The sequence below is a fragment of the Streptomyces sp. NPDC050418 genome (assembly GCF_044458745.1).
Classification (GTDB): domain Bacteria; phylum Actinomycetota; class Actinomycetes; order Streptomycetales; family Streptomycetaceae; genus Streptomyces.
This window is the reverse complement of the sequence record NZ_JBITIG010000018.1, coordinates 56,401-110,214: the sequence shown is the minus strand read 5'-3', so window position 1 is coordinate 110,214 and position 53,814 is coordinate 56,401. Positions and strand designations below refer to the sequence as shown.

At 70.8% G+C, this 53,814-nt stretch carries 58 protein-coding genes and 1 pseudogene (2 of these 59 cut by a window edge); 28 read left to right on the top strand and 31 right to left on the bottom strand.

Annotated elements, in window-relative coordinates:
• Positions 1-567 carry the end of a hypothetical protein gene (locus ACIBI4_RS33960; RefSeq protein WP_399208084.1) on the top strand. The gene continues 909 nt to the left of window position 1, outside the view, so the window shows 567 of its 1,476 coding nt (coding positions 910-1,476); its start codon lies off the left edge, out of view; its stop codon occupies positions 565-567.
• 268 nt (positions 568-835) lie between these two features.
• On the opposite strand, the gene ACIBI4_RS33955 is transcribed toward ACIBI4_RS33960, so the two are convergent.
• Together ACIBI4_RS33955 and ACIBI4_RS33950 are read right to left on the bottom strand one after the other, a co-directional pair.
• On the bottom strand, positions 836-1,360 hold the full coding sequence (locus ACIBI4_RS33955; protein WP_399208083.1) for a hypothetical protein: 525 nt from the start codon (positions 1,358-1,360) through the stop codon (positions 836-838).
• Positions 1,361-1,521: 161 nt separating this feature from the next.
• Positions 1,522-2,264: pseudogene (locus ACIBI4_RS33950) on the bottom strand (class I SAM-dependent methyltransferase).
• A gap of 135 nt (positions 2,265-2,399) precedes the next feature.
• Between ACIBI4_RS33950 and ACIBI4_RS33945 the strand changes: the two are divergent.
• Positions 2,400-3,389 (top strand): alpha/beta fold hydrolase, encoded by a 990-nt coding sequence (locus tag ACIBI4_RS33945; protein ID WP_399208082.1) that lies wholly within the window; start codon positions 2,400-2,402, stop codon positions 3,387-3,389.
• On the opposite strand, the gene ACIBI4_RS33940 is transcribed toward ACIBI4_RS33945, so the two are convergent.
• The 3 genes from ACIBI4_RS33940 to ACIBI4_RS33930 form a co-directional block, all read right to left on the bottom strand.
• Positions 3,386-4,261, bottom strand: a complete 876-nt coding sequence (locus tag ACIBI4_RS33940; protein ID WP_399208081.1) for an NAD(P)-dependent oxidoreductase — start codon at positions 4,259-4,261, stop codon at positions 3,386-3,388. The genes ACIBI4_RS33945 and ACIBI4_RS33940 overlap by 4 nt on opposite strands.
• An 88-nt stretch (positions 4,262-4,349) precedes the next feature.
• Complete coding sequence (locus ACIBI4_RS33935) at positions 4,350-5,081, bottom strand: class I SAM-dependent methyltransferase (protein WP_399208080.1); 732 nt, start codon at positions 5,079-5,081, stop codon at positions 4,350-4,352.
• Positions 5,078-5,614 (bottom strand): DUF6194 family protein, encoded by a 537-nt coding sequence (locus ACIBI4_RS33930; RefSeq protein ID WP_399208079.1) that lies wholly within the window; start codon positions 5,612-5,614, stop codon positions 5,078-5,080. The genes ACIBI4_RS33935 and ACIBI4_RS33930 overlap by 4 nt, the downstream gene beginning before the upstream one ends.
• 56 nt (positions 5,615-5,670) lie before the next feature.
• Between ACIBI4_RS33930 and ACIBI4_RS33925 the strand changes: the two genes are divergently transcribed.
• The gene (locus tag ACIBI4_RS33925) at positions 5,671-6,510 is read left to right on the top strand and encodes a MerR family transcriptional regulator (protein ID WP_399208133.1); all 840 of its coding nucleotides are present in this window, start codon (positions 5,671-5,673) and stop codon (positions 6,508-6,510) included.
• On the opposite strand, the gene ACIBI4_RS33920 is transcribed toward ACIBI4_RS33925, so the two are convergent.
• Complete coding sequence (locus tag ACIBI4_RS33920) at positions 6,476-7,393, bottom strand: RNA polymerase sigma-70 factor (protein ID WP_399208132.1); 918 nt, start codon at positions 7,391-7,393, stop codon at positions 6,476-6,478. The two genes, ACIBI4_RS33925 and ACIBI4_RS33920, sit on opposite strands and share 35 nt — an antisense overlap.
• A gap of 75 nt (positions 7,394-7,468) precedes the next feature.
• Positions 7,469-9,535, bottom strand: a complete 2,067-nt coding sequence (locus ACIBI4_RS33915; RefSeq protein ID WP_399208078.1) for a HelD family protein — start codon at positions 9,533-9,535, stop codon at positions 7,469-7,471.
• 68 nt (positions 9,536-9,603) lie between these two features.
• On the opposite strand from ACIBI4_RS33915, the gene ACIBI4_RS33910 reads away from it, so the two are divergent.
• Both ACIBI4_RS33910 and ACIBI4_RS33905 read left to right on the top strand, forming a co-directional pair.
• Positions 9,604-10,248, top strand: a complete 645-nt coding sequence (locus ACIBI4_RS33910) for a TetR/AcrR family transcriptional regulator (RefSeq protein ID WP_399208077.1) — start codon at positions 9,604-9,606, stop codon at positions 10,246-10,248.
• Between the two features lie 25 nt (positions 10,249-10,273).
• Positions 10,274-10,780: a GNAT family N-acetyltransferase gene (locus tag ACIBI4_RS33905; RefSeq protein ID WP_399208076.1), complete on the top strand. Its 507-nt coding sequence runs from the start codon at positions 10,274-10,276 to the stop codon at positions 10,778-10,780.
• 6 nt (positions 10,781-10,786) lie between these two features.
• On the opposite strand, the gene ACIBI4_RS33900 is transcribed toward ACIBI4_RS33905, so the two are convergent.
• Positions 10,787-11,554 (bottom strand): TetR/AcrR family transcriptional regulator, encoded by a 768-nt coding sequence (locus ACIBI4_RS33900; protein WP_399208075.1) that lies wholly within the window; start codon positions 11,552-11,554, stop codon positions 10,787-10,789.
• 113 nt (positions 11,555-11,667) lie between these two features.
• Here ACIBI4_RS33900 and ACIBI4_RS33895 point away from each other — a divergent pair, with 113 nt between their 5' ends.
• The 3 genes from ACIBI4_RS33895 (at position 11,668) to ACIBI4_RS33885 (ending at position 15,928) form a co-directional block, all read left to right on the top strand.
• Positions 11,668-12,669: an ATP-binding cassette domain-containing protein gene (locus tag ACIBI4_RS33895; RefSeq protein ID WP_399208074.1), complete on the top strand. Its 1,002-nt coding sequence runs from the start codon at positions 11,668-11,670 to the stop codon at positions 12,667-12,669.
• Positions 12,662-13,417, top strand: coding sequence for an ABC transporter permease (locus tag ACIBI4_RS33890; RefSeq protein ID WP_399208073.1), 756 nt, complete (start codon positions 12,662-12,664; stop codon positions 13,415-13,417). The genes ACIBI4_RS33895 and ACIBI4_RS33890 overlap by 8 nt, the downstream gene beginning before the upstream one ends.
• A 330-nt stretch (positions 13,418-13,747) precedes the next feature.
• Entirely contained in the window at positions 13,748-15,928 is a 2,181-nt protein-coding gene (locus ACIBI4_RS33885; protein ID WP_399208072.1) for a phosphotransferase, read from the top strand.
• Here the strand turns inward: ACIBI4_RS33885 and ACIBI4_RS33880 are convergent.
• Entirely contained in the window at positions 15,845-16,726 is an 882-nt protein-coding gene (locus tag ACIBI4_RS33880; protein ID WP_399208071.1) for a winged helix-turn-helix domain-containing protein, read from the bottom strand. The two genes, ACIBI4_RS33885 and ACIBI4_RS33880, sit on opposite strands and share 84 nt — an antisense overlap.
• 164 nt (positions 16,727-16,890) lie before the next feature.
• Between ACIBI4_RS33880 and ACIBI4_RS33875 the strand changes: the two genes are divergently transcribed.
• Positions 16,891-17,079 (top strand): hypothetical protein, encoded by a 189-nt coding sequence (locus ACIBI4_RS33875; RefSeq protein WP_399208070.1) that lies wholly within the window; start codon positions 16,891-16,893, stop codon positions 17,077-17,079.
• A 9-nt stretch (positions 17,080-17,088) separates the two neighbouring features.
• Here the strand turns inward: ACIBI4_RS33875 and ACIBI4_RS33870 are convergent, their stop codons facing one another.
• Together ACIBI4_RS33870 and ACIBI4_RS33865 are read right to left on the bottom strand one after the other, a co-directional pair.
• Complete coding sequence (locus tag ACIBI4_RS33870; protein ID WP_399208069.1) at positions 17,089-17,793, bottom strand: HAD family hydrolase; 705 nt, start codon at positions 17,791-17,793, stop codon at positions 17,089-17,091.
• A gap of 38 nt (positions 17,794-17,831) precedes the next feature.
• A complete protein-coding gene (locus ACIBI4_RS33865; protein WP_399208068.1) occupies positions 17,832-18,725 on the bottom strand; it encodes a GntR family transcriptional regulator in 894 nt (297 codons plus the stop codon).
• Between the two features lie 163 nt (positions 18,726-18,888).
• Between ACIBI4_RS33865 and ACIBI4_RS33860 the strand changes: the two genes are divergently transcribed.
• Positions 18,889-19,077, top strand: coding sequence for a hypothetical protein (locus ACIBI4_RS33860; protein WP_399208067.1), 189 nt, complete (start codon positions 18,889-18,891; stop codon positions 19,075-19,077).
• 41 nt (positions 19,078-19,118) lie between these two features.
• Here ACIBI4_RS33860 and ACIBI4_RS33855 read toward each other — a convergent pair whose 3' ends face one another.
• Complete coding sequence (locus ACIBI4_RS33855; RefSeq protein ID WP_399208066.1) at positions 19,119-20,072, bottom strand: winged helix-turn-helix domain-containing protein; 954 nt, start codon at positions 20,070-20,072, stop codon at positions 19,119-19,121.
• Between the two features lie 206 nt (positions 20,073-20,278).
• Between ACIBI4_RS33855 and ACIBI4_RS33850 the strand changes: the two genes are divergently transcribed.
• Positions 20,279-20,464 (top strand): hypothetical protein, encoded by a 186-nt coding sequence (locus tag ACIBI4_RS33850; protein ID WP_399208065.1) that lies wholly within the window; start codon positions 20,279-20,281, stop codon positions 20,462-20,464.
• A 73-nt stretch (positions 20,465-20,537) separates the two neighbouring features.
• On the opposite strand, the gene ACIBI4_RS33845 is transcribed toward ACIBI4_RS33850, so the two are convergent.
• The 4 genes from ACIBI4_RS33845 to ACIBI4_RS33830 form a co-directional block, all read right to left on the bottom strand.
• Positions 20,538-21,782, bottom strand: coding sequence for a GNAT family N-acetyltransferase (locus ACIBI4_RS33845; RefSeq protein ID WP_399208064.1), 1,245 nt, complete (start codon positions 21,780-21,782; stop codon positions 20,538-20,540).
• Positions 21,783-21,839: 57 nt separating this feature from the next.
• Positions 21,840-22,367: a hypothetical protein gene (locus ACIBI4_RS33840; RefSeq protein ID WP_399208063.1), complete on the bottom strand. Its 528-nt coding sequence runs from the start codon at positions 22,365-22,367 to the stop codon at positions 21,840-21,842.
• A gap of 315 nt (positions 22,368-22,682) precedes the next feature.
• Positions 22,683-23,657 carry an asparaginase gene (locus ACIBI4_RS33835; protein WP_399208062.1) on the bottom strand — a complete coding sequence of 325 codons (975 nt, stop codon included), beginning with the start codon at positions 23,655-23,657 and terminating at the stop codon, positions 22,683-22,685.
• Between the two features lie 50 nt (positions 23,658-23,707).
• Positions 23,708-24,367 carry a hypothetical protein gene (locus ACIBI4_RS33830; protein ID WP_399208061.1) on the bottom strand — a complete coding sequence of 220 codons (660 nt, stop codon included), beginning with the start codon at positions 24,365-24,367 and terminating at the stop codon, positions 23,708-23,710.
• 192 nt (positions 24,368-24,559) lie between these two features.
• On the opposite strand from ACIBI4_RS33830, the gene dtd reads away from it, so the two are divergent.
• Complete coding sequence (gene dtd / locus ACIBI4_RS33825) at positions 24,560-24,997, top strand: D-aminoacyl-tRNA deacylase (RefSeq protein ID WP_399208060.1); 438 nt, start codon at positions 24,560-24,562, stop codon at positions 24,995-24,997.
• Positions 24,998-25,029: 32 nt separating this feature from the next.
• Here dtd and ACIBI4_RS33820 read toward each other — a convergent pair whose 3' ends face one another.
• The 6 genes from ACIBI4_RS33820 to ACIBI4_RS33795 all read right to left on the bottom strand — a co-directional run bounded on the left by ACIBI4_RS33820 (position 25,030) and on the right by ACIBI4_RS33795 (position 29,938).
• Positions 25,030-25,995 (bottom strand): YgfZ/GcvT domain-containing protein, encoded by a 966-nt coding sequence (locus tag ACIBI4_RS33820; RefSeq protein ID WP_399208059.1) that lies wholly within the window; start codon positions 25,993-25,995, stop codon positions 25,030-25,032.
• 56 nt (positions 25,996-26,051) lie between these two features.
• Positions 26,052-26,501: a Fur family transcriptional regulator gene (locus ACIBI4_RS33815; RefSeq protein WP_399208058.1), complete on the bottom strand. Its 450-nt coding sequence runs from the start codon at positions 26,499-26,501 to the stop codon at positions 26,052-26,054.
• 61 nt (positions 26,502-26,562) lie between these two features.
• Positions 26,563-27,135, bottom strand: coding sequence for an FABP family protein (locus tag ACIBI4_RS33810; protein WP_399208057.1), 573 nt, complete (start codon positions 27,133-27,135; stop codon positions 26,563-26,565).
• 255 nt (positions 27,136-27,390) lie between these two features.
• Positions 27,391-28,287, bottom strand: coding sequence for a hypothetical protein (locus tag ACIBI4_RS33805; RefSeq protein WP_399208056.1), 897 nt, complete (start codon positions 28,285-28,287; stop codon positions 27,391-27,393).
• Complete coding sequence (locus ACIBI4_RS33800) at positions 28,284-29,123, bottom strand: hypothetical protein (RefSeq protein WP_399208055.1); 840 nt, start codon at positions 29,121-29,123, stop codon at positions 28,284-28,286. Before ACIBI4_RS33800 ends, ACIBI4_RS33805 begins: the two co-directional genes overlap by 4 nt.
• A complete protein-coding gene (locus ACIBI4_RS33795; protein WP_399208054.1) occupies positions 29,120-29,938 on the bottom strand; it encodes a hypothetical protein in 819 nt (272 codons plus the stop codon). The genes ACIBI4_RS33800 and ACIBI4_RS33795 overlap by 4 nt, the downstream gene beginning before the upstream one ends.
• Positions 29,939-30,218: 280 nt before the next feature.
• On the opposite strand from ACIBI4_RS33795, the gene ACIBI4_RS33790 reads away from it, so the two are divergent.
• Positions 30,219-30,644: an SRPBCC domain-containing protein gene (locus ACIBI4_RS33790; RefSeq protein ID WP_399208053.1), complete on the top strand. Its 426-nt coding sequence runs from the start codon at positions 30,219-30,221 to the stop codon at positions 30,642-30,644.
• Positions 30,645-30,658: 14 nt separating this feature from the next.
• Here ACIBI4_RS33790 and ACIBI4_RS33785 read toward each other — a convergent pair whose 3' ends face one another.
• From ACIBI4_RS33785 to ACIBI4_RS33770, 4 genes are all read right to left on the bottom strand, one after another.
• On the bottom strand, positions 30,659-30,925 hold the full coding sequence (locus ACIBI4_RS33785; protein ID WP_399208052.1) for a DUF3099 domain-containing protein: 267 nt from the start codon (positions 30,923-30,925) through the stop codon (positions 30,659-30,661).
• Between the two features lie 146 nt (positions 30,926-31,071).
• Positions 31,072-31,359 carry a DUF1416 domain-containing protein gene (locus ACIBI4_RS33780; RefSeq protein WP_399208051.1) on the bottom strand — a complete coding sequence of 96 codons (288 nt, stop codon included), beginning with the start codon at positions 31,357-31,359 and terminating at the stop codon, positions 31,072-31,074.
• 36 nt (positions 31,360-31,395) lie between these two features.
• On the bottom strand, positions 31,396-32,238 hold the full coding sequence (locus tag ACIBI4_RS33775) for a sulfurtransferase (RefSeq protein ID WP_399208049.1): 843 nt from the start codon (positions 32,236-32,238) through the stop codon (positions 31,396-31,398).
• A gap of 163 nt (positions 32,239-32,401) precedes the next feature.
• The gene (locus ACIBI4_RS33770) at positions 32,402-32,485 is read right to left on the bottom strand and encodes a putative leader peptide (RefSeq protein ID WP_368858445.1); all 84 of its coding nucleotides are present in this window, start codon (positions 32,483-32,485) and stop codon (positions 32,402-32,404) included.
• Positions 32,486-32,765: 280 nt separating this feature from the next.
• On the opposite strand from ACIBI4_RS33770, the gene ACIBI4_RS33765 reads away from it, so the two are divergent.
• The 3 genes from ACIBI4_RS33765 (at position 32,766) to ACIBI4_RS33755 (ending at position 35,284) form a co-directional block, all read left to right on the top strand.
• Positions 32,766-33,020, top strand: coding sequence for a MoaD/ThiS family protein (locus ACIBI4_RS33765; protein WP_399208048.1), 255 nt, complete (start codon positions 32,766-32,768; stop codon positions 33,018-33,020).
• A gap of 10 nt (positions 33,021-33,030) precedes the next feature.
• Complete coding sequence (locus ACIBI4_RS33760; protein ID WP_399208047.1) at positions 33,031-34,359, top strand: hypothetical protein; 1,329 nt, start codon at positions 33,031-33,033, stop codon at positions 34,357-34,359.
• 184 nt (positions 34,360-34,543) lie between these two features.
• Positions 34,544-35,284: a DUF2993 domain-containing protein gene (locus ACIBI4_RS33755; protein WP_399208046.1), complete on the top strand. Its 741-nt coding sequence runs from the start codon at positions 34,544-34,546 to the stop codon at positions 35,282-35,284.
• On the opposite strand, the gene ACIBI4_RS33750 is transcribed toward ACIBI4_RS33755, so the two are convergent.
• Positions 35,268-36,170, bottom strand: a complete 903-nt coding sequence (locus tag ACIBI4_RS33750; protein WP_399208045.1) for an alpha/beta hydrolase — start codon at positions 36,168-36,170, stop codon at positions 35,268-35,270. The genes ACIBI4_RS33755 and ACIBI4_RS33750 overlap by 17 nt on opposite strands.
• A 243-nt stretch (positions 36,171-36,413) precedes the next feature.
• Between ACIBI4_RS33750 and ACIBI4_RS33745 the strand changes: the two genes are divergently transcribed.
• The 5 genes from ACIBI4_RS33745 to ACIBI4_RS33725 all read left to right on the top strand — a co-directional run bounded on the left by ACIBI4_RS33745 (position 36,414) and on the right by ACIBI4_RS33725 (position 41,620).
• A complete protein-coding gene (locus ACIBI4_RS33745; RefSeq protein ID WP_399208044.1) occupies positions 36,414-37,223 on the top strand; it encodes a winged-helix domain-containing protein in 810 nt (269 codons plus the stop codon).
• A 24-nt stretch (positions 37,224-37,247) separates the two neighbouring features.
• Positions 37,248-38,273, top strand: a complete 1,026-nt coding sequence (locus tag ACIBI4_RS33740) for a LacI family DNA-binding transcriptional regulator (RefSeq protein WP_399208043.1) — start codon at positions 37,248-37,250, stop codon at positions 38,271-38,273.
• Positions 38,274-38,365: 92 nt separating this feature from the next.
• On the top strand, positions 38,366-39,427 hold the full coding sequence (locus ACIBI4_RS33735) for a S1C family serine protease (RefSeq protein ID WP_399208042.1): 1,062 nt from the start codon (positions 38,366-38,368) through the stop codon (positions 39,425-39,427).
• 73 nt (positions 39,428-39,500) lie between these two features.
• On the top strand, positions 39,501-40,229 hold the full coding sequence (locus tag ACIBI4_RS33730) for a response regulator transcription factor (protein ID WP_399208041.1): 729 nt from the start codon (positions 39,501-39,503) through the stop codon (positions 40,227-40,229).
• Positions 40,226-41,620 carry an ATP-binding protein gene (locus ACIBI4_RS33725; RefSeq protein WP_399208040.1) on the top strand — a complete coding sequence of 465 codons (1,395 nt, stop codon included), beginning with the start codon at positions 40,226-40,228 and terminating at the stop codon, positions 41,618-41,620. The genes ACIBI4_RS33730 and ACIBI4_RS33725 overlap by 4 nt, the downstream gene beginning before the upstream one ends.
• On the opposite strand, the gene ACIBI4_RS33720 is transcribed toward ACIBI4_RS33725, so the two are convergent.
• Both ACIBI4_RS33720 and ACIBI4_RS33715 read right to left on the bottom strand, forming a co-directional pair.
• Complete coding sequence (locus ACIBI4_RS33720) at positions 41,617-44,148, bottom strand: FtsX-like permease family protein (protein ID WP_399208039.1); 2,532 nt, start codon at positions 44,146-44,148, stop codon at positions 41,617-41,619. The two genes, ACIBI4_RS33725 and ACIBI4_RS33720, sit on opposite strands and share 4 nt — an antisense overlap.
• The gene (locus ACIBI4_RS33715) at positions 44,148-44,963 is read right to left on the bottom strand and encodes an ABC transporter ATP-binding protein (protein ID WP_399208038.1); all 816 of its coding nucleotides are present in this window, start codon (positions 44,961-44,963) and stop codon (positions 44,148-44,150) included. Before ACIBI4_RS33715 ends, ACIBI4_RS33720 begins: the two co-directional genes overlap by 1 nt.
• 108 nt (positions 44,964-45,071) lie before the next feature.
• On the opposite strand from ACIBI4_RS33715, the gene ACIBI4_RS33710 reads away from it, so the two are divergent.
• Positions 45,072-46,058 carry a LuxR C-terminal-related transcriptional regulator gene (locus ACIBI4_RS33710; protein ID WP_399208036.1) on the top strand — a complete coding sequence of 329 codons (987 nt, stop codon included), beginning with the start codon at positions 45,072-45,074 and terminating at the stop codon, positions 46,056-46,058.
• Between the two features lie 23 nt (positions 46,059-46,081).
• Here ACIBI4_RS33710 and ACIBI4_RS33705 read toward each other — a convergent pair whose 3' ends face one another.
• The gene (locus ACIBI4_RS33705) at positions 46,082-46,999 is read right to left on the bottom strand and encodes a phosphatidylinositol-specific phospholipase C (protein ID WP_399208035.1); all 918 of its coding nucleotides are present in this window, start codon (positions 46,997-46,999) and stop codon (positions 46,082-46,084) included.
• 243 nt (positions 47,000-47,242) lie between these two features.
• Here ACIBI4_RS33705 and ACIBI4_RS33700 point away from each other — a divergent pair, with 243 nt between their 5' ends.
• The gene (locus ACIBI4_RS33700) at positions 47,243-48,040 is read left to right on the top strand and encodes an alpha/beta fold hydrolase (protein WP_399208033.1); all 798 of its coding nucleotides are present in this window, start codon (positions 47,243-47,245) and stop codon (positions 48,038-48,040) included.
• Positions 48,041-48,136: 96 nt separating this feature from the next.
• Here ACIBI4_RS33700 and ACIBI4_RS33695 read toward each other — a convergent pair whose 3' ends face one another.
• The gene (locus tag ACIBI4_RS33695) at positions 48,137-49,954 is read right to left on the bottom strand and encodes a bifunctional metallophosphatase/5'-nucleotidase (protein ID WP_399208032.1); all 1,818 of its coding nucleotides are present in this window, start codon (positions 49,952-49,954) and stop codon (positions 48,137-48,139) included.
• Positions 49,955-50,149: 195 nt separating this feature from the next.
• On the opposite strand from ACIBI4_RS33695, the gene ACIBI4_RS33690 reads away from it, so the two are divergent.
• The 5 genes from ACIBI4_RS33690 to ACIBI4_RS33670 all read left to right on the top strand — a co-directional run.
• Positions 50,150-50,656, top strand: coding sequence for a cupin domain-containing protein (locus ACIBI4_RS33690; RefSeq protein WP_399208031.1), 507 nt, complete (start codon positions 50,150-50,152; stop codon positions 50,654-50,656).
• Positions 50,657-50,720: 64 nt separating this feature from the next.
• Complete coding sequence (mshD, locus tag ACIBI4_RS33685) at positions 50,721-51,638, top strand: mycothiol synthase (protein ID WP_399208030.1); 918 nt, start codon at positions 50,721-50,723, stop codon at positions 51,636-51,638.
• Positions 51,639-51,745: 107 nt separating this feature from the next.
• Positions 51,746-52,159, top strand: coding sequence for a GntR family transcriptional regulator (locus ACIBI4_RS33680; protein WP_399208029.1), 414 nt, complete (start codon positions 51,746-51,748; stop codon positions 52,157-52,159).
• Positions 52,156-53,055, top strand: coding sequence for an ABC transporter ATP-binding protein (locus ACIBI4_RS33675; RefSeq protein ID WP_399208028.1), 900 nt, complete (start codon positions 52,156-52,158; stop codon positions 53,053-53,055). Before ACIBI4_RS33680 ends, ACIBI4_RS33675 begins: the two co-directional genes overlap by 4 nt.
• Positions 53,052-53,814, top strand: the 5' portion of a protein-coding gene (locus ACIBI4_RS33670; protein WP_399208027.1) for a hypothetical protein. Its footprint extends 71 nt past the window's final position; the window shows 763 of its 834 coding nt (coding positions 1-763); it begins with the start codon at positions 53,052-53,054; its stop codon lies off the right edge, out of view. Before ACIBI4_RS33675 ends, ACIBI4_RS33670 begins: the two co-directional genes overlap by 4 nt.

Below are 53,814 nucleotides of genomic sequence, written 5' to 3'. Positions count from 1 at the left end.
ATCGCAGGCCCCTACATGGGCGCCAACTACCGCAAGGGCAACACGTACACCTGGCTACCCAACCACCTGATGGACGGCGTCGAGCAGGTCAGTCCTCGCAGCTTCCTCAGCGCCCTGAACAAGGCGGTCGCCGAGACACGCGGGACGTACGCGGGCCATGAGTACGCCCTGCACCACGAAGGCATCCGTCGAGGGGTGCAGACCGCATCCGAGACCCGGGTGCGAGAGGTCGGCGAGGACATGCCGTGGGTACGGCTGGCCATCGATCCACTGGCTGGCCGACAGGTCCCCATAGAACAGGACACGGTCACGGAGCTGTGGCACGAGGCACGACTGACTGACGTTCTACGCAAGGAGGCCGAACGTTCCGAGGTAGGAGGTGAGGAGGATGCCCTCGTCCGCACCGGCCCACGCTACCCGGACGACCCAAATCGCCTGATCGACGAATTGATCGTTCTCGGCGTGATGCGCCGCCGCCACGACGAACGCATCGACCTACCGGACGTGTACCGCATCGCCTTTAACATCGGCCGCAAAGGAGGGGTACCTAGGGTCACAGCACAATGAACCGGACCCGCTGGGCAGTGCTGGCAGGAGTCACGACGCGGCCGCGCAGTTGAAGGCCGGGTACCTCAAGGCGATACGCGACACTGAGGTATCTGCCAAGCAGGACAGCACGGGAGAAATCGGCCGAGAAACAGCCGGAAGTGACAACTAGCGCGTAATTCTGGTGACAGGAAGCGCTGGATGCGCCAGGTCAAAGGCCAACGCTGGTGACACCTAACGCTGGAAGTCACACGGATACCGCCTGCGGCTACTCCCACTCGTAGGTGAACTATGCGGCGTCATCTCCCAGGAGCGGCTTGAAGTCGAAGTTGACGTATGTCGGCTTCGACTCGGAGCTGAAGCCGTACTTGAGTGTGGAGGTCTGGTTCGGGGCCAAGCGGCCGGCGGAGGGGGACATGCCCACGTCGTTGACCGAGTCGACTATCTTGTTGGTCGCCCCGCCGTCGGTGTTGACCTCCGTCATCACGTCCCCGAGGTCGACGCTCTTGTCGCCCTTGTTTGTGAATTCCACCGTCACCAGGTAGTTGAAGTTGTCACTACCTGCGCCGGTGTCAGCGGGAGTCCACGGCCTGGGAACCGACGGCTTGATCTTCAGACCGTCGAGGTCCCCTGTGCCCTTCCCGAGGACCGCGACATCGTCGGCTTGGGCTACCAGTTGTGTTTCGGAAGGACCCCCGATCGGCACTGCGGTGGAACGGGCTTCGGCCGGCGCGAAAGCCAGGAGCGCTGCCCCAAGGGCAAGAATGCCGGTGCATGCGGTGAATGCGTGGGCGTAGTGGGATTTGGTGTCCATGGCGGGTCCCTTGTCTGAGGAGGCTGAAGGGTCACCTGGAACGGTTCGGCTGCAGACAGCCCCACATCAACAGTCACCCCGGATCCGGGGATGCTCAACACGACCACACCTCCACGAGGGCTGACTCCTGTTCCGGGAGCCAGTCGCGGTATGGACCCCCGCTACGGACGCCGCGCAACAAAAACGAACTCCTTCCCCGGCCGGTCCGGGGCCTCGCGCACCGCCTCCGGCTCATAGCCCGCCGCGCGCAAGTCCGCCTCGATCGTCGGACGGTCGCGGAAGCGCAGGGTGGAGTCCGAGGTGAGGGTCTCGGCGTTCTCGGTGAAGACGTAGGTCCAGCGGAAGGTCACCAACGGGCCCTGTCCGTCGGCGGGTTCGGTCACGTCGATCACGTCGACCCAGGTTTCGACAGGGCCCCACGCCCGCGACCTCCGTCACGCGGTACGAGGCCTCGCGCGTCCACTCCTGCCAGGCGCGCCGGGCCGGGTCGCGGGTCTCGAACACCGGGCGGCCGCCGGGGCGCAGGGCCTCGTGCGCTCCGCGCAGCGCGTCCCGCCAGCCTGCGGGTCGGTGATCTGCTGGGCGGCGTTCGCAGTCAGGGTGGCGAGGTCGGTGCGCAGCGGTGGGAGGGTCGTGGCGTCGCCGCAGAGCCAGCGCACGCGGTCGGCACTCGGTTTGGCGCGGGCGACGTCGAGGAGACGCGGGCCGGGTCGACGCCGACGACGTCGAGGCCGCATCCCGCGAGGAGCAGTGCGAACACGCCGGTCCCGCAACCGATGTCCAGCACCTGGCGCGCCCCGAACTCCTCCGCCATCCGGACGTACGCGTCGAGGTCGCCACTGTCGGGGTCGAGCGCGTCGTAGAGCGAGGCGAGCCGCGGGTGCGCGAAGCATTCATCAGCCATGCGAGCGACGGTAGACCCCGATTTCGGCGTCCTTTGCCGAAACCGCAAGGAAAATGGCCCGCCCGTTCCGCCCCTCCAGATGATGAGAGGGCGCCGGCGCACTACGGCCCGGCACAACGGGCTGGAGGAACCACGATGGCCGAGCACATGGCAGAGCACCGCATCGTCCGGACCGAGGACGGTACACGGATCCATTTCGTCGAGCAGGGCTCGGGGCCGCTCGTGCTGCTCGTGCATGGGTTTCCTGAGTTCTGGTACTCGTGGCGGCGGCAGCTTCCCGCCCTTGCCGGTGCCGGGTTCCGGGCCGTGGCGCTGGATGTGCGCGGGTACGGGCGGTCGTCGAAGCCCGCTGACCCGGACGCGTATCGCATGGTGGAGCTCGTGGCGGACAACGTCGCGGTCGTGCGGGCGCTCGGTGAGGAGTCGGCGGTGATCGTCGGGCACGACTGGGGTGCGACGATCGCGGCGCAGTCGGCGCTGCTGCGGCCCGAGGTGTTCCGCGCCGTGGGTCTGCTGAGCGTTCCGTACACCCCGCCGGGCGGGCCGCGGCCCGGTGAGGTGTTCGCCCGACTCGGGGGAGGGAATGAGGAGTTCTACGTCTCGTATTTTCAGGAGGCGGGGCGTGCCGAGGGGGAGATCGAACCGGATGTGCGCGGGTGGCTGGCCGGTTTCTACGCGGCGCTGTCCGCCGACACAATGCCCGGGCCTGACGCCCCCGACCCGCACTTCGTCGCGAAGGGCGGCATCCTGCGCGACCGTTTCCCGGCAGGGCGGCGCCCGGCCTGGCTCGGGGACGTCGAACTGGACACGTATGCCGAGGAGTTCGAGCGTACGGGCCTGACCGGCGCGCTCAACCGCTACCGCTGCATGGACCGCGACTGGCAGGACCTGGCCGCGTACGAGGGTGCGCCGCTGACCCAGCCGTCGCTGTTCCTCGGCGGCACCGAGGACGCGTCCACCACGTGGCTGGCCGCCGCGATCGACGCGTATCCGCAGACACTGCCGGGGCTCCTGTCCTGCCATCTCCTCGAAGGCGCGGGGCACTGGCTGCAGCAGGAGCGTCCGGAGGAGGTCAACCGGCATCTCGTCACATGGCTGCGCGAGCTGGAGGGGGCCAGGTCCTAGTCGCCTGTGGCGCGCGGCTGGCGTTCCGCGATGGCCGCCCAGTCGTCCGCTCCGCGGCCGTCGGCGATGGCTTCGGCGAAGACGGCGCGGAGCAGTTCGCCGATCGGGAGCGGGATGTTCTGGCCGGCCGCCGCGTCGAGCGCGAGGTGGAGGTCCTTGCGGCCCAGGAGCGTGGTGAAGCCGGCGGGCTGGTAGCGGCGTTCGGCGATCATCGAGCCGTAGCCGGTGTAGACGGGGCCCGGGAAGAGCGTCGAGGTCAGCAGCTCCACGAACTGACCGGGGTCGACCCCGGCGCCCTCCGCGACGCTGACCGCCTCGCCCAGTGACTGGATCGCGCAGGCGATCAGGTAGTTGCCGAGGATCTTCACGACGTTGGCCTGCTCGGGGCGGTCGCCGAGGCGCCAGGTCCGTGAGCCGATCACGTCGAGGAACGGCTGCACCCGGTCGAGCAGGGCGGGTTCGCCGGCCGCGAGGACGTTGAGCGCCCCGGCCTCGGCGACCGGGACGCGGCCGAAGACCGGTGCGGCGACGTATCCGACGCCGTGCTCGGCGTGTGCCGCTTCCGCCCGGCGGGCGAGCTCCGCGCTCACCGTGGCGAGGTTGACGTGAACCGTCCCGGCCGCGGCCTGCGCAAGGACGCCGGAGTCGAGGAACGTCGCGGCGACGGCCCCGTCGTCGGACAGGACGGAGAAGACCACCGGCGCCCGCAGGGCCTCGGCCACCGTGGCCGCCCGACGGGCACCCGCCGCGACCAGTGCGTCCGCGGGACCGTCGGAGCGGTTCCACACCACGACGTCGTGGCCGGCCTTCACGAGGTTGTGCGCCATGGCGCTCCCCATGGCTCCCAGACCGATGACCCCAATACTGCTCACGCCCGCCACCCTTTCCGTCGAACCGTCCGAGACGGCTCACGATGCCATGGCGGAGGTCCGGTCTCCGTGACCTCCCCAGGCGGATCGCCTAACCCCGCTTCCGCGCGACGAACACGAACTCCTTCCCCGGCCGGTCCGGCGCGTCGCGCACCTCCCTGACGTCGAAGCCCCGCCCGGTGAGGGACGCTTCGGTCTCCTCGCGGGAGCGGAAGCGCAACGTCGAGTCCGAGGTGAGGGTTTGGTGGTCGGCATGGAAGACGTACGTCGAACGGAAGGTCACCAGCGGGCCGTTCACCCTCGTTGTCTCGACCCACGTCTCGACGGGTCCGACCGCCGGGATCGTCGTCACGCGGTGGGTGGACTCGCGGTTCCAGTGATCCCACGCGCGGCGGGACGGGTCGCGGGTCTCGAAGACCAGATGGCCGCCGGGGCGCAGGGCTTCGTGGGCGCCCCGGAGGGTGGCGTGCCACTCCTGCGGTTCGGTGATCTGCTGGGCGGCGTTCGCGGTCATGGTGGCCAGGTCCGCCTGGAGGGGCGGGAGCGTCGTGGCGTCTCCGTGCAGCCAGCGGACGCGGTCGGCGCCCGGCTTGGCGCGGGCCACGTCGAGGGAGGCGAGGGCGGGGTCGACGCCCACGACCTCGATCCCGCGGGCGGCGAGCAGCAGCGCGAACACGCCCGTGCCGCAGCCGATGTCCAGGACCTGGCGCGCCTCGAACTCGTCCGCCGCCATCCGTACGTACGCGTCGAGATCGCTGCGGTCGGGTTCGAGCGGGTCGTAGACGGCCGCGAGCCGTGGGTGTCCGAAGCATTCGTCCGTCATGGGGAGCCGGGGCCTTTCCGGCGCTCTGTGCGGCGCCTCGCGTCATCGTGGGCCTGGCGCAGGAGGCGGATCGCCAACTCCCCTGTCGCCGGGCCCGGGTTGGTGATCGCTACCCAGCCCTGGGCGCGGTAGACGGGGTGCGGCAGGACGACGTCCGTGGCCGTGAAGTCGCGGGGGCGGGGCTCGTCTCGCGGGTGCTCGCCGGTGAGGGTGGCGAACGTGTCCGCGCCGACGTGCAGGTTCAGGCGGCTGCGGTCCGGGGCGTCGAGCGCGGACAGGGTGTCGCCCGGGTAGTTCTTCGTGACGATCGTGGCGTAGGGCTGTTCCCGCTGCGGCACCCGGCCGTCCGGGGCGTAGTAGAAGAAGTGGTCGCCCCAGGCGATCTCGGGGAAGTCGCTGCCCTCGGCGGGGGCGAGTTCGAGGACTCCGTCCAGGGCTCGGGCCGCGGCGAGGATCTGCTGGAGGCAGGCGTCTTCAGGGGTGCCATGGGACTCGCGGTGGGGCTCGCGGTCGAGTTCGTTTGCGTCGGTCATGGTTCAAGCTTGAGGTTGAAGTGCTTGTGGAGGGTTACGGAGAGGGGTTGGCGCACGTGGGCCCGTCCGGGGAGCCGGAACAGCCGCTGCGTACCGCCGAAGCCGCCGCCGCGGCCGGATACTCCGTGCAGCAGGTCCGCGATCTGGAGGCGCAGGGAGTGATCCCCGCCGCGGACCGCTCGCCTGGCGGGTACCGCCGGTTCACGGCCCGGCACGTCCGCGCGCTGCACGCCTACCGCGATCTGGCCCTCGCCGTGGGTCCCGTCGAGGCGCGGCGGACGCTGCGCGAGGTCCGTACGCTGCCGCCCGGCCCGGCGGCGGCCTTGGTCTGCGCCCTCCATGCCGGGCTGTGCGCGGAACGCGACCGCGCCCTCGCGGCCCGCCGCGCCCTGGAGGCGATCCGGGACGAGCCCGGCGCGGAGGAGGGCGCCGCCGGCCCGGAGAAGAGCACCCCCGACGGCGACCCGGACTCCATGACGATCACCGAGCTGGCCCAGGCCCTCGACGTCCGGACCTCCGCCCTCCGCTTCTGGGAGTCGGAGGGCCTCGTCGCCCCCGAGCGCCTCACCACGCGTGCGGGCACCGCCCGCCGCTACCCCACCGGCGCCATCCGCGAAGCCCGGATCACCGCGGCGCTCCGGGCGGGCGGCTACGGCATCCCGGAGGTACGGGACGCGATCGGCACGCTGCGGGACCTCGGGAACACCGGCCCCGCCGACGGGGACGCGGACCGCACACTCGCCGCCCTCGACGCCCGCATCGAGTCACTCACGGCCCGCATGCTGGCCCTCCTCCGTACGGGCACCCACCTCGCGGAAAGCGCCGAGAGCAGCGGTCGGGGCCCTGGCCCCGACGCCCCGCTCACCCCCGCCGCTTCCGGTTCCACTCATCCTTGAGCGCCCACACATCCGCCAGCGGACCCAGGTGCCCGAGCTTGTCGGGGTTGATGACCGAGCGGATGGCCGCGACACGGCCGTCCACGATGTCGAGGGTCATCGCGACGGCCACCTTGCCGTCGCGGTCGCGGAACAGGGCGCCGGGCTGGCCGTTGATCTCCTGGACGTCCACGATCGTGCCGACCGCGAGGATCGGCGGGAACGCACCGGCGAGCAGGCGCGCGACCTTCTCGGCGCCTTCGAGGAACCGGGCCAGCTGCGGCGCCTTGCCACCGCCGTCGCCGACCACCTGGACGTCCGCGGCGAGCAGTTCCTGCAGGCCCTCCACCTTGCCCTCGCGCAGCGCGGCGAAGAAGCGGGCCGCGAGTTCCTCGCGTGCGGCCCGGTCCGCGTCGAAGCGCGTCCGCCCCTCGTCCATGTGCTTGCGCGCCCGCACGGACAGCTGCCGGCAGGCCGCCTCCGTACGCCCGACGGCCTCGGCGACCTCCGCGTAGCCGAAGCCGAAGACTTCGCGGAGGACGAACACCGCGCGCTCCAGCGGGCTGAGCCGCTCCAGGAGCAGCAGGGCCGCCACGGACACCGAGTCGGAGAGCTCGGCGGCGCGCGCCGGGTCCTCGTACGGGTCGCTGAGCAGCGGCTCGGGCAGCCACTCCCCCACGTACTCCTCACGCCGTACGCGCGCCGAGCGCAGCACGTCGATGGAGATACGGGTGATGACCGTGGACAGGAAGGACTTGAGGGAGTCGGGGCGGGTCGTGGTGGTCTCGTAGCGCAGCCAGGTCTCCTGGACGGCGTCCTCGGCCTCGCCGACGCTGCCGAGGATGCGGTACGAGATGGAGAAGAGCAGGGGTCGGAGCTGCTCGAACTCCTCGGCCCTGTCCACAACTTCGGCCTGCGCGCCCGCCATCCCCAGTCCTCCCGGTAGAAAGCTTCCGTCAGCCAAGGCTACGCCCCCGGCTCAGAACGGCAGCGCCCGGCTGTGCACCACATCGAGGCGCGAGACGGCCCGGGTCAGGACCACGTAGAGCCGCTCCGGCCCTCGCTCCTCGGCCTCCACGACGGCGGCCGGTTCGACGGCGATCACGTGGTCGTACTCAAGCCCCTTGGCGAGGGACGCGGGCAGCAGCGTCAGACGCGCGCCGAGCTCGTCGGGACCGGCCACCGGCAGACCGGCGTCCGCCAATGCCGCGCGCAGGGCGGGGAGTTGAGCGTCCGCCGCGATCACTCCGACCGAGCCTTCCCGCCCGAGCGCCCGCCGCGCCGCCTCGACGGTCGCGGCCGCCACATCCCGTACGGGAAGAAGCCTCAACTCCCCGTCCGTACGCAGCGAACGGGCCGCCGGCACGTCCACCCGCAGGCTCCCGAGCAGCCGGTTCGCCAGCTCCACGACCGCGCCCGGCACCCGGAACCCGGTGGTCAGCGGGATGATCTCCGCGTCCGGGCGGCCGAGGTGGGCGAGGAGTGCGGGCCAGGCCCGGGCCGCCCACGGCGTGGTGCCCTGGGCGAGGTCGCCGAGCACGGTCAGCGAGCCGAAGCGGGCCCGGCGCGCGATCACCCGGGCCTGCATCGGTGAGAGGTCCTGCGCCTCGTCGATGACGATATGCCCGTAGCCCTCGGGGTGTTCGATCAGTCCGGCGAGCTCGTCGAGGAGCACAAGATCGGCCGCCGACCAGCGCGCCGAGCGGTACGAGCGCGGTGGCTTCGCCCACCGGAGCGCCTTGCGTTCCTCGTCCGTCAGGACCCCTTCGGCCGCGGATGAAGGCTCCGCGAGCAGGTCGGCCAGCACCTCCTCGGGAGTCACCTTGGGCCACACCTCGTCCAGGAATCCGCGCACCTGCCGCCCCATCCGCTGCAGCCACGCGTACGTACGCGTCCCGGAACGCCGCTCGGCCTGGTCCCGTACGAGCGCGAGCACCCGGGCCTGGACCCGCTCACGCCCGGCGGCGTACGGCGGCGCCTCCTCCCGTACGTCCGCGACGATCCGCTCCAGCTCGGCGAGCGGGACGCGCCGGCGGTACGAACCGTCCACCACGGCAAGGGAGCCGGCGGGCAGCGCGACCCGCGCGTACAGCGCGCGGCGCAGTACCTCGGCCATGCGCGCGTCGTGCTTCACGGCGGCCGCTGCGGGTGTGTCGACGGCGCGCACCGGATGGCGGGCGATCTCGTCGTCGACGGTCGACTGCCGCACGCCCGTCTCGCCGAGCGAGGGCAGGACCTCCGCGATGTACGTGAGGAAGGTCCGGTTGGGGCCGAGGATCAGCAGTCCGCCGCGGCGGATGCGCTGCGGGTAGGTGTAGAGCAGATACGCGGCCCGGTGCAGGCCGACAGCCGTCTTGCCGGTGCCGGGCGCGCCCTGCACGCAGACGGAACCGGCGAGGTCTCCGCGTACGAGCTCGTCCTGATCCGGCTGGATCGTGGCGGCGATGTCACGCATCGGGCCGACGCGGGGGCGCTCGATCTCCTCGGCGAGCAGGGCGCTCGGGCCGTTCCGCCCCTCGCCCCGGCCCAGGAGTTCGTCCTCGAAGCCGGTCAGGTCCGCCGAGTCGCCGCGGCTGCCCGGCGCCCAGCCGAAGCGGCGGCGCACCGCGACGCCCTGCGGGTCGTGGGCGCTCGCGCGGTAGAAGGCGCGCGAGACGGGGGCGCGCCAGTCGACGACCAGCGGCGGGGCGGCCGGGTGCTCGCTGATGCGGAGGCGGCCGAGGTGGTAGCTCTGGCCGCGGTGGTCGCCGGCGACCTGGCTGTCGCGTACGCCCGCGAAGTCGAGGCGGCCGAAGAACAGCGGGCCCTCGGGCAGCTCGGACATGTCCTTGGCGCGGCTGCGCAGTTCGTATCCGAGCACTTCGGCGTCGGCGCCGGACGCGGAGGCGTTCTCGCCTACGACGACCTGCTCATGGGCGCCGTCGGTCATCGCGGTGAGGGCGGTGCGGCAGTGGTCGTGGTGGGCGCGTTCGCGGGCGAGGTCCTGGGGGGTGCGGTCGGTGGCGACAGTGCGGTCGGTGGCGACGATGCGGTCGGTGGCGCTCATCCGGCAAGAATAACGTAACCGAGTTACATTTTTAACCGGGTTACGGTGGGTGCGGTAGGGTGGACCGTATGCCCCAGGAACCCCGCCGGACTTCGCAGCAAGCCCCTGGCCTGCGCGAACGCAAGAAGCAGCAGACGTTCGACACCATCTCCGAGACCGCCGTCGCGCTCTTCCTGGAGCGCGGCTTCGACCAGGTCCCGGTCGCCGAGGTGGCGAGTGCGGCCGGAGTGTCCAAGCCGACGCTGTTCCGGTACTTCCCGGCCAAGGAGGACCTGGTCCTGCACCGCTTCGCCGACCACGAGGACGAGGCCGCCCGCGTGGTGGCCGCCCGCGCCGCCGGCGAGTCCCCGCTCGACGCGCTGCGCCGCGACTTCCTGGCCGGCCTCGAACGCCGCGACCCGGTCACGGGCCTGTGCGACCACCCGTCCGTGCTGGCCTTCCAGCGCCTGGCATACGGCACCCCGTCCGTGGTCGCGCGCATGCTCGGCTTCCTGACGCGCTCCGAGGAGGCCCTCGCGAAGGCACTCGGCGAAGGCACCGGCGCACGGCTCGCGGCCGGCCAGATCATCGCCGTACGCCGCATTCTCGCGGACGGCAACCGGCACCGGATCGCGGCCGGGGAGACGGCGGACGAGGTGCTCGCGGACGCACGCGAGGCGGCGGAGCTGGGGTTTCGGCAACTGGCGGCGGGGCTCGGATCGTTGGACGCCTGACGGGATGGCGCGGGACACTGGACCGATGGACACCCTGCACGGCACGTACGTGACCCTGCGCCCCGCGACCGCGGACGATCTGCCGGCCTTCGAGGCCGCGCTCGCCACCGCCGAGGTCCGCCGCTGGTGGCACTGGCCGGACCCCGAGGGCGACCTGCGCGAGGCGGACCACCGGCAACTGGCGATCACGGTCAAGGGCGAGACCGTCGGCATGATCCAGTGGGACGAGGAGGAGGACCCGGACTTCCGGTACGCCTCCATCGACATCTTCGTCCACCCCGACCACCACCGCCTGGGCCTCGGCACGGACGCGATCCGCGTCCTGGCCCGCTGGCTCATCGACGTCCGCGGCCACCACCGCCTGACCATCGACCCCGCCGCCGACAACGCGGCCGCCATCGCCTGCTACGAACGCCTCGGCTTCCGCCGCGTCGGGGTGCTGCGGCAGCAGTGGTACGACCACGGGCGGGGCGGCTGGGCGGACGGGTTGCTGCTCGATCTGCTCAAGGGGGAGCTGAACGAAGGGAGTTGAGGGCTCTCAGCCGCCGGCGGTCCGGCGCTCGATGAGCGCCGCGACCCCGTCGAGAACGACATCGAGACCGAAGTCGAACTCGGTGTCCGGGCCGTCCGCCTCCCGCAGCACCCCCGATTCGATGACCTTCCGGACGCCCGGGTGCCGCTCGGGCGAGGCGAGCACCGTGAGCGTACGGGCGTACGCCTGCAGATACTCGTCCGGCGTGTGCCCGCGCTGACGGATCGCGGCATCGATGTCGGACATGACCATGGCCTCGTTGCGTACGTAGCCACCGACGAGCATCAGTACGCCCAGCTTGTCGCCCTCACCGAGCGGTGTACGGGCCAGCGCCGACAGCCCGTACTCCATCCACTCGACGCCGCGCGGGCTCGCGGGCGGACCCGAGACCTGGATGCGCAGCAGCCATAGGTTGGCGAGGAAGACCTGGCGCTGGGCGCGGGCCCAGTCGGCCATGGCCGTGCGCCAGTCCGCGTCCGGGTCGAGTGCGGGCGGCGCGGGTGTGACGGCCTCCTGCATGAGGATGAGCAGCTCGTCCTTGGCGCCCACGTACCGGTAGAGCGACATCGTCGAGGCGCCGAGCCCTTTCGCGACCCGCCCCATCGACACCGCGTCCACACCTTCGGAGGCCGCGAGCCGTACGGCCTCGTCGACGATGCGCTCCAGGGAGAGCCCCGGCCTGGGCCCCTTCGACGGGCGCTCCCGCAGGCCCCAGGCGGTGGCGAGGCTGGCGGGGAGGCCGGAGCCGTCGTCCGCCTGTGCGGTGTGGGCCATGTGCGCCGCCTCCCTGCGTGCTGTCCCTCGCTTGACGCACATCCTAGTTCTGCGTAACCCTTACACAGTAATGCGTAAGGGTTACGCAGAAGAAGTGGAACGGGGGTCCAGGAATGCAACCGGACACAGGAGCGGGACCGGCGCCGGCCATCGAGGCCACCGGCCTCCGCAAGAGCTACGGCAGCCACGAGGTGCTGCGCGGCATCGACCTCACCGTGGCGCGCGGGACCGTGTACGCACTGCTCGGCCCGAACGGCGCGGGCAAGACCACGGCGGTCCGCATCCTCGCCACGCTCACGTCGGCGGACGCGGGCGCGGCACGCGTGGCGGGCCACGACGTCCGCACCGCGCCGGATCGCGTACGCCGGGCCATCAGCCTCACCGGCCAGTTCGCGGCGGTCGACGAGATGCAGACGGGGGCCGAGAACCTCCGGATGATGGCCCGCCTGGTCCGCCCGGCCGGCGGCGGGCGCCGCCTCACACCGGCCGAAGCCCGTACGAAGGCAGCCTCGCTCCTCGCCCGCTTCGACCTCACGGCCGCCGCGGACCGTCTCGTCAAAACGTACTCAGGAGGCATGCGCCGCCGCCTGGACCTCGCGGCATCACTCGTCGGCGCCCCGGACGTCATCTTCCTCGACGAGCCGACCACCGGCCTCGACCCGCGCAGCCGCCAGGAACTCTGGTCGGTGGTACGGGAGTTGCGTGCCGCCGGCACCACGGTCTTCCTCACCACCCAGTACCTCGAAGAAGCAGACCAATTGGCGGACCGGATCGCGGTCCTCGACGCGGGCACGCTCGTCGCGGAAGGCACCGCGGCGCAGCTCAAACAACGCGTGGCGGGCCACCGCCTCGACCTCACCCTCGCCGACTCCGGCGCCTACCTGCGCCTCGCACCTCGCGCGACCTACAGCGACCCCGACGCGCGCGTCCTCGGCATCCCCACGGACGGCAGCGCGGCCGAGGTCCGCGCACTGCTCGACGACCTCGATCCGACCCGTACCGCCATCACGTCCTTCTCCCTCCACACGGCAACGCTGGACGACGTCTTCCTGACCCTGACGAACCAGCCGTCGGCTCACTCCGCCATCTCCTCCAAGGACCCCAGCCATGCCTGACGCCCTCACCGACACCCTGGTCATGACCGGCCGCTCGCTCCGTATGAGCCGCCGCAACGTGGACGCCCTGATCACCGCGCTCGCCCTCCCGGTGATGCTCCTCCTGATCTTCGTCTACTTCTTCGGCGGAGCCATCGACACGGGAACGCGCTACGTGACGTACGTGGTCCCGGGCGTCCTCCTCCTCTGCGCGGGTTTCGGCAGCTCCAACACCGCCATGGCCGTGGTGGAAGACCTCAAAACCGGAATCATCGACCGCTTCCGCTCCCTCCACATCGGAGGAGCCCCGATCCTGGCGGGCCACGTAGCCGCCTCGGCCGCCCGCAACCTGATCGCCACCACGCTGGTCTTCGGCCTGGCCTTCGCCATCGGCTTCCGCCCGGCAGCCACCCTGGCCGGCTGGCTCGCCGCCCTAGGCATCCTCCTTGCATTCATCCTGGCCCTCTCCTGGCTCAGCGCGGCGGTCGGCCTCCTCGCCAAGTCCCCCGAAGCAGCAGGCGGCTTCACGTTCTTCGTCAGCTTCCTGCCGTACCCCAGCAGCGCGTTCGTCCGCACGGAGGACATGCCGACCTGGCTCCAGGGCTTCGCCGCCCACCAGCCGATCAGCCAGGTCATCGAGTCGTTGCGGGGGCTGCTCCTCGGGCAGCCGGTGGGGTGGACGCCGTGGATCGCGTTGGGGTGGTGTGCGGGGATTCTGCTGGCCTCGGTGGTGGGGGCGGGGTGGTTGTTCAGGTGGCGGACGGGGTGATCAGAGCGCCGGGACGGCCGCGGACACCGGAGCAGGACACGGTCCATCACCTAATGGAGCAACGATTCCTTCGCTCCTTATGCAGGATTCAACACACGCCACTAGAGTCCGCGACTAAGGTGCGCAGCACCTGTGCTGCCCCAAGCGGCATTCCTTGAGCAACAGGAGCCTGCAGTGGCCGGAGATTCCGCCCCCTGTCCCGCTCCTCCACTAGGCAAGGCGCTGACGCCGTACGAGCAGCGAGCAGCCTTCGTGGAGCATGCGCGACGCCACGGGGCGATGACCCGCGGCCACCACAACCGGAACTTCATGGTTCCGCTCACGGAGCCGATGGCGAAGCTCCTGGAACAACCATCCGGCATCAACGTCATGGTGCGGACACGCCTGTCGGATGCGCTGCGCGTTGTCATCAGGACATGGCCCGACGAAACGGCAGTGCTCGACGCCGTGAAGGACGTGCTGCCCCAGGTTCCGCGGCATCTCACCACACACGAGGACACCGTCATCCACAGCTATGTGTATGGCGTTCCGCTCTCCAGCGTCTGCGAGAACGGCAAGCCCGTGGACCGGCAACTGGTCCAGGAGATGACCCGTGTGCTCGCACAGATGACTCACGTGCGGAAGGAGGCCGTGCCGAAGCTGCCGGACGTCTGGCCGCGCAGCCATCGGGACAGCCGCCGCTATCTGCGCACGCTGGCGCATCTGGCCGGAGAACAGATTCTCAAGCCCAACTGGGTCGTGTTCGGCGGGCTGTTCGCAGCTCTCGGCATCGCCGACGATGCGCTGGAACAGTTCGCAGAGCGTCTCCCTGCCATGTCGCCCCGCCCCTTCAGTCTGCTGCACACCGATCTGCACCGCGACAACATCATCGTCACCTACGACGGCGAACCTCCACTCATCTACGTGGACTGGGAACTCGCCTCCTGGGGCGACCCTCTGTACGACCTGGCCAACCACCTGGTGCGCATGCACTACCCGGAGCAGCAGCACAGCGAGGTGATCGACTCCTGGGCCACCGACATGCAGCACGTCAGGCCGGAGGCCACGCATCACCTCGAACGAGATCTGAAGCACTACTTCGCCTTCGAGTACGCGCAGTCCGTCTTTCCTGATGTCATGCGTGCTGCCGCATCGCTGGGAACTTCACTGCAGCCGCAGCGACTCGAAGCTGCCACGCATCAGGTACAGAACGCATTGCAGCGCGCCAGCGATCCTCTGCAGTTGGCGGAGGTGTCCCGCGACGAGATCCAGAGCGCGCTCCATCGCTGGCAAGCGGCCCGCCTCGGCAGCCAAGGGCCGTCACGGAGCACTCGCGGTATCACCTTCGAACCCGACGAGCGCTTCGGAAACCCGGACTGTGACCGCTCCACCGTGCTGGCCGCGCTGCGCGCCGAAGGCGCTGCACCAGCGAGCCGTGTGTTCAAAGGAACGGCACATCTCAATACCGTGGTGCATGTGCCCGACAAGATCCGGCCCATCGTCGTACGCCGCAAGGTCGGCGGCCAGAGACGGCGCGAGCGGACCTTCCTCAGTGAGCACGCGGTGCTCCGGCTGATCGAGACAGCGCAGGCCACCGAGAAATCCGTGCGAGCCCCGCGCGTGCTCGCGCTGGGGACGAGCAACTCGAAGGATGCCTTCGCGCTCCACACCTACGAAGGCCCAGACGGCGACACCCGGCCACCGAATCACCCGGTGCAAGGGCTCCTGCCCCATGAAGCCGACAGCCTGGTCGACCAATTGACAGCGCTCGCGGCGATCGAGCCGGAAGACCTGTGGAGGCTCGACCCCGCGGCCAAGGATGTGGACTTCTACTCCTGGCTGAGCAAGCAGCTGGTCCACATGGTTGCCTCGCTGCCCACCGAGTCGAAGAAGTTCGCACGCGCCCTGGGGCTGCCCGACGAATACCGGCTCGGACTCCTCCTGCGTCGCCATACGGTCACGCCGCGTCGCTTCGCCCTGCTCCACGGCGACCTCAATCCCTGGAATCTGGTGCGTCAGCCCAACGGCGAACTCACCATCATCGACTGGGAGATGGCGCTCGTCGGCGATCCGCTCTACGACCTTGTGCGGCATCTGCACCTCACTCCGGTGAGCCCCGCGATCAGGGAGCGAATGTTCAAGCGGTGGGCGAAGCAGATGAGCCATGACAAGAGCGAGGGCTGGAAGTCTGATGTGCGCGTCTACCGGTGGATCGAACTGATCAGATCCGCCTACATCGACCTGGACCGGCTCGTGACCGGTGATGGCAGGGACGCTCCCAACGTCCGCTGTGCAGTGGACCGTTATGCCATGACCCTGGCCGATGCCACTGCGGCACTCGGGCTTCCCTCGCGCCAGGTCGACAACCCCTACCTCACCAACTCGCTTCCCACAGTCGAAGGAGCACCCTCGCGCGCGGATGACCTGGAGGCGATGGGCTCTCTGCGCCTACTGCAGTGGGGAGCGAGCAAGCAGTCCCCACAGCGAGTCGAACCACGCTTGGAGACTGGCGGCGAACACCGATCCTGGTGACTTCGGGTCGTCATCCGCTTGGTGGTGGGCCAGTGTCGATCCGAGTCCGAGGACGTCAAGCACGTCCGCCGGAGTGCCGTCGAGCAGCTCGATCCTGCGTTCAAGCACCTCATAGGGGCCGAGCAGCGCGTCGCGCCCGTTGAGCACGTAGACCTTGAAGGTCGGAGCCAAGGGAACCGTACGAATCCGGACGGAGACGGACTCCACCTTGGACTCCCTGGCCAGTTCCTCCAGGGCGCGCTTGAGCGACTTCGTGTGGCTGTCGCTGATGGCCCGCAGACGCTCCCGGGGCCGGGGGTCCGCCGGGTCGTTCTTCATGCGTGGATACGGCAGTTCGGTGTCCTCGGCCGGCAGCAGCATGCGCACCGTCACCGATCGAGGCGAGATCTCACCTGCTCGTACCCTCTCGACCTGCAGCCTGATGTGCGCGTCCAAGGACTCCGAGGTCAGAGTGAAGACATCGAGCGTCACATCCTCCGCCTGGAAGGCGCGGGCTATCAACGGCCCGAGCGCGACACGTCGGCTACGCCCGTCACCGGTGACGGAATGGATCTGCTGCTGGGCCTTCAGCGTTTCCGGATGGGCGCGAACCCGCGTGCCGCTGCCCTGCCGGGACTCGACCAGACCTTCGTCCGCGAGCTCGTGCAGCACTTTCACCACAGTGTCGCGCGAAACTCCCAGTTCATCCGCCAACTCCCGTTGCGACGGGAGCTTTTCGCCCACTCGGTAGCGGCCGTCCTTGAGCCTCGACCGCAGCTCGTCGGCAACTCCCTGGAAGACCTCTCCGCCCTCGTTCACGCTCTTCAACGTACCGCCGACCGACCGGCCACAAACCACTTTCAGACATATTGGCTGCCCAGCTGACAGCCGTGAATACCAATGGTGTGCCGATCACCAGTCCAGGGCATACAGGGTTCAGACAAGCAGTCCACTGTGGACTGAATGAGGGGAGGGATGGTCCGGTGGCGCGATATCCCGAGATCGTCGAACTGCTCATCGTGCTCTGGCAATTGCTTGACCGCATGCACTTGGTCGAGGGCGGGCCCGTGGTCATCACGACCGCCCTCATCGTCACCGCCGTACGGACTCGGAACGCGACGGTCGCCTACGCCGCGACCGTCGCGGCCCTGGTCGTCCTGGCTCAGGCCTGACCCCCGCGCTCAGGCCTGAGCAGCCGAGTCCCAGACCAGATCAAGGACCGGGCCGAGGGAGTCGACCACAAGGTCGGCTCCTGCCATCCGCAGTCGGTCCTCTCGGCGCGGATCGCGACCGTAACCCAGGAACGCCACCCCGGCCGCGCGAGCCGCCTCCAGATCGGCGGCGGTATCGCCGATCATCAGGGCCGCCGAAGGGCTGGCGCGCAGGGAGTCCAGCGCCCTGTGGAGGCAGTCCGGGTCCGGCTTGAGGTGGTGGACCTTCTGGGTGCGGCCGTGGATGCCGCCGGAGAAGCAGTGGCTCAGACGGCGGCGGGAAAGGTACTGCTCCACCGCCAACGGGGAGTTGTTGGTGGTCACGGCGAGACCGACCCCGGTGGCGCTCCACGTCTGGATCAGCCGGTCCACGTAGGGAGTGGGGTAGGCCTGCGACGTGGCCCTGAGCTCCTCCCGCGTGAGCTCCTCCTCCAGGCCCTCGATCAGGGCACGGTCCGGATGCGTGCGGTCGACCTCACGCAGGAGAGCATGGGGATCGTCGCTCTTCCAGGCCGGGTCGATGATTCCGGGCCCTCCGTGCGTGTCGAGCCAGGCACGCAGATGCTGGGTCACTTCGGATGCCGAGTGTCCGGCGAAGAGCCGGCAGATCGGCCCGTCGAAGTCGAAGAGCACCGCCTGTGTGCCGGTGATCAAATTGCGGACTCTTTCGATCACTTGGGCCGCCCGTGTGGTCTGTGTCGTTTCAGAAGTCACTAAGAGAGTGTCAGGTCCCCCGCGATCGTGTTCCAGAGTGCGTCGAACCAGTTCTGCGACTCCTGCACAAATGACGAGTCCTTGTCCGCGCCTGGTTCTCCTGTGGCGGGCTTTTCGAAGGAGAACAACAGGGATTTGGAACCAAGCGTGTCGAACAGCTCAACGCGACTGGTGTCACCAACCATCTCTTCACGCCGCGTGACCATGTAATACGCGAAGAGCGCCTCCACTCCGTTCAGCACATACAGCTTCACCGGCGGCGTGAACGGCAGCGCCCGGAACGACACCTGCACGTCGATCTCATGCGTGGACCGCAGCGCCAGCAGGTTGTGGCGCAGGACCTGGCCCTGCGCGTTGCGCTGGTCGAGCCAGCGCTTGTGGACCGCGTCCGCGTCCCCCTCGACCGGCACCGGGAACGCGAGGTCGATGTCGCGGCTCGGGAGCAGGAGGCGGACCTGGATGGACTCGGGGCGCAGGGAGCCCTCGTGGACGCGGCGCAGGGGCTCGCCCAGGGCGATCATCAGGGTCTCGGAGGTGAGGCTCAGGGCGTCGATGCGGACGTGGGGTTCGCCGAAGGCGCGGACGAGTTGGGGGCCGAGGCCCACCATCGTCGGCTGCGGGCCCGCGTGCGTCGGCGGGGCGGTCTGCGGGGCGATCTGGGGTGGTGCGCCCTTGGTGACGTTCTTCAGGAGGCCGTCGTCCTGGAGCATCTTCAGCGCGAGGCGGACCGTGCCCCGTTCCACGCCGAACTCCTCCGCGAGCCGGCCCTGCGTCGGGAGACGGCTGCCGGGCTGCAGCTGGCCGCTCCTGATCCGGCTGCGGAGTATCTCCGCGATCTCTTGGTGCGAGGGCTTTCTGCCGTTCACCGTCACGCTCTCCTGGGCCTGGGTCACAAAGAGAAGGTTACAACTCGCCTTGAGCTGGCCGCAGTTGTTTCGACCTACGAACCAAGGGAACAAACTTGGTTGAGACTAGGAGCCAACAGCAGCCAAGTCCCCCGACAGTTGGCAGCAGTTGGGTCGTGTAGCTCCTCCCCACCCCGAAGGAGGAACCAGCATGCCAGTCATCGCCGTCCTCGGTGCGATCTTCGTCATCGGCTTCGAACAGCTCGTGCAGTGGCAGTACGGCCCCATGGGCATCATCGGCCTGCTGCTGCTCAGCATCGGTATCAAGGCCAAGAATCCCATGTGCAGCTCACTGGGAGCCGTGGTTCTCGCGGTACTGGTCGCCGGTCCCGCCTTCTAGGCCCGCACGGTTCCGCGGGTACGGGAGACGCCCGCCCGGGCCTAGCGCCCGGGCGGTGCCAGCTCCAGAGGCGAACTGATCGTCTCCCACAGCGCGTTGAACCACAGATGGGACTGCTCGACGAAGGTCGTGTCCCGCAGCCCCGAGCCCTGCTGGAACGCGAAGAGCATCGACCGCGTTCCCTGGGCGTCGTACATCTCGATGCTCTCGTGATCGATCTGCGCGTCCGTCCGGGTCAGCGTGTAGTACGCGAACAGCGCCTCCGAGCCGTTGAGCAGGTAGAGCTTCACCGGCGGCGTGAACGGCAGGGCGCGGAACGAGACCTGGACGTCGATGTCGTGCGTGGCACGCAGCGCGAGCAGGTTGTGGCGCAGGACCTGACCCTGCGCGTTGCGCTGGGACAGCCACCGCCGTCGTACGGGATTGTCCTCGTCCTGACCTGCGGGATCGCCCTCGACCGGGACCGGGAAGGCCAGGTCGATGTTGCGGCTGGGCAGCAGGACCCGGACTTTGACACTGGCCGGTTTCCGACCCCCCGCGTGAATGTGGCGCAGGGGCTCGCCGATGGCGAGGGTCAGCGAGATGGACGTCAGGCAGATCGCGTCGATCTCGACCTGAGGTGCGGAGAAGGCCTCGGTGATACGGGGCCCGAGCGCCACGGTCGTCGGCATCGGCGCGGCTTCCGCGCCCGCGAAGGAGTGCATCACCTCCGCCGCGTCGGCCGCGACGGTCGCGGGGCTCCCCTTTGTCACGTTGGTGAGCAGGCGCTCGGACTTGAGGATGCCGAGCGCCTGGCGCACGGCTCCGCGTTCGACACCGAACTCATCCGCCAACTTGGCCTGAGTTGGCATCCGTTGGCCTGGCTGAAGCTCGCCGGAGCGGATCCTGGCGCGCAGTTCGTCGGCCACGTCCCGGTGCGACCTGCGGGCGCTCTCCGCGCTGCGAGGACCGGTGTGGACTTCATCCTGAGGAGCATGCTGCGGGCTCACAGCCAAATGGTACAACTTCCCGCCAAGTTCGGGGAGTTGTGGGAAACCTGGTTATCGATCGGCTTCAAGGGCAAATAACCCTTTGCGAGTTGGCCACCAACTCCCGCAAGCTGGAAGCTCCCAGAGCAACATGGTCAGATTCCTGCACGGTTGGTCCCCAATGGAGTGCGACCGGCCCGCAGGACTCCTCCCCCATCCAAAGGAGGACCGTCATGCCGCTCATCGCCATCATCATCGCCGGTCTGGCACTCGCCTTCGAGCAGGCGATCCAGTGGAAGTTCGGCCCGCTGGGCATCATCGCGTTCGTCGCGCTGACCATCGGGCTCAAGGCCAAGAACACCATGTTCAGCAGCATCGGCGCGGTCATCCTCGTCATGCTGCTCGCCCAGTCCGGCTGACCGGGTTCCCGTCCGGAGGGGAGACGGGAACCCGGCCGGCCCGTGACGGACAGGCCCTGGAAACGGGCAGGCCCTAGAACATGTCCGGGCACCACGGACGCCGAGGCGTCCGCAGAAGGGCGTCCGCCGTCGCGGCGGCGCCCGGGCGCTCCTCGGTGACGGTGCCGAGGGCGGCGAGCCGTACCGCCGACTCGTCACCGAGCCAGAGCGCCGCCAACTCCCTCACATCCAGCGAGAGTTCCGCGTTCGACGTGGTCGGCGTGCAGGAAGCCCCCTGCGGGCCGGCCTCCAGGCGGAAGCGTCCGCCCGTGTAGCCGTGCGGGTCGTCGACCTGCAGGACGAGCGATCCGGCGCCGGCGTACGTACGCGTCTCCAGGGCGCGTACGACATCCAGGATCCGCACCCACAGGAAGTCGGTCTGGGTGAGGACCGTGGCCGCCCTGGGGTCCGGGAAGTACAGGGGCACCAGGGAGTCCGGGGCCCGCAGGCCCGTGCGGACCTTGGTGACCCAGTCGATCGACACCAGGTACTGCCACAGCGCGCGCTCGGCGGCGGGCGTCACCGCGTCGAGGCCGCGGACCTTCACCGTGTTCTGCGGCTGCTTGTTGTCGCTCCAGTCGGCGACCGGGTCGTACGCGACGAGGCCCTGCAGCTCGCCCGCGGGTGAGCGGTACGTGGCGTAGTGCGGTTCGGTCCACGGATGGAACGGGTTCGGCGCGAGGCCCGTGTTCACCTGCCACCAGCGCTCGTCGCGGTCCACCGCGCCGTGCTGCGCCGACCGGAGCCGTTCGTGCAGGTCGGGGCCGAGCTTGCGGACCTGCTCGCCGTCGACGAGGTCGATCCGTCCGCCGTCGTCCGGGCCCGGCCGGCGCGGGTCGAGGCCCGCGCGCGTGACGTCGATCTCCCACTGCGTGGTCCAGGTCGCGGGGCCGAATCCGTACCGCCCGTAGATCGGGTACTCGGCGGCGATCAGCGTGGCGACCAGATCGCCGCGCTCCTTCGCCGCGTCGAGGTCCGCGGTCATCATGCGGCTGAGGAGACCGCGGCGGCGGTGCGTGGGCGAGACGGTCACGTTGGTGATCGCGTTCGCCGCCACCTCCGCGCCGCCGACCGCGGTGAGCTTCTGCGGCACGGAGCGGAAGGTGGCCACGCACCGGCCGTCGTCGAAGGCGCCGAGGGTGCGGTCGAGGTCGAGCACGGAGCGGCGGTCGGCGAGCTGCTCCTCGGTGAGGGGCGCCGGGCTGCGCAGGAAGCCGGTGTTGAGCGCGCGGGTCCAGTCGGCTACGTCGGCGTCGTCGAGCGAGCGGATGTCGGGCATACGGTCACGGTAGGTGGGCTGTGGGGGTGGGGGCATCCGGATTACGGGCGGGGCGCCTCACGCCGCCGGGCACAGCGCCGCGACGCGCGCCGGGGCCGCTCCCTGGACGGTGGCCGGGACCGAAGCGACCGCAGCCGTCGTCGCGGCCACCGTGCCGCCGCCCGCCCGGTTGCGGGCGAAGACCAGGACGCGCAGGACCACGAAGCGCGCGATGCCCGCGAGCGCCGAGGCGGACAGGTAGACGACCTGCTCCAGGACCGCGCCCGGCTGCGCCACGGTCAGCTGCAGGATCAGCATCGCGACGCTGGTGACCGCGTACGCACCCGCCGCCGAACCCGCCGACTGCACATGCTGGCGCCAGGTGGCGCGCCCGCCGGCGCCGAAGGTGAAGCGCGCGTGCAGCTCGGTGGCCAGCAGCGTGGAGACCACGGTGATCAGGGCGTTCGCCAGGACCCAGGGCAGCCACGCGGCCAGACCCGCGACGGCGAAGCTGGACAGGACGCCGATCCCGCCGCCGCAGAGCACGAAGCGCGCGAACGCCAGGAAGGCGCCGGGCGCCTGCTGTTCGCTGCGTGCTGTCTCCATGGTCTCCACACCCCTATGACGGCGCCGACGGCTTCTGTGTGACACCGGCTCGTCCGCTGCTGCCCGTATGACCGGGGCGGCGCTCCGAACTAACCGGTGGCGCCATCATGGCACACTCGTGGCGCCATGGCGAGCTTTTTGGGTGCCATAGGCGCCACACGTGGCGCCAAACCGGAGACGGTTTGGCGTCATTGCAGGTCAGAGGTGTAAGCACACGCGCGACGCGCGCAAGATTTCTACGGGTGCGGCACCATCACCGGGCACTTAAGCCCGCTCGGCGCCACCTCATGGCGCCACGACGGCGCCACAGCGGAGTCAGAACGCCGCCCTGATCTCCCCCACCCGCACCGCACCCCCCAGCAGCGGCGCCTCCCCGATGCGGGAGACGACCTCGGCGTCGACGCCCATCAGGGTCAGGGCGCGGGCGAGGACGGGGCCCAGGGCGCGGATCGCGCCGTCGTCGATCTTGAAGGCGAGGGCGCGGCCGTCCGGCAGGGCGACGGCCTGGACCGCCTCCGCGCCCATCTTCGACAGCGCGCCCGGGACCTCGCGCATCAGCCAGGTGTCGGGGCGGCGCGTACCCGCCACGTACTCGGGGTGGGCCCGCATCGCGTCCGCGACGCGGCGCTCCGGGCTGCCCTCGGGGGCGAGGACGAAGTGGCGGAAGGCGCGGGCCAGGCCCGGCAGGGTCAGCGCCATCAGGGGCGCGCCGCAGCCGTCCGTGCCGATGGACGCGACCCTCTCGCCGGCGGCCGTCTCGACGACCTCGCGGATCAGCCGCTGCAGCGGGTGCCCCGGGTCGAGGTAGGTCTCGGTGGGCCAGCCCGCCTGCGCACAGGCCGCGAGCATCGAGGTGTGCTTGCCCGAGCAGTTCATGGTGACGCGGTCGCGGGTGTGTCCCGCGGCCAGGTAGGCCTCGGCCTCGACCGCGTCGAGCGGGAGGTCCGGCGGGCACTGGAGCTGCGTCTCGGACAGGCCCTGCTCGGCGAGCATCTTGCGGACCAGGTCCAGGTGGAAGGGTTCGCCGGAGTGGCTCGCGGCGGTCACCGCGAGGCGCTCGCCGCCGAGGTCGAGGCCCGCGCGCAGGATGCCCGCCGCCTGCATGGGCTTGTTGGCGGAGCGCGGGAAGACGGGCGCCGTCACATCGCCGATCGCGTGCTCCACGCTGCCGTCGGCCCCGAGGACGACCAGGGAGCCCCGGTGATGGCCCTCGACGAAGCCGGAACGGACGACCTCGGCGAGGACCGGAGGTATCGCGGTGGGGGCGGGAGCAGGGCTCGTGGAGGTCATCGTCGGCCTTCCGGATGGGGCGGACCCGCCGCCGTACCGGAAGGCCGGGCTCAGGACAGCAGGTCGTCTACTTGTGCTTCGCCTTCACGGTACCTGCGGGCGATCTCCGCACTGCAATCGTCGGCTGTGCGCTGCAGCACCTGACGGCGTCGCGACACCTGCTGCTCGTAGCGCACGAGCCGCCCCAGGCCGGTGTGCAGCTCGTCGTCCGTACGGGCGTCGAGGTCGCTCAGCTCGACCTCGGCGAGCATCTCGGCGGCGAGCCGCCGGTACTCCTCGCCGTGCGGCGTGCCGACCGTGACATGGCGGGCTGAGGAGCGGTGCGTGGAGGGCGCGTCCGCGAGGATCTCCGGGAGCCGCTCCACGACGGCCGGGTCGGACGGCGCGGGCTCGGGCGCGGCGGCGTGCAGCCGGCGGCCGAGCTCGGCGCGCAGGATGTCGATCCGGCCCTGGAGCAGCCGCCGCAGATAGCTGAGGTCCGCCTCGTCCTGCTGGGACGTACGGCGCACCCGGCGCAGCTCGGGCAGGCGCAGCGCGCGCAGATCGTGCTCGGGCAGCTCGGGCAGGGTGCTGCCGGTGCGCTGGACCGGCGGGCGCGCCACGGCACCCGCCTCGACGCGTGCCGTGCGGGCTGGGTGGTGGGTTGTACGGGCTGTATGGGCTGTCTGCACGGGCGGCCCCGGAGGCTGCCCCGTACTGGAAGTGCTCATGCGCTTGTCCGTCCCCTCGACCGGTGCGGAGGCACCGCCTGCCCGTCATGGTGCCACTCACAGTGGCCGGAATGTGGCGGAGTGCACTCGATCGGCCCCGGATTGGTGCATGGCATTACGCGGCGGATGGCGCGCGCGGGGGAACTTCGGGCCACCGCGTGGCCCTCGCGGGCGCACGGCATGATGGCCCACATGCGTGCGGTGGTGCAGAGAGCGAACGGGGCGAGTGTCGTCGTCCAGGGTGAGAACGGTCCGGAGACGACCGGGGAGTTCAGCGGCGAGGGCCTGTGCGTCCTGGTCGGGGTGACCCATGACGATACCAAGGAGAAGGCGGCCCAACTGGCCCGCAAACTCTGGACGCTGCGGATGCTCGCGGACGAGAAGTCCTGCTCGGACATCGACGCGCCGCTGCTGGTGATCTCCCAGTTCACGCTGTACGGCGACGCCCGCAAGGGCCGCCGCCCCACCTGGAACGCGGCCGCCCCCGGGCCGGTCGCCGAGCCCCTGGTCGACGAAGTGGTCGCTCAGCTGCGGGCGTTGGGGGCGACGGTGGGGACGGGACGGTTCGGTGCGTCGATGCGGGTGTCGCTGACGAACGACGGCCCGTTCACCGTGCTGCTCGACCTGTAGTCAGGACTCGACGACGACTTCTGGATTCCGGATCAGGGCTCGACGACGACTTCCTGAGCCGCCGCCGTGGTACCCACGAGCAGCGGCGCGTCCACCGGAATGTTCCGCTTGACCAGGGCGAGCGCGATCGGGCCGAGCTCGTGGTGGCGGGCCGAGGTGGTCACGAAGCCGATCTTGCGGCCCTCGGGCCCGTCGGACGCGAGCCGGACCTCGGTGCCGTGGCCGGGCAGATGGACCTCGCTGCCGTCCAGGTGCAGGAAGACCAGGCGGCGCGGGGGCTTGCCCAGGTTCTGGACGCGGGCGACCGTCTCCTGGCCGCGGTAGCAGCCCTTCTGCAGATGTACGGCCGAGCCGATCCAGCCGAGCTCGTGCGGGATGGTGCGGTGGTCGGTCTCGAAGCCGAGCCGCGGCCGGTGCGCCTCGACGCGCAGCGCCTCGTAGGCGAGCAGGCCCACCGCGGGCCCGTGCTCGCTCACGTACGACTCCAGCGAGGCGCGCGGCAGGAAGAGGTCCCGGCCGTACGGGGTCTCGCGGGCGACCACACCGTCCGGCACCGGGGCGATGGAGCCGGCCGGCAGGTGCACGACCGCGAACTCCTCGGTGCGGTCGGCGACTTCGACCCGGTAGAAGAACTTCATCGACTCCAGGTACGCGAGGAGCGCCTCGCCCGTACCGGCCTCGAAGTACGCCCACGTCGTCGTGCCGTCGTCGACCAGGGCGAGGTGGTGCTCGATGTGGCCGTTGGCGGAGAGGATCAGCGCCTCGGTGGCCTGGTGCGGGGGCAGCTTCTCGACGTGCTGCGTGAGCAGCAGGTGCAGCCAGGTCAGCCGGTCGTCACCGGTGACGGTCAGGACTCCGCGGTGCGAGAGGTCCACGACTCCGCTGCCGTCCGCGAGGGCGCGTTGCTCCCGGTACAGCTCGCCGTAGTGCGCGGCGACGCCTTCGTCGGCGCCCTCCGCGGGGACGGCACCGGGCAGGGACAGGAGCGGGCTCTTCATAGTCACCCAATCTACGACGGGGTGCGGGAGCTTTTTATTTCCCGGGGGCCTTCGCGTTATTTCCCGGGGGCCTTCGCGGCCTTCGCCGCTTTCGCGGTGCAGTCCTTGCACCGCCCGAAGATCGCGAAGTGCTTCATGTCCGTGTCGAAGCCGAAGTCGCTCTTGAGCTTCGCCGTGAAGTCGGCGGCCACCGAGACATCCGCCTCGATCACGTTCGTGCAGTCACGGCAGACAAGGTGCAGATGGTGGTGGCGGTCCGCGAGGTGGTACGTCGGGGCGCCGTGGCCCAGATGGGCGTGGCTGACGAGGCCGAGCTCCTCGAGGAGTTCGAGGGTGCGGTAGACCGTGGAGATGTTCACGCCGGACGCGGTCCTGCGGACCTCCGCGAGGATGTCGTCGGGGGTCGCGTGCTCCAGGGTGTCCACGGCCTCCAGGACAAGCTGACGCTGCGGCGTCAGCCGGTAGCCGCGCTGTCTGAGGTCGCTCTTCCAGTCGGTGCTCACCACAGGGCCCAGTGTAGGTGGGCCCTGAGGCGGGCAGCGGGCCTACGTGATTTCGCCTTCGGGCCTACTTGAAGAAGGCGATGCCGTCGTCGGGCATGTCGGGGAGGTTGCGCGCCATCTCGGCGACCTCCTCGGGCGTGACGACCTTCTTGAGCTGCGCCGACATGTACGGGCGGAGCGGGACCTCGGGGGTCTGCTTCTCGCCGACCCACATCAGGTCGCCCTTGACGTAGCCGTACAGGCGCTTGCCGCCGCTGTACGGACCGGAGGCGGCGGTGCGCGCCACGGCGTCCGTCGCGATGTCGATCTGCGGCTTCTTGTCGGCCAGCTCGCCGTACCAGACCTCGACGACGCCGTCGTCGCGGACCATCACGACCTCGACCTTGCGCTGGTCGTCGATCCGCCAGAACCCGGACTCGGTCTCCAGCGGCTTGACCTTGTTGCCCTCGGCGTCGAGCACCCACGTACGCGAGTGGTACTCGATGAAGTCACGGCCGTCCTGACTGAAGCTGACCTCCTGCCCGAAGTTGCACTTCTCGGCGCCCGGGAAGTCGGACACTCCGGCACCCGCCCAGTCGCCGAGCAGGAAGGCGAGGGGCAGCAGGGAGGGGTTCAGGTCGGACGGGATCTCGATCATCTGTGGCTCTCAGTACGGGGGCGTACGGACGGTCAGCGCTGACCCTGGTACAGCTTCTTCACGGTCAGTCCGGCGAAGGCGAGAACGCCGACGCAGACCAGAACGAGCAGGGCTGAGAAGAATGCCTCAAGCACGGGGGTGCTCCTTGATGAGCGGGTGGGCGGTACGGGCCGGGCCCCAGCTTAATCGGCTGGGGCCCGGGGTTCTCTGTGAGGTGCGCCTACGCGGCGCCGTCTGGGCCAGGGGCCGTGTCCGTCAGTCCAGGAGCTGGGTCTGCAGGACGACGGTCTGATGGAAGGGGATGCGCTCGGCGCCGCCCTTCTTGGACTGGACGATGACTCCGAGGGTGTCGCCCGAGGCCAGATAGGCCACGCGGGCGTCACCCTTGCCCTCGGCCGCGTACACGTAGAGCTGGGTGCCCTCGGAGGTGTGCGGGTTCTCCCACTTCTCGTCGACGGCGGTGGACCCGATCCCGTCCAGTCCGGTGCCCACGTCGCCCGAAGGCGACAGGACGGAGTCCATGAAGCTGTCCGCGTAGCCCACGGACGGGAAGCGGACCAGGTGGACCGTGCTGTCGGTGCCGTCGGCCGCGGTCCAGGAGCGGCGCACGATCTCGCGTACGCCGTAGTCGCGCAGCCCGTTCGCGACGTCGCCGCGCGCCTCCTTCTCGTACAACTCGGCGAACTCGGCACCCTTGACCGCCTCGGCCTCCGTGTCGCCCTTCGCGCCCTCGGGCGCGGGCAGCATCAGATCGGTGAGGGCGGCGTGGTGGATCTCGCCCGGGTTGGCCTTGCCGAAGGGGCGCGGCTTGCCTTCGGGCAGTGCCAGGAGCTTGAGTTCCGGGTACACCCAGCGGCCGTCCTGCCGGGTCGCGAGTCCCGGCACATCGGTCCGCTCCATCGAGGTGATCCCGTACGCGCTCCCGGCCCCGAGCCCGCCGCACACCAGCACGACGAGCGTCCACCGCGCGACGGCCCGCAGGACCCGGCGGTCCTTGAGGGACGGCTTCGGCGGCGGGGGCTGCACCCACGTGGCCGGGCCCGCGGGCTCGACCTGCGTGATGCCGCCCCACTGCGCGGGGACGGCGGGCTGCGCCGGGGGTCCCGGCGCAGGGTACGGACCGCCCGCCGGCGGCAGGTTCTGGTCGCTCATACGTACTCCCCCGGCGATTTGATGTGGTCGAGTTGCTTCTTCACGAGCGCCGCGGCGTCGGACTTGCCGAGCGGCTTGGGTGCGTACGCGAAGACGTTGACGAAGATGCCGTCCACCTGTGCCGAGCAGTACAGGTCGTCGATCGGCTGATCCTTGGTGCCCGGCACCAGGGAGCACTTGGCGCTCGCATGGCCCTCGATCCGCGGGCCCTTCTTCACGCCGGGTGCGAACTTGAGCAGTTCGGTCATGAGGGTCTGCAGTTCACGCAGGCTCTTGCGGTCCTTGGCCTGCATGAGCGTGACCTCGACGACGAGGCCGGTCTGGCCGTCGACGTACGAGCGGCCGGCCACCCCCTGTACGCCGAACTTCTCGACGCGCTGGTTGAACTCCCGGCGCTGCTTGCCGGTCAGTCCACGGCCGGAAGCCTTGAGATCGGCGGTGGCCTGCTTGCCGCTGCGGGAGCTGTCGTTGCCGTACTCGTCGAGGTCGGGGCCGAGGCGGTAGCCCCCGGGCACCGGGAGCAGCTTCTTGGCGAGCTCTGTGTCGTGGCGGCCGCGGTGGACGTCGCCGGCCGGGTCCTTGCCGGGCTTGTGCTCGGCGCCCCAGTGCTCGGTCTTCACGGTCACATCGGCCTGGTCGACCGTGGACTTCACCTGGTATCCGGCGCCCGCGAGGCCGCCCAGGACCAGCACGGCGGGCAGCAGCACGGCGGCGGCCTTGCGCCCGCGCCCAGGCCGCTTGGGCTGCTCGGGGCCGGAGGTGAGGGCGTCGGGGGTGCCGAACGAGGGGCCGGGCGTGCCGTGGGAGGCGTCGGGCGTGCCGAAGGAGTCGTTCACAGCCGTCCCACCTGCTTCTCGATGAGCTTGCGGATCTCCGCCTCACCGATCGGCTTCGTGTCGAAGATGTGCACATCGATCATGACGTCACCGCGGTACGCGATGGCGCGGACCGCGTAGGCGGGCAGATAGCCCGGCTTGTTCTCCACCGGGTAGACGAAATAGCGGCCCTCGACACTGCCCTTGAAGGGCTTGCCGGGGTTGCCCGCGCCCCGGTTCGAGAGCGGCATGTACGACAGTTGCTGCGTCGCGTGCTCGATGGCGCCCTGCTGCCCGTCGGCCTGGAACTGCACGAGCCTGATGCCCGTCATCTTGTACGTGCCCTGCCGCCAGTCGGCTGCGGCGACCCGGCGGATCCCCATGGTGTTGAAGGCGAGCAGCATCTCGCCGGGCTCCTCGAACTCCCTGGCGTAGTCGCGCACGGACAGCCAGCTGTCGTCCGCGAGCGTTCCCCCCTCGAAGACCGACCGTGACAGAGCGCTCGCGCCCGACGGCTTGCGCACCAGGAGCTTGCGCAGATCGCCGTCGGCCTTGTGCTTGCCCGCCGCGTCCTTCGCGGTCTTCGACTCCTCGGCCGGATACCCCAGTTCCGGCTGCGCGAGCGCCGGCAGCGGCGTCGGCCCACGGTCCGCCTGGACCGTGTAGCCGTACACCGTGCCGCCCGCGACGCCGATCAGGGCCGCGCACAGGACCAGCAGGGTCGTCCGGCCCCGCTTGCGCTTCGGGCGTGCGGACGGTTCGCCGGGCGGCGGTGTCGGTGGTGGCTCTTCGGCGGCCGGCCGGTGCTCCGGCATCGGCGGTGCTGCGTTCTCCACGGTCCCCCCAGGGCTCACAGATTGGCGCGACATTCCCGATATACGCGGAAGTCGAAGCACCGATTCCGTATCGGCGCGCCCAGAAGACCCTTGGGATTCACCGGGAGTTGTACGGCCCCTGATAACGGTTCGGCCACCTCCTGACCTGCACGCCGATGCGGTGCCGATGGCCTGCAGATGGCCTGCCGATGAGTTTTCGCGGCGCCGCTCGTCTACCTGTCGTGAACACGGGCCAAGCGCCCACACACCGGAGAAACACCACTTGGAGAGGCATACAGCCATGAGCGAGCAGAACACCACCGGCTTCCCCTACACCGTCTCCCGCGAGATCACCGCCCCGGTCGCCCGCGTCTGGCAGGCGTACACGACCGCGGCCGAGTGGCCCGCGTGGTTCGGTGCGGTCGAGGGCACGGTGGAGATCGACGTACGGGACGGCGGTCCGTGGAAGGCCACGCTCGGGATGCCCGACGGCGGCCAGTTCCCGCTGACCGGCGAGTTCCGGGAGGTCGTGCCGGAGCAGAAGCTGGTGATCACGATGGACGTGCCCGGCGGGCCCGCCGAGGTCATGGAGCTCACCTTCGCCGCGCACGGCACGGGCTCGAAGGTCACGATCGACCAGACCTGCGCCACGCAGGAGGCCCATGACCAGGCACGCGAGGGCAGCGAGATGATCCTGGCCGGTCTGGCGGCGCACTGCGAGGCGTGAGGTCCGGGACCGGCCTACGAGGGCGGCGGCTTGCGCTTGCCGTCCAGTTCGTCCCACCACGTGTCGGACTCGGGGTCGCCGGAGGGATCGTCCCACCAGCGGTCCTCGGGTCCGCGGCGGTTGGCGACGATCGCCGCGGCCGGCGGGATCGCCATGGCGACCACGCACATCCCCACCGCCACGGGGACCGACCACAGCCGCACGACCGCCCAGGCCAGTACGAACAGGCCCAGGCACAGCCCCATCATGGCGAAGTAGACGTGCCGCCTCCGCGCGTACATACCTCCAGCGTAGACCCGGAAAAGCGGCCCGTGAGGGCACGCGAGGAAGCCGGAGGACCGCACCCGTTGCCTGGTAGCGTCCAACCCCCAGGGGTGCGGCCCTCCGGCCGTATGAGCTGCGGTGATGTCACCGCAGGGCGCGGTGGTCAGACCGCGATGGCGACCTCCGCGAGGCCTCCGGTCTGCGCCACGACCGTGCGGTCCGCGGTACCTCCGGGCACGAGCGCCCGCAGCGTCCACGTGCCCTCGGCCGCGTAGAACCGGAACTGTCCCGTGGCCGAGGTGGGCACCTCGGCGGTGAACTCGCCGGTCGAGTCGAGCAGTCGGACGTAACCGGTGACGGGCTCGCCGTCGCGGGTCACCTGGCCCTGGATGGTGGTCTCACCGGGCTTGATCGTGGCGGCGTCGGGGCCGCCCGCCTTCGCTCCGCACATAAGTCGCTGTCCTTAAGGGGTGGTTGGAGCAGGGGGTCAGTTGGCGCCGAGCTCGATCGGCACGCCGACGAGGGAGCCGTACTCGGTCCAGGAGCCGTCGTAGTTCTTGACGTTCTCGACACCGAGCAGCTCGTGCAGGACGAACCAGGTCAGGGCCGAGCGCTCGCCGATGCGGCAGTACGCGATGGTGTCCTTGGCGAGGTCCACCTGCTCGGCGGCGTACAGCTCCTTGAGCTGCTCGTCCGACTTGAAGGTGCCGTCGTCGTTGGCGTTCTTCGACCACGGGATGTTGCGGGCGGACGGGACGTGGCCCGGGCGCTGCGACTGCTCCTGCGGGAGGTGGGCCGGGGCGAGCAGCTTGCCGGAGAACTCGTCGGGCGAGCGCACGTCGACGAGGTTCTGCGAGCCGATCGCGGCGACGACGTCGTCACGGAAGGCGCGGATCGCGGTGTTCTGGGCCTTGGCCTTGTAGTCGGTGGCGGGGCGCTCGGGCACCTGCGCGCCGTCGACCAGGTCGCGGGAGTCGAGCTCCCACTTCTTGCGGCCGCCGTCGAGGAGCTTCACGTTCTCGTGGCCGTAGAGCTTGAAGTACCAGTAGGCGTACGAGGCGAACCAGTTGTTGTTGCCGCCGTAGAGCACGACGAGCGTGTCGTTGGCGATGCCCTTCGCGGAGAGCAGCTTCTCGAAGCCGGCCTGGTCGACGAAGTCGCGGCGGACCGGGTCCTGGAGGTCCTTCGTCCAGTCGATCCGGATGGCGTTCTTGATGTGGTTCTTCTCGTAGGCCGAGGTGTCCTCGTCGACCTCGACGATCGCGACGTTCGGGTTGTCGAGGTTGGCCTCGACCCAGTCGGCGTCCACCAGGACGTCGTTGCGGCTCATGTGCTGTCTCCTCCGGGGCAGTTGCGGCAGGGATGCGTTGCGTATGCGTCAGGGCGTGCAGAGTGCTGATGCGCGCACGGGCACGGGGTGACCCCGAGCCGTCACGGCTCAAGAGGTCCGGGGAATGCGGGGGTTGGGTGGCCGGGAAGGCCGGAGTGCCCGCTCAGACGGTGCGACAGAGCATGGCGGCGACGCGGCACAGGTCCACTGCCCGCCGCTTCGTGAGGTCCGCCGCCTGTTGCTTCATGAGGCCGATCGTAGGGACGTACCGGGCGCCGTGTCACCGGTCGTCCGTATTCTGATACGCGATCGTCCGGATCGTGGGATACGAGGAGGCTCGGGCCCGGCCCCATGGGCCCGCGCGCCCCCTGTAGCGCCCGTCACAGTCCTGCGGTGGACGGGTGCGTCTCGCAGAGCGGGACGCCAGGGGTTCCCGCGTGCGTACGGGCGGACGGGCCTCGCGCGTGCACCCGGAAAGGCTGCCCACTCGGACGCGGCATCATGGACGGAACCCGAGAGGAGGCCGCATGGCCACAGGCACCATCCGCTACTGGGCCGCAGCGAAGTCGGCAGCCGGCCTCGCCGAGGAGCCCTACGACGCCGAGACGCTGGCGGAAGCGCTGGCCGGAGCCAGGGAGCGACACCCCGGCGAACTCGTCCGCGTCCTGCAGCGATGCTCGTTCCTGATCGACGGCGACCCCGTCGGCACCCGCGGACATGAGACCGTACGCCTTGCCGAGGGCGGCACGGTCGAGGTGCTCCCGCCGTTCGCAGGAGGGTGACCCGTACACGATGAGCGACCAGCACAGTCAGGGTCCGTACGACCCGTACGACCCGTACGGGCAGCAGCAGGCGCAGCAGCCGGATCCGCAGTGGCCCACGGGCGCCGCCGGGTACGAGGAGGCGCAGCACACCCAGAGCTGGCAGGGCCAGACCTGGGACACCCAGACGCACCCGCACCTGCAGGGCGCGGCGGCCGACACGGCGTACCTCCCGCCGCAGCCCGCCGCTGACGCCTCCCCGCAGACCTTCGGCGGCCCGCTCCCTCCTGAGGCCCCGGCGCCGGAGCCCTACCCGCAGCAGTACGCGCCGCAGGGCACGGATCCGTACGGGCAGCAGGGCGCGGCGGACCCGTACGCGCAGCAGCACGCCCCGTACCCGTACGAGGAGCGTGCCGCGGACGCGTACGCCTACAGCGCGGCACCGCAGCAGACCTACGCGCCCGCGGAACCCCAGTCCACCGGACCGGCTCCGGCCGGCCAGGGCGGGCAGCCGGGCCAGGCGCCCGCCGCCCCGTCCGCCCCCGAGGGCGGCTCCGAGGGCGGCCCGGCCTACGGCCCCGCCACCATCGTCGGCAACACCCGCATCACGGACGCCCAGCGCGCCCGCGCCGAGGGACGTTCGCCGATCATCGCGCCGGGCATCCAGCCCGCCGGGATCACCGCGGCGATCGGTCTGCTGCTCGCGGGCGGCGCGGCGATCGGGCCGTACGCCCTGCTCGTGCCGCTGCTCGTGCTGCAGGCCCTGACGGCGGCGGGCTGGTTCCGGCTCAACGGGATGTGGCCCGCGCGCCAGGGCATCGCGCTGGCCTTCGCCGGCGCGCTCACCGCGGACGTCGTCCTGCTCGCCGTCGGCCGCGGGAACGCACCGGCCGCGATCATCGGCACGCTCGGTGTGTGGGTGCTCCTCACGCTGGTGCTGCAGCTCCGCTCGCACGCCGACCCCGACGACCGGATGCAGGGCCTGATGGCCACGGTCGCCTCGGCGGCCCTCGCGATCGTCGCCGCCGGTTTCCTCGGTGCGGCGCCGGACGCGGCGACGGTCGGCGGCCTCGCGGTCGCCGCCGCCACGCTCGCCCGTGCGCTGCCGCTGCCGGCGGCCGCGTCCGTGGTGGTCTCGCTGCTCGCGGCGGCCGGTGCGGGTGTCGCGGGCGGTGCGATGACCGGGCTCGGCACGGGCGGCGCGCTGCTCGGCGTCGGCGCGGGTGTCTGCGCGCTGGTCGGTCTGCGCGTGGCGAGCTACGACTACCCGTCGCGCTTCGTCCACATGACGGCGGGCGTCGCCCTGCCGCTCGCGGCGGCCGCGCCCGCGGTGTACCTGCTCGGACGGGTCGTCGGCTGAGCAACTCACCTCTCCGTCCACCACGCCGGGGCGCCGCTTCCCTCAATGGGGCGGCGCCCCGGCGCAGTTGTGAAACGGGGCACACCTGTTCGTCACAGCTGGTCGACAAGATCCGGATCGCCCGGCCCGGCCGCAAAGCACCGGGTTAGGCTCGCCGGAACGACACAGAGGCGGGGGCACGACCGTGCGCGGACTGCGAATAACACTGATCATCGCCGTGATCCTGGGCGGACTCTTCATCGCGGCCGACCGCATCGCCGTGGGCTTCGCCGAGGACGAGGCCGCGAGCAAGCTGAAGAGCAGCGAGGGCCTGGCCGAGACCCCGGACGTGTCCATCAACGGCTTCCCGTTCCTGACCCAGCTGATCGGCGGCGAGCTCGACGACGTGTCGATCGGCATCGACAACTACGACGCCCCCGCCGAAGGCGTCGAGGGCGGCCGGATCCGGATCGACGAGCTCGACGCCACCATGCGCGGCGTCGTCTTCTCCGACAGCTACAGCTCCGCGACCGCCGACAGCGCGGAGGGCTCGGCCCTCATCGCGTACGACGAGCTCCTGAAGGCCGCCAAGGTCGAGGACGCGCAGGTCGCTCCCGGGATGACGGCGAAGGTCGCGGGGCTCTCGCAGGGCGCGGGCGGCAAGATCAAGGTCGCCATCCAGGTCACCGCGTTCGGCAAGAAGCTCCCGCCGGTCGGCGTGACGAGCACGGTCACCGTCGAGAACGGCAACACGGTCTACGTGCACGCCGACGCGATCCCGAAGGTCGGCGGCATCTCGATAGCGGACCGCAAGATGCGCGAGATCACCGACTTCAAGCAGAAGATCGACGGGCTGCCCGCGGGCATCGACCTCAAGTCGGTCCAGGCGGCGGACCAGGGCGTGGAGATCGCGGTCACCGGCACGGAGGTCAAGCTGGTCGGCTGAGGCCGCCCTCGGGTCCGCCGAGCCCGCCCTCGGGTCCGCCGAGCCCGTCCTCGGTTCCGCCCAGCCCGCTTTCGGACCCGGCAGCCTGCGCCCACGCCCCGATCCGCGCGAGCAGCTCATCGCTCGCCGCGTGCTCCGCGTGCCCCATCCCGGGCTCCACCCACAGCTCCACGCCGGGTGCCGCCGAGGCCAGCATCCGGGGATGGTCGAGCGGGAAGTACGGGTCCCGGTCTCCGTGGACGACGAGCAGCGGGGCCGGGGCGATCAGCGGGACCGCCTCCGTCGGGGAGAGCGGGACCGGGTCCCAGTCCTCGGGATGGATCCGGGTGCCCAGGACGTGCCGGCCGACCGCGCGGCCCGTACGCCGGGTGATCAGCCAGCGCAGCCGCCGCATCGACGGCGTCCCCCGGTAGTACCAGCGGGCCGGAGCGCTCACGGCGACCACCGCGTCGGGGCGCGCTTCCGTGCGCCCCCCGTGCAGCGCGCCCTGGCGCAGGACCACCGAGCCGCCCATCGAGAAGCCGACGGTCACCACCCGCGGGCAGCCGAGGGTGCGGGCCCACTCGACCGCCGCGTCGAGGTCGAGGACCTCGCGGTCGCCGACCGTGGAGCGTCCGCCGGAGCGCCCGTGCCCACGGAACGAGAAGGTGATCACGGCCCCGAACTGCGCGAACGCGGTCGCGGCCCGTCGGACATGCGGCTTGAGCAGCTCGCCCGTGAAGCCGTGCGCCACCACGATCGCGAGGTCCGAGGGACCCTTGACGCAGGGCTCGTACGCCGCCTCGATGCGCACGCCGTCCGCCGTACGGAGCGTGGTGCGGCGCCTCCCGCGCGTGATCGGTAGCACAGAAGATCGCGCCGTTCGGCCTGCCGGAGGTGAACTCATGTGGGCTATTCTCCTTCCCAGAGGATCCGGGCAGCGAAGCCCCCGGGTCCTTTTGTGCTTTTCTGCAGGACCAGGGCGCGGGTCCCGCAAACAGGCACGCACAGCACGACCGAGCACGACCGAGCACCACCCAGCACCACCCAGCAGTGCCGTAAACGTCCTCGCAGGGACCGAGGAGGAACCAGACGTTATGGGCGAGCGAACCGAGCATCACCGTCATACGACCGAGGCGGGTGAGCGGCGATGAGTTCTCTGCTGCTCCTCACCAATGCCCTCCAGCCGTCGACGGAGGTGCTGCCCGCCCTCGGACTGCTGCTCCACAACGTGCGGGTGGCCCCCGCCGAGGGCCCGGCGCTCGTGGACACCCCGGGTGCCGATGTGATCCTCATCGACGGCCGCCGTGATCTGCCGCAGGTGCGCAGCCTGTGCCAGCTCCTGCGGTCCACCGGGCCCGGCTGCCCGCTGATCCTCGTGGTCACGGAGGGTGGCCTCGCGGCCGTCACCGCGGACTGGGGCATCGACGACGTGCTGCTCGACACCGCGGGCCCGGCCGAGGTCGAGGCCCGGATCCGGCTCGCGATGGGCAAGCAGAGCCTGACCGGTGACGATTCGCCGATGGAGATCCGCAACGGTGATCTCTCGGTGGACGAGGCGACCTACAGCGCGAAGCTCAAGGGCCGGGTCCTCGACCTCACCTTCAAGGAGTTCGAGCTCCTGAAGTACCTGGCACAGCACCCGGGCCGCGTCTTCACGCGCGCCCAGCTGCTCCAGGAGGTCTGGGGCTACGACTACTTCGGCGGTACGCGGACGGTCGATGTGCACGTACGACGGCTGCGCGCGAAGCTCGGACCGGAGCACGAGGCGCTGATCGGGACCGTGCGGAACGTCGGTTATCGCTTTGTTACGCCGGACAAGACGGACAAAGCAGATAAGGGCGAGCGCTCAGCGGAGGCCTCGGGACAGGCGGAGGCCGGTCGGGACAAGGGTTCCGACGGCGTCGGCAGCGCGTCCGGTGAGCGTACGGAAGCTGTCGTACGACCTGCCAAAAGGTGACTCTTCCCGCGTAGACTTCCGCGCGTGGCCAAGGTGACGCGAGACGATGTGGCGCGACTGGCGGGGACTTCGACCGCGGTCGTGAGCTACGTCATCAACAACGGACCCCGGCCGGTCGCCCCGGCCACGCGCGAGCGGGTGCTTGCCGCCATCAAGGAGCTGGGCTACCGCCCGGACCGGGTGGCGCAGGCGATGGCGTCCCGCCGTACGGATCTCATAGGCATGATCGTGCCGGACGCACGGCAGCCGTTCTTCGCCGAGATGGCGCACGCGGTCGAACAGGCCGCCGCCGAGCGCGGGAAAATGGTCCTCGTCGGCAACTCCGACTACCTCGACGACCGCGAGGTGCACTATCTGCGGGCCTTCCTCGGGATGCGGGTCTCCGGCCTGATCCTCGTCAGCCAGGGCCCGAGCGAACACGCCGCCACCGAGATCGACGCGTGGGACGCCCGCGTGGTGCTCCTGCACCGCCGTCCCGAGGCGCTCGACGACGTGGCCGTCGTCACGGACGACGTGGGCGGCGCCCAGCTCGCCACCCGTCACCTCCTCGACCACGGTCATCCTTACGTGGCCTGCCTCGGCGGCACCGAAGGCACCCCGGTCGTCGGCGACCCCGTCACCGACCACGTCGAGGGCTGGCGCCGGGCGATGCTGGAGGCCGGGATCTCCACCGAGGGCCGCCTCTTCCAGGCCCCGTACAACCGCTATGACGCGTACAAGGTCGCCCTGTCGCTGCTCGCCGGGCCCGACCGGCCGCCGGCGCTGGTGTGCGCCACGGACGACCAGGCGATCGGCGTGCTGCGCGCGGCGCGCGAGCTGCGTATCGACGTTCCCGGCGAGCTGGCCGTGGCGGGCTTCGACGACGTCAAGGAAGCGGGTCTCACGGACCCGCCGCTGACCACGGTCGCCTCGGACCGCCCGGCGATGGCCCGCGCGGCGGTCGACCTGGTGCTCGACGACGGCCTGCGGGTGGCGGGCTCGGGCAAGGAGCGGCTGAAGCAGTTCCCGGCGCGTCTCGTGGTCCGGCGGTCCTGCGGCTGCGAGTCCTGAACCCGCTCCTTTATTTCGGGCATACGGGGTTCTGCCGGGCTTCTCAGCAGGGACTCAGGAAGCTCTCATGATGCGCGGCGAAGCTCTGAGACATGACCGAGAGCTACCGCCAGAGCGGCCCCCACCCCGAGCAGCAGCCCTCCTACGACGGCACGGCGTACGGCACGGCGTACGGCACGACTCCCCCGGCGCAGGGCGCGTACCCGCCGCCCCCGCCGCACACCCCGGCCGCCGGCTGGGCCACGTACGCCGGTGAGCCCGCCGCGCACCCGGCGCCCGCGCACCGGAAGCGGGCCCGCGGCCCGGTGGCCGTGCTGGCCGCGGTCGCGCTGGTCGCCGCGGCCGTCGGCGGCGGGACCGCGTATGCCGCACAGGAGCTCTTCGGCGGCAGCACCGCCACCCCCACCGGCGTCAACGGCACCAACGCCGCCGCCGGCAGCAAGGGCAGCGTCGCCGGTGTGGCCAACGCGGTCAGTGACAGCATCGTCGAGATCCAGGCGAGCACCGGAAACGGCCAGTCCACCGGCTCGGGCGTGATCATCACCTCCGACGGCGAGATCATCACCAACAACCACGTGGTCGCGGGCGCCGGCCAGGTCCAGGTGAAGACGAACGACGGCAAGACGTACGACGCGAAGGTCGTCGGCACCGACAGCAAGAAGGACCTGGCACTCATCAAGCTGGAGAACGCCTCCGGCCTGAAGGCCGCCACACTCGGCGACTCCGACAAGGTCGGTGTCGGTGACGAGGTCGTCGCGATCGGCTCCCCCGAGGGCCTCACCGGCACCGTGACCAGCGGCATCATCTCCGCGCTCGACCGCGACGTGACGGTCTCCACCGAGGAGCAGCAGGCGCCGCAGGGCCGGGGCAACGACCAGTGGCCGTTCGAGTTCGGCGGCCAGGAGTTCAACGGCGACACCGGCTCGGACACCACCACGTACAAGGCCCTGCAGACCGACGCCTCGCTCAACCCCGGCAACTCCGGCGGCGCGCTCATCGACATGAACGGCCAGATCATCGGCATCAACTCGGCGATGTACTCCCCGAGCTCCTCCTCCGGCTCCAACGCCGGCAGCGTGGGCCTGGGCTTCGCGATCCCCGTCAACGACGTGAAGGCCGACCTGGACACGCTGCGCGGCGGGTCCACGACCTGACCATCCACCGCCCGACCGTGCGAGGCTGACGACAGCCCCGTCCGCTCTCCACCACCCCGAGGAACGACCACCGATGAGCCCCGCCGAAGGCGAACAGCAGCGCATCCTGATCGTCGACGACGAACCCGCCGTGCGCGAGGCGCTGCAGCGCAGCCTCGCGTTCGAGGGGTACGCCACCGAGGTGGCGGCCGATGGGGTCGAGGCCCTGGAGAAGGCCGCCGTCTTCGCGCCCGAGCTGGTGGTGCTCGACATCCAGATGCCCCGTATGGACGGTCTGACCGCCGCGCGGCGGCTGCGTTCCTCGGGTTCCACGACTCCGATCCTGATGCTCACGGCGCGGGACACGGTGGGTGACCGGGTCACGGGGCTCGACGCGGGTGCGGACGACTACCTCGTCAAGCCCTTCGAGCTCGACGAACTCTTCGCCCGCATCCGGGCGTTGCTGCGGCGCAGCTCGTATGCGGTGGCGGTGGGGTCCGATCAGGTCGACGACGACGTGCTGTCGTTCGCCGACCTGCGGATGAACCTCGCGACACGGGAGGTCGTACGGGGGTCGCGCCCCGTGGAGCTCACCCGCACCGAGTTCACGCTCCTGGAGATGTTCCTGGCCCACCCGCGCCAGGTCCTCACGCGCGAGCAGATCCTCAAGTCGGTCTGGGGCTTCGACTTCGAGCCCTCGTCCAACTCCCTCGACGTGTACGTGATGTACCTGAGGAGGAAGACGGAGGCCGGGGGTGAGCCGCGGTTGGTTCATACGGTGCGGGGTGTGGGGTATGCGTTGCGGGCGGGCGGGTCCGAGTGATCCGCAGGTTCCGCGCGCTGCCGTTGCGGTCGCGGTTGGCGTTGCTGGTGGCGGCGGCGGTCGCGGTCGCGGTGGCGGCCGTGTCGGTGGCCTGCTGGCTGCTGGCCCGTGAGCAGTTGCGCGACGAGCTCGACCGCTCCTTGCAGAGCATCAGCGTCAACGAGGGATATCTGGCAGCGACGGCCAGGAGCTGCACCGACCAGGAACGCAGGCTGCCGCCGACCGTCGGACCGCTCATCGCGTACGTACAGATCGTGCAGCCTGACGGCAGCCGCTGCGTCGCACCAGGTGCCAAAGCGGTGAAGGTGCAGGAAGGCGACCTCGAGGTCGCCCAACAACTGCGGAGCGAGGTCCTGCACGACGGAGTCACCGACAGCGGACAGGCCGTCCGGGTGTTCACCCACACCGACCCCGACACCGGCTACACCTACTCCGTCTCCCGCCCGCTCGCCGAGATCGACAGCTCGCTCAACCGACTGGCGCTGCTCCTCCTCGTCGTCGCCGGCATCGGCGTCCTCGGTGCCGGAGCAGCCGGCATGTGGGTGGCCCGGACCGGGCTCAAACCGGTCGACGACCTCACCGACACCGTCGAACACGTGGCCCGCACCGAGGACCTCACCGTCCGCATCCCCGCCGACGGCGACGACGAGATCGCCCGCCTCTCGCGTTCCTTCAACGCGATGACCGCCGCCCTGGAGAGCTCCCAGGAGCGCCAGGCCCAGCTGATCGCCGACGCCGGGCACGAACTCCGTACCCCCCTCACCTCCCTGCGTACGAACATCGAGCTGCTCGCCCGCAGCGAGGAGACCGGGCGGGCCATCCCGCCCGATGACCGCAAGGCGCTGCTCGCCAGTGTGAAGGCGCAGATGACCGAGCTGGCCGCGTTGATCGGCGACTTGCAGGAGCTGGCGAGGCCCGACACGGGGCAGGCCACCAAGGTCGAGGTCGTCGGCCTGCACAAGATCGCACAGTCCGCCGTCGACCGCGCCCGCCTGCGCGGCCCCGAGCTGCGGATCAGCACGGAGCTCGCGCCCTGGTACGTACGGGCCGATGCGGCCGCCCTGGAGCGGGCGATCGTCAACGTGCTGGACAACGCGGTCAAATTCAGCCCGCCCAGGGGCGCCGTCGAGATCACCCTCGACCGCGGCACCCTCACGGTCCGCGACCACGGCCCCGGGATCCCGGCCGACGAACTGCCGTATGTCTTCGACCGGTTCTGGCGCTCCCCCACCGCCCGTCAGCTCCCCGGCTCGGGTCTCGGTCTGTCGATCGTGGCGCGGACGGTGCAGCAGTGCGGCGGCGAGGTGACGCTCCGGGCGGCGGACGGCGGCGGCACGCTCGCGGTGGTGAAGCTGCCGGGGGCGCCGACACCACCGCCGGACGCCCCCTAGGGCCTGTCGCCGACTACTCCCGTACCGCCGTATCCCCCCCGCCGCGCCGCCCTCGCCGGCAGCGCGGTGGAGGCGAAGGCCACAAGCGCGGCCGCCGCGACCACGGCCAGGTAGGTCAGGGGCGGGGCGTACGGGGCGGAGGTCCCGGTCATGCCCAGGCTGTACGCCGTGAGCGTCGCGTACGCCACCGCCGTGCCCAGGCCGACCGCGAGCAGGGTCACGGTGAGTGTCTCCCAGCGGAGCATCGCGCGGAGCTGGCGGCCCGTCGTGCCGACCATGCGCAGCAGGGCGAACTCACGGCGGCGGGCGGAGGTCGCCATCACCAGGGTGTTGACCACGGCGATCCCGGTGAAGGCGATGATCAGTCCCATGGCGATGTAGTTGACCTGGGCCTGCGCCCCGTCCTGGGTGCGGCGGGCCGCCTCGGCCTGGGCGCGGTCCATGACGTGGACGGCCGGGAAGGCGCTCAGCGCGGCGGTCAGCCGCTCACGGTCCGGGGCTCCCGCGACGAGGACCGTGGAGGACAGCGGGTTGTCGACGTGGGCCGCGACGAGTTCGTGCGGGAGCAGCAAGTCGCCGAAGCCCAGGCCCCGTTCGTACACCGCGGCCACCGTCAGGTCCCGCCGCACGCCGTCGCCGAGCGTGACGGTCACCCGGTCGCCCGTCTTCGCGTTCCTCGTACGGGCCGCAAGATCGCTCAGCGCGACGGAACCCTCGTCCATCGCGGCCAGCGAGCCCGACGTGACGGCGGGGTCGAGGGTCGCGGGCAGATCGCGCCAACTCACTCCCTGTGCGGGGAACTTGTCCTGTCCGACCCGGACGGTGGTGCGGACGACCTCCGTGACGGTCGCCCCCGGCACCCGCTCCCGTACCGCCCGCGCCGCCGCGGACGGCACGCCGGGACCCGAGGCCGTCAGGACGTACGGGGCCTTCGTGCCCTGCACCGCCTGCTCCCCGGCCGCGTGACTCGACGTCGTCTGCGTGAACAGGATCGTCGAGGCCATCGCCACCGCCAGGCTCAGCGGGGTGACCACGGCCGCGAGCCGCCGTGCGTCGGTGCGGGTGTTCTGCGCGGCGAGGAAGCCGGCGGCCGGGGAGACGAGCCGGGTCACCCGGCCGAGGACCGCCGTCGCCGCCGTGGCGATCAGCGGGCCGAGGAGCGCGATGGCGGCCGCGGCGAGGATCACGGAGAAGAAGGTGACCGGGGTGGCCGCCGCCTCGGTCTCCAGACCGGACAGGACCAGGAGCAGGATCACATAGCCGGTCGCCGCGACGGCTCCGGCGACGATCCGTCCGGCGCCGGGCCGCCCGGGGGTGAGCGCCGCTTCGGCGAGCCCTTCGGTGGGCCGCACCCGGGACGGGCGCCGGGCGGCGACCCTGGCCGCGCCCCAGGCCGCGAGCAGCGTCGCGAGGACGGCGGCGAGCGGCGGGAACGGGCTCAGGGTGAGTTCGAGGGTGTCGGGCAGCGCGCCCACGTCCACGAACCGTCCGTGCATCCAGCTCGCCAGGAACAGTCCCGCGAAGGCGCCGGGCACCCCGGCAAGCAGCCCCACGGCCAGCGCCTCGCGGCCCACCATCCGGCGCAGCTGGCGCGGTGTCGCGCCGACGGCGCGCAGCAGGGCCAGTTCACGGGCGCGTTGCTGGATGGAGAGGGCGAAGGTGCCGGCGACGACGAGGAGGGCGACGAGCAGCGACGTACCGCCCATCGCGCCGCCCAGGGAGACGAGGCTGATCCGCGCCTTGCCGGCGTCGAGGAATTCGACCGGGCCGCGATCCGCGCCCGACCGCACCTTGAGAGAGGTGCCGGCGACCGCTTCGACCGCCTTCTGCTGTACGTCACTTACGTCGGCGTCCGGGGTGGTGAGCAGGCCGAGCGCGGCGGCCTGGCCCGGGTGCCGGGCCAGGCGGCGGGCTTCGTCCTGGCTGAAGAACAGCGTGGCCTGGCGGGCGAGGGCATCGCGGCCCGAGGGGGCAGCGATGCCGACCACGCGGTACGCGGCGGGGGCCTCCGTGGACTGCACGGTCACCTTGGCGCCGGGCCGCAGCCCGGAGCCCGCGTCGGCCACGATCTCGTCCGCCGCCGCCGGTGCGCGGCCCTCGCGCAGGGCGAAGGGGGTGAGGGGTGCCGAGGTCCAGGAGTGTCCCCACGAGGCTCCCTCGGAGAGCGGGCCGCGCTCGGTCACCACATGGGCGGGGAAAGTGAGTTCGGGGACGACCCGGCGTACGCCCGGGATGCCGGCGAGCTGCTTGAGGACGCCGGGGTCCGCGTCCAGCCACGCGCGTTCCGTGAGCGGCTTGGACTTCTCCTTCGTCTTGCCCTTCTTCTCCTTCGTCCAGTGCACCTCCTGGTCGGCGGTGACGAGGACGGGCGTGCCCGCGTACCGCTCGACGGGGATCTTCCCGCGCAGTCCGGTCTCCAGAAGCGACCCGCACGCGGTGACCAGGGCGGCCGCACACAGCAGCGCCACGAAAGCGCCGGCGAAGGCTCCCTTGCGGGCCCGCAGTGTGCTCAGTGCCAGCGTCAGCATCAGGCCCACGCTCCCAGGCGGCTCATCCGGTCGGCCACGCGCTCCACGGTCGGGGCGGCCATCCGGTCGACGATCTCGCCGTCGGCGAGGAAGAGGACGGCGTCGGCGTACGCGGCCGCCACCGGGTCGTGCGTGACCATCACGACGGTCTGGCCGAGTCCGTCCACGGTCTGCCGGAGCAGACCGAGGACCTCCTTGGCGGTCATGGTGTCCAGGGCGCCGGTCGGCTCGTCGCCGAAGACGACCTCGGGCCGCGTGACGAGGGCGCGGGCGATGGCCACGCGCTGCTGCTGGCCGCCGGAGAGTTCGGCGGGGCGGCGGCCGGTGCGGCCGCTCAGGCCCACCTGGTCGACGATCTGCGCCAGCCAGGCCGCGTCGGCCCGGCGTCCGGCCAGGCGCAGCGGGAGCGTGATGTTCTGCTCGACGGTCAGCGAAGGCAGCAGGTTGAACGCCTGGAAGACGAAGCCGATCCGGTCCCGGCGCATCCGGGTCAGCGCGTTCTCGTCGAGACCGCTCAACTCCTGTTCCCCGAGCGTCACGCGGCCGCCGCTGGGCCGGTCGAGGCCCGCCGCGCAGTGCAGGAACGTCGACTTGCCGGAGCCCGACGGGCCCATCACGGCGGTGAACGTGCCGCGCGGGATGGCGATGTCGACGCCGCGCAGGGCGTGCACCGCGCTCTCGCCGCGGCCGTACACCTTGGTCACGGCGTCGAGCCGGACCGCGAGATCCAGGCCGGCGGTACGGGGCGTTGCGGTCGGGTGGGCGGAGGGCGCGGCCGCCTTGTCGCGGCCTGCGGAAGTGAAGATCCTTGGCATGAATTCAGCGTGCTGCGCGGCCGGACGTTGCTCTACTGTCAGAAAGGGCAGCGCCTGTCACCTTGCTGCCACGCAGCATGTCAACGGGGTTGTCCGCATGGGGGATTGATGAGCCTCACCGCTGTCGGCGTGTCCGACGACCACCTGCGTCTGTACCGGCACTTCCTGCGCAACCCCGAGCAGGGCGCCGAGGCCGCGGGCGGTGCGCTCGGCTGGGACCGGGACACGGTGGACGAGGGCCTCGAGGTGCTCCAGTCGTACAGCCTGATCCGGCTCTCCAGCCGCCGTACCGTCCTCGTCTCCGATCCTTCGGTTGCCGTGGAGTGGCTGGTGGAGCGGCGGCTCGGCGAGCTCAAGTCCGCCACCGACCAGGTCCTGTCCGTACGCGCCGTCATCGCCTCGCTCACCGAGGACCACAAGCAGGGCGCGCAGCAATCGCCGAGCAGCGAGATCGAGCGCGTCGACGGCATGGACCCGATCCGCGAACGCCTCACCGACCTGGCCTTCTTCACCTTCCGCGAGTACGTGTCGCTGCTGCCGGCGCCCTGGCACGCGAGCAGCATCGAGATCGCCCGCGAGTCCGATCTGCGGATGCTGCGCCGCGGCATCCGCTGGCGCACGGTGGCCACGCCCAAGGCGCTCGCCGATCCGGGCACCCTCGCCTATCTGCGCGAACTCGCCGCTCTCGGCGGTGAGGTGCGCCGTACCGAGCAGGCGATCCGGCGGATGGCGGTCTGGGACCACGCCGTGGCGATGGTGCCGGTCGATCCCGACGACCATTACGAGGCGGCCCTTGTCGTCCGTCAGCCGGGCGTGGTGGCCAACACCGTCGCCTGGTTCGAGCAGGTCTGGGACACGGCCGGGGAACTGCCCGCCGACGACGGCCCGGCATCGGCTGGGCGGCCCGCGCTGTCCGCGACGGAACGCAAAGTCCTCGACGCCCTCGCCCGTATGGACAAGGACGAGGCGGCCGCCCGTGAACTGGGCGTCTCCCTGCGCACGTTCCGCCGCTATGTCGCCGACCTCATGCTGCGCCTGGGCGCGGCCAACCGCTTCCAGGCGGGACTGCTCGCGAAGGAGCGGGGCTGGATCTGAGCCCTCGAACCGGGCGGCGCGCCTCAGGGATTGTGGGCGAGCACCGCCTCGAGCAGTCCGCCCGTCGCGTTCGGGAAGTCCATGGGGACGATCCCGAGCCCGGTCCACCCGGCGGACTCGCCGCTGTTCAGGAAGTCCCTGACCTGCGGGTTGAGCCGGTCCGCGTTCCAGTCGGGCGGCAGGCCCGCCGCCGTGCTGGCGAAGTTGATGTACTGCGGTCCTGGTGCGGCGGCCGCGCGCCGGAAGTGGTCGCGGATCTTGGGCCACTTGCCGAAGGGTTCGGCGTTGTAGTCGTCCTGGATCGCGAACGTGGACGAATTCCAGCGGATGCCTCCGGGCAGCCCGCCGTTGTCGGCGATGAGCACGACCTTGCCGCGGGCCGCGCCGAGCGCCGGATACGTATCGCCGATGTGGAAGAGCGAGCGCCAGCCGCGCGTGCCGAGATAGTCGTCGAACACGGCCCTGAACTCGGCGTCCCCCACCTCCGAGTACTCCTGCTTGACCCGCATCAGGACGGTCTCGCGCGGGTGCGCGGCGAGGAAGTCACGGCAGGCGATGAGGACGTCGCCGAACATCAGGTTCTGGAAGAACGCCCCGTGGTGGATGGCGTACGAGCCGCCGGTGACGCGGCAGCGGATGTCCAGGAAGCGGACGCCGGCGGCCAGTTGCTCGGCGATCGTCCAGGTCTGGCACTCCACCCACAGGCCGCCGAAGCGGGCGCCGGAGTCGTGGGTGCCGGGGATCGTGAGGCGCTGCAGGGCGGTGCCGTCCGCGATGCCGCCCATCCAGTCGGCCGGCGCGGCGGCGCGGGCGGCGGACGAGGAGGCGGCCCGCGCGGTCCCGGCTCCCGCGTAAGCGAGCAGTCCGGCGGCGGTCGCTCCCGCCGCTCCGCGCAGGAGGCCGCGTCGGCCGAGGGGGGTGTGGGGGGTGTCGATCGTCATGGTCCGCAGTGAAGCGTGCGGGCCGCCAAGTCGATAGAGGCGCAGGTGACTTGTGTTGTGAAGGCGGTGGTGCTTCGGTGCCGGGCACGCACTCGGGGGAAGGCGGAAGCGCCTTCCGCATGCGTCTTATACAAACGTCTTGTACAACCGTTTAAGACATGCGTATAGTTCCTGCTGTCGGGACGGAGCCCGGCACACCGACCGCCACCCGCCCAACAGCCCAACAGCCCAAGGAGCATCACCATGACCGCAACCACCAGCTCGCCGTTCACCCGCTCCTTCCTCGACCTGGGCGGGCGCCGGCTGTCCTACCTGGACTCCGGGGGCACGGGCCGCCCGCTGCTCGCCCTGCACGGCCACCTCGCGGAGGGCGCCTCGTTCACCTCGCTCGCCGTCGAACTCGGCCCGGACTGGCGGGTGATAGCCCCCGACCAGCGCGGGCACGGCGACTCGGACCGGACCGCGGACTACGACCGTGACGGATATGTCGACGACCTGATCGCGCTGCTCGAGCACCTCGCGCCCGGCCCGGTGGTCGCGCTCGGGCACTCGCTCGGCGGGATCAACCTGATGTATCTGACGGCCCACAGGCCCGACCTCGTCGCCGCGTTCGTCAACGTGGACTCCCCCGTGGTGATGCCGGACGGACCGAGCGCGCTCTCCTTCGTCCTCGGCTTCCCCTACACCGCCGCCACCCGCGAGGAGCTGATCGAGGCCATCGGGCCGCTCGGCCCGATGGTCGCCCGCGGTCTGCGCCAACTCCCCGACGGCACCTGGCGGCTGCCGTTCCACCCGCAGGACACGGTGGACTCGGAAAACGGCGTGCACGGCGCGCACTGGGACGCCTGGACCGGCAGCGCCCTGCCCACGCTCCTGATCAACGGCCGCAAGAGCCAGGCCCTGCCCGGCGAGCTGGCCGAGGAGATGGCCGCGCACCGCCCGCACACCACGCTCGTCCGCCTGGACACCGACCACTTCGTACAGGCGAAGGACCCCGAAGGCTTCCACCGGGCGGTACGGGAGTTCCTGGCCGGCCTGTGAACCGGACGGTGCGCCGGCCGCGAGCCGACGCGTGAACCGGAACGCGAACGGGGCCCGGGGCGAACATGCCCCGGGCCCCGCCTCGTCCGTACCGTCCTACTTCACGACCGTGATCCGGTCCGCCGCCGGCACCGGATACGGCGTCGCGGCCGAGGAGTTGGCCTTCAGGTACTCCTCGAAGGCCAGCAGGTCGTCACCGCCGACCAGCGGGTTCGCACCCTTGCCGAGCTCGGCGTAGCCGTCGCCGCCGCCCGCCAGGAACTGGTTGAGCGCGACACGGTAGGTGGCGTTCGGGTCGAGCGCCTCGCCGTTGAGCTTGATGGAGTCGACGACGACACGGTCCGCGCCCGCCTTCGTCAGGTCGAGCGTGTACGTCAGGCCCTTGGAGATCTGCAGGATCCGCGGGGAGGCCTCGTTGACGCCGGTGACCTGCTGCTGCAGCGCGGTGATCAGCTGCGAGCCCTTGAGGTCGATCAGATTGACCGTGTTGCCGAACGGCTGGACCGTGAAGGCCTCGCCGTACGTCACCACCCCGTCGCCCTCGGCGCCGCTCGCCTTGTGGACGAGGTCGGAGCGGATGCCGCCGGAGTTCATCAGCGCCAAGTCGGTCCCGGGATCGAGGGTCTTGGCGTACGCGAGCTGCGCGTCGGCGATCAGGTCGCCGAGCGGGGTCTCGGGCGTGGTGGCGCCGCGGCCCGGGATGTCACCGGCGATGTAGCCGACCGGGCGGTTGGCGATCGGCGCGGCCAGCGTGCCCCAGCGCTTGATGAGCTCGCTCATGTCCGCGGCCTTGGTGACGTCACGGCTGACGACGTGGTTCGCGGACGTGGCCGACTTCACCGACGTACGGACGATGTCCTTGCTGCGGCGGTCGTACGTCAGCGTGGTGTCGGTGTAAGCCTTGCCGAAGGAGGAGGCCGACGTGACCATACGCGGCTTGCCCGAGGGGTCCGGGATGGTGCAGACGTACGCCTCGTGCGTGTGGCCGGTGACCATCGCGTCGACCTTGGACGTGACACCCTTGGCGATGTCGGTGATCGGCCCGGAGATGCCGTCGCCGGCGCCCGGGCTGTCGCAGTCGTAGTTGTACGCGGGCGACGCGGGCTCGCCGCCCTCGTGGATCAGGGCCACGATGGACTTGACGCCCTTGCGGTCCAGTTCCTTCGCGTACTTGTTGATCGTCTCGATCTCGTCGTGGAACTTCAGGCCCTTGACGCCCTCGGCGGTGACGACGTCCGGGGTGCCCTCCAGGGTCACCCCGATGAAGCCGATCTTGACGCCCTTCTTCTTCCAGACCGTGTACGGCTTGAGGATCGGCTTGCCGGTCTTCTCGTCCGTCACATTGGCGGCGAGGTAGGGGAAGTCGGCGCCGCCGAACTCCTTGCCCTCCTCGTAGCAGCCCTCTTCGGCGTGGCAGCCGCCGTTCTGCATACGGGCGAGCTCCGCGCGGCCCTCGTCGAACTCGTGGTTGCCGACGGAGGAGACGTCGAGGTCGAGCTTGTTCAGGGCCTCGACGGTGGGCTCGTCGTGGAACAGACCCGACAGCATCGGGGAGCCGCCGATCATGTCGCCGGCCGCGGCGGTGACGGAGTACTTGTTGCCCTTGCGGGCCTCGCGCAGATGCGTGGCGAGGTACTCGACGCCACCCGCGTCGATCTGCTTCTCGGTGCCGTCCGGCTGCCGTTCGGTGACCCGGCCCGAGGAGCCCGCCGGGGGCTCCAGGTTGCCGTGGAAGTCGTTGAACGACAGGAGCTGTACGTCGACGGTGCCCTTCTTGCCGCCGCCCGGGCCCTTGCCGTCGGAGCTCTGCGCGCCCGCGGGCAGCGCGGCCGCGACGGTCGCGGCCGCCGCGACCGCCGTCACTCCGGCGATCAACCGACGGCGTGCACGGTGGCGTTGTGGTGTCTGTGACATCTCGTCCCCTCTGTGAAGCAGTGGCCGCAGCCTAGAGTCAACGCGCGTAGCGCGACAGAGGGTTGCGGGTTACGAGTGGGCTACTTACGGGTAGCCGGGGCGCGGGAAACCTCCCGGACCGCTCCGAATTGACCCCGTACAACGGCCGCGAATTGCACCCTGTGCAGGGTCTTTCCGGCCCGTAGTCTCGTTCTCATGAACACGAACACGACGCCGCAGAACACCGTGAAGCCCCTGCTCACCCGGGCCGCCGACGCCGAGACCACCAGCGACCCGAGCGCCGTGATGACCCTCCTCGCCGACTTCGGCACCGACGGCAGCCCGGTCACCTCCTACCGGTCGGCGTTCGCCGAGGGAGCCGTCGGCGCGCCGTCCCACTTCCACACCCGCGCCTCCGAGCTGTTCTTCGTCATCGGCGGCCGCCTCCGCGTCCTCGTCGACGACAAGGTCGAGGTCCTGGAGGCCGGCGACTTCCTCCACGTACCGCCGCACACCCCGCACGCGTTCGCGGCGGCGCCCGGCTCCACCGCCGACGTCCTCTTCGTCTTCACACCGGGCATGCCGCGCTTCGACTACCTGCGGCTGCTCGGCCGCGTCCTGCGCGGCGAGGCGAGCCCGCAGGAGATCAAGGACTCCTCGGAGCTGTACGACAACCACTACGTGGACAGCCCCGCGTGGCGTGCCGAACTGGAAGCCCGCTGAAGCGCTGCCGCACGGGCACGCCGCCGGACCGCTGCGGCGCGCCCCGGCGCCGTACGCTCAAGGCATGACTGACGCAGCCACGCCGCCCACGCGTTCCCTGGAGACCCTGGACGCCCTCACGCCCGAGCAGACCGAAGCGGTCACTCAGCTGCTCGCCGAGGCCGCACGGACCGACGGCCAGCCCGCCGTCTCCGAGCAGGGCAGGCTGCAGCTGCGCGGCGGGCCGCGCGAAGGGGTGCGGCATCTGCTGCTGCTCTCCGGGGGTGAACTGGTCGGCTACGCACAGCTGGAGGACACCGACCCGGTCGAGGCGCCGGCCGGTGAACTGGTCGTGCACCCCGCCCACCGCGGCCGCGGGCACGGCCGGGTGCTCGGGCAGGCGCTGCTCGCGGCGACGGGCAAGCGGCTGCGGGTGTGGGCGCACGGCGGACACGCCGCGGCCCGCCATCTCGCGCAGCTCCTCGGTCTGACGCTGTTCCGCGAACTGCGCCAGATGCGCCGCTCGCTGGACCCCTCCGCCTTCGCGGAACCGGTCCTTCCGCCCGGGGTCACGATCCGTTCCTTCGTCCCCGGCCAGGACGACGAGGCCTGGCTCCGCGTCAACGCGGAGGCCTTCGCCCACCACCCCGAGCAGGGCTCCCTCACCCAGCGCGATCTCGACGACCGCATGGCCGAGCCGTGGTTCGACCCGGCCGGCTTCTTCCTCGCGTTCCGCGACGGCGAGCTGATCGGCTTCCACTGGACGAAGGTGCACGCGCAGGAGCAGCTCGGCGAGGTGTACGTGGTCGGCGTACGCCCCGGCGCCCAGGGCGGCGGCCTCGGCAAGGCGCTCACCACGATCGGCCTGCGCCATCTCGCGGCCGCGGGTCTGCCCACCGTGATGCTCTACGTGGACGCCGACAACAAGGCGGCGGTCTCCGTGTACGAGCGCCTCGGCTTCTCCACGTACGAAACGGACTTGATGTACCGCACCGAGTCATAACCCTCGTCCCGAACGAGCGTCAACTCCCTTGGGGGCCGCGCCTATTGACGCGGCCCCCTTTCTGCATCACCCTTCCACTACTTGAATAGTGAAAGGGGGTTGGGAGCGTGTTCGCGTACCGGATCGACCGGCGCAGCGGTGTGGCCACGTATGTGCAGATCGTCCAGCAGACGAAGCAGGCGCTGCGGCTCGGACTGCTCGATGTCGGCGACCAACTGCCCACCGCCCGCGAGGTGGTGGCCGCGACGGCGATCAACCCCAACACCGTGCTCAAGGCGTACCGCGAGCTGGAACGTGAGGGCCTGGTCGAGGCCCGGCGCGGCCAGGGCACGTTCGTACGGCAGGCGCTGGGCCGCGCGGACCACGACGGGCTGCGCACGGGCCTGGCCGAATGGGCGTCCCGCGCCCGCGCCGAAGGGCTGGAGCGCGAGGACGCGCTCGCCCTGGTGACCGCCGTACTCGACGAGCACTTTCCGCAGGAACCGGAACAGAAGCAGGGGCGCGAGGGGGAGTCCGGATGAGCGGTCAGGAATGGGCGATGGAGGCCGCCGGCCTCACGATGCGCTACGGGCGCAGGCGGGCCCCCGTACTCGACGACTGCGGCTTCACGGTGCCCACCGGCCGCGTCTGCGGTCTGGTCGGCCCGAACGGGGCGGGCAAGTCGACGCTGCTCGCGCTGGCGGCGGGGCTGATACGGCCGTCCGCCGGCACGCTCCGAGTGCTCGGAGCGGCTCCGCCCGGCAGCCGCGCCGACGTCGCGTACGTCGCGCAGACGAAGCCGCTGCCCGCTCAGCTGACGGTGGCGGCGGTGCTGCGGCTCGGGGCGGAGCTCAACCGTTCCCCGGGACGGTGGTCCGCCTCGGCCGCGGAGACGATCGCGTACGAACACGGAGGGCTCGACCCCCGTTCCCGTATCCGCTCCCTCTCCGGCGGACAGCGCACGCGGGTCGCCCTCGCGCTGGCCTTCGGCAAACGGTCCCGCCTGATGCTGCTCGACGAGCCCATGGCGGATCTGGACCCTGTGGCACGAGGCCAGTTGATGGGCGCGCTGATGGCGGAGGCGGCCGAGCACGGCACGACGATCGTGATGTCCTCGCATGTCCTGCCCGAACTGGAGGGCACCTGCGATCACTTGGTGCTGCTGCGGTCCGGCCGGGTGCGGCTCGCGGCGCCCGTCGACGAGCTGGTGTCCTCGCATGTGCTGCTCACCGGGACGGGGACGCTCGACGGCTGCGACGTCGTGGAGCGGCGCGCGGCGGGGCGGGGTGCGACGGCGCTCGTACGCCGGGGAGCGTCCCTCCCCCGGGGCTGGGAGGCGGCGGAGCCGTCCCTGGAGGAGGTCGTCCTTGCTCACCTGAGGACACCCGGTCCGGCTGTCCCGGCCGGACCGACCGCGCCCGAGGAGGCCACCGCATGAGCGCGCTCGCTTTCGCACCCCGAGGGCTGACGTGGGCGTTCGTCCGCCTGCACCGGATCGGGCTGCTGGCCTGGATCGTCTACCTCTCGGTCCTGACCGGGTACCTGGTCAGGGACTACTTCTGGGTGCGCAGTCCGGTGAGCACGGCGGACTGCGTCGCGGGCGGCGGGCGGCTCGGAGCGGACGGCGTCTGCACCGGCGGCCCGTTCCACGGCTCGCTGTACCTCGACGTCATCACCTGGCAGATCGCCTGGCTCCCGTTCGCCTTCGGGGTGTACGCCGCCGGTGCGCTCATCGCCCGCGAACTGGAGACCGGCACCGCGGCCCTCGCCTGGACCCAGTCGGCGTCACCCGCCCGCTGGCTGGCCGCCAAGCTCGCCCTGCCCGCCGCCCTGCTCACCGCCGGCATGACCCTGCTCGTCCTGCTCGTGCGGTGGGTCGACACGGCCGGCACCGAACCGGGCCACACGGAACTCGACTGGACGTACCCGGACCACTATCTCTCCCTGGGCCCGACCGGGGTCGCGTACGCCCTGTGCGCCCTGGCCGTCGGCGCGCTCGCGGGGCTCGTCGTCCGCCGCTCCCTCGGCGCGATGGCCGTGGCACTCGCCGCCACCCTCGTCGTCAACGACCTCGGCAACCGCGTGCGGGGGCAACTGTGGACCGACGAGGCCTGGGGCCTGAAGCTCCTGTGGTCCGAGGACGGCATCGGCGACCGGCCCGCTGCCGACTTCTGGCCCATGCAGCTCATCGAGACCG

Excerpts from the sequence above, each read along its gene's own strand:
- ACIBI4_RS33840 (WP_399208063.1), bottom strand. The coding sequence starts at position 22,367 with ATGGAGACAGCACGCAGCGAACAGCAGGCGCCCGGCGCCTTCCTGGCG.
- ACIBI4_RS33730 (WP_399208041.1), top strand. The coding sequence starts at position 39,501 with ATGAGCCCCGCCGAAGGCGAACAGCAGCGCATCCTGATCGTCGACGAC.
- ACIBI4_RS33860 (WP_399208067.1), top strand. The coding sequence starts at position 18,889 with ATGCCAGTCATCGCCGTCCTCGGTGCGATCTTCGTCATCGGCTTCGAA.
- ACIBI4_RS33820 (WP_399208059.1), bottom strand. The coding sequence starts at position 25,995 with ATGAAGAGCCCGCTCCTGTCCCTGCCCGGTGCCGTCCCCGCGGAGGGC.
- ACIBI4_RS33850 (WP_399208065.1), top strand. The coding sequence starts at position 20,279 with ATGCCGCTCATCGCCATCATCATCGCCGGTCTGGCACTCGCCTTCGAG.
- ACIBI4_RS33900 (WP_399208075.1), bottom strand. The coding sequence starts at position 11,554 with ATGGCCCACACCGCACAGGCGGACGACGGCTCCGGCCTCCCCGCCAGC.
- mshD (WP_399208030.1), top strand. The coding sequence starts at position 50,721 with ATGACTGACGCAGCCACGCCGCCCACGCGTTCCCTGGAGACCCTGGAC.
- ACIBI4_RS33675 (WP_399208028.1), top strand. The coding sequence starts at position 52,156 with ATGAGCGGTCAGGAATGGGCGATGGAGGCCGCCGGCCTCACGATGCGC.
- ACIBI4_RS33910 (WP_399208077.1), top strand. The coding sequence starts at position 9,604 with ATGCCCCAGGAACCCCGCCGGACTTCGCAGCAAGCCCCTGGCCTGCGC.
- ACIBI4_RS33790 (WP_399208053.1), top strand. The coding sequence starts at position 30,219 with ATGAGCGAGCAGAACACCACCGGCTTCCCCTACACCGTCTCCCGCGAG.
- ACIBI4_RS33760 (WP_399208047.1), top strand. The coding sequence starts at position 33,031 with ATGAGCGACCAGCACAGTCAGGGTCCGTACGACCCGTACGACCCGTAC.
- ACIBI4_RS33915 (WP_399208078.1), bottom strand. The coding sequence starts at position 9,535 with ATGAGCGCCACCGACCGCATCGTCGCCACCGACCGCACTGTCGCCACC.
- ACIBI4_RS33810 (WP_399208057.1), bottom strand. The coding sequence starts at position 27,135 with ATGATCGAGATCCCGTCCGACCTGAACCCCTCCCTGCTGCCCCTCGCC.
- ACIBI4_RS33775 (WP_399208049.1), bottom strand. The coding sequence starts at position 32,238 with ATGAGCCGCAACGACGTCCTGGTGGACGCCGACTGGGTCGAGGCCAAC.
- ACIBI4_RS33765 (WP_399208048.1), top strand. The coding sequence starts at position 32,766 with ATGGCCACAGGCACCATCCGCTACTGGGCCGCAGCGAAGTCGGCAGCC.
- ACIBI4_RS33845 (WP_399208064.1), bottom strand. The coding sequence starts at position 21,782 with ATGCCCGACATCCGCTCGCTCGACGACGCCGACGTAGCCGACTGGACC.
- ACIBI4_RS33780 (WP_399208051.1), bottom strand. The coding sequence starts at position 31,359 with ATGTGCGGAGCGAAGGCGGGCGGCCCCGACGCCGCCACGATCAAGCCC.
- ACIBI4_RS33805 (WP_399208056.1), bottom strand. The coding sequence starts at position 28,287 with ATGAGCGACCAGAACCTGCCGCCGGCGGGCGGTCCGTACCCTGCGCCG.
- ACIBI4_RS33835 (WP_399208062.1), bottom strand. The coding sequence starts at position 23,657 with ATGACCTCCACGAGCCCTGCTCCCGCCCCCACCGCGATACCTCCGGTC.
- ACIBI4_RS33930 (WP_399208079.1), bottom strand. The coding sequence starts at position 5,614 with ATGACCGACGCAAACGAACTCGACCGCGAGCCCCACCGCGAGTCCCAT.
- ACIBI4_RS33785 (WP_399208052.1), bottom strand. The coding sequence starts at position 30,925 with ATGTACGCGCGGAGGCGGCACGTCTACTTCGCCATGATGGGGCTGTGC.
- ACIBI4_RS33750 (WP_399208045.1), bottom strand. The coding sequence starts at position 36,170 with ATGAGTTCACCTCCGGCAGGCCGAACGGCGCGATCTTCTGTGCTACCG.
- ACIBI4_RS33885 (WP_399208072.1), top strand. The coding sequence starts at position 13,748 with ATGGCGAAGCTCCTGGAACAACCATCCGGCATCAACGTCATGGTGCGG.
- ACIBI4_RS33935 (WP_399208080.1), bottom strand. The coding sequence starts at position 5,081 with ATGACGGACGAATGCTTCGGACACCCACGGCTCGCGGCCGTCTACGAC.
- ACIBI4_RS33955 (WP_399208083.1), bottom strand. The coding sequence starts at position 1,360 with ATGGACACCAAATCCCACTACGCCCACGCATTCACCGCATGCACCGGC.
- ACIBI4_RS33710 (WP_399208036.1), top strand. The coding sequence starts at position 45,072 with ATGAGCCTCACCGCTGTCGGCGTGTCCGACGACCACCTGCGTCTGTAC.
- ACIBI4_RS33705 (WP_399208035.1), bottom strand. The coding sequence starts at position 46,999 with ATGACGATCGACACCCCCCACACCCCCCTCGGCCGACGCGGCCTCCTG.
- ACIBI4_RS33895 (WP_399208074.1), top strand. The coding sequence starts at position 11,668 with ATGCAACCGGACACAGGAGCGGGACCGGCGCCGGCCATCGAGGCCACC.
- dtd (WP_399208060.1), top strand. The coding sequence starts at position 24,560 with ATGCGTGCGGTGGTGCAGAGAGCGAACGGGGCGAGTGTCGTCGTCCAG.
- ACIBI4_RS33745 (WP_399208044.1), top strand. The coding sequence starts at position 36,414 with ATGAGTTCTCTGCTGCTCCTCACCAATGCCCTCCAGCCGTCGACGGAG.
- ACIBI4_RS33890 (WP_399208073.1), top strand. The coding sequence starts at position 12,662 with ATGCCTGACGCCCTCACCGACACCCTGGTCATGACCGGCCGCTCGCTC.
- ACIBI4_RS33720 (WP_399208039.1), bottom strand. The coding sequence starts at position 44,148 with ATGCTGACGCTGGCACTGAGCACACTGCGGGCCCGCAAGGGAGCCTTC.
- ACIBI4_RS33735 (WP_399208042.1), top strand. The coding sequence starts at position 38,366 with ATGACCGAGAGCTACCGCCAGAGCGGCCCCCACCCCGAGCAGCAGCCC.
- ACIBI4_RS33700 (WP_399208033.1), top strand. The coding sequence starts at position 47,243 with ATGACCGCAACCACCAGCTCGCCGTTCACCCGCTCCTTCCTCGACCTG.
- ACIBI4_RS33770 (WP_368858445.1), bottom strand. The coding sequence starts at position 32,485 with ATGAAGCAACAGGCGGCGGACCTCACGAAGCGGCGGGCAGTGGACCTG.
- ACIBI4_RS33715 (WP_399208038.1), bottom strand. The coding sequence starts at position 44,963 with ATGCCAAGGATCTTCACTTCCGCAGGCCGCGACAAGGCGGCCGCGCCC.
- ACIBI4_RS33690 (WP_399208031.1), top strand. The coding sequence starts at position 50,150 with ATGAACACGAACACGACGCCGCAGAACACCGTGAAGCCCCTGCTCACC.
- ACIBI4_RS33695 (WP_399208032.1), bottom strand. The coding sequence starts at position 49,954 with ATGTCACAGACACCACAACGCCACCGTGCACGCCGTCGGTTGATCGCC.
- ACIBI4_RS33945 (WP_399208082.1), top strand. The coding sequence starts at position 2,400 with ATGGCCGAGCACATGGCAGAGCACCGCATCGTCCGGACCGAGGACGGT.
- ACIBI4_RS33905 (WP_399208076.1), top strand. The coding sequence starts at position 10,274 with ATGGACACCCTGCACGGCACGTACGTGACCCTGCGCCCCGCGACCGCG.
- ACIBI4_RS33830 (WP_399208061.1), bottom strand. The coding sequence starts at position 24,367 with ATGAGCACTTCCAGTACGGGGCAGCCTCCGGGGCCGCCCGTGCAGACA.